The sequence below is a fragment of the Streptomyces sp. NPDC094448 genome, from assembly GCF_044763775.1.
Lineage (GTDB): Bacteria > Actinomycetota > Actinomycetes > Streptomycetales > Streptomycetaceae > Streptomyces.
This window is the reverse complement of sequence record NZ_JBIWGU010000011.1, coordinates 133905-191575: the sequence shown is the minus strand read 5'-3', so window position 1 is coordinate 191575 and position 57671 is coordinate 133905. Positions and strand designations below refer to the sequence as shown.

The 57671-nt window shown below is 71.4% G+C and carries 44 protein-coding genes, 1 tRNA gene and 3 pseudogenes (2 of these 48 cut by a window edge); 24 read left to right on the top strand and 24 right to left on the bottom strand.

From position 1 onward, the window contains the following. From ACIQ9E_RS22510 to ACIQ9E_RS22470, 9 genes are all read right to left on the bottom strand, one after another. Nucleotides 1–1467 carry the 5' portion of a long-chain fatty acid--CoA ligase gene (locus tag ACIQ9E_RS22510; protein ID WP_403709656.1) on the bottom strand. 186 nt of this gene lie to the left of the window's left edge, so 1467 of the gene's 1653 nt are visible here — the first part of the coding sequence; it begins with the start codon at nt 1465–1467; its stop codon lies beyond the left edge, outside the window. A gap of 447 nt (nt 1468–1914) precedes the next feature. Continuing rightward, on the bottom strand, nt 1915–2502 hold the full coding sequence (locus ACIQ9E_RS22505) for a SigE family RNA polymerase sigma factor (RefSeq protein ID WP_040915617.1): 588 nt from the start codon (nt 2500–2502) through the stop codon (nt 1915–1917). 376 nt (nt 2503–2878) lie between these two features. Continuing rightward, entirely contained in the window at nt 2879–4048 is a 1170-nt protein-coding gene (locus ACIQ9E_RS22500; RefSeq protein ID WP_403709654.1) for a lipid-transfer protein, read from the bottom strand. Further along, nucleotides 4045–4509, bottom strand: coding sequence for a MaoC family dehydratase (locus tag ACIQ9E_RS22495; RefSeq protein WP_403709858.1), 465 nt, complete (start codon nt 4507–4509; stop codon nt 4045–4047). Before ACIQ9E_RS22495 ends, ACIQ9E_RS22500 begins: the two co-directional genes overlap by 4 nt. Nucleotides 4510–4535: 26 nt before the next feature. Further along, on the bottom strand, nt 4536–5633 hold the full coding sequence (locus ACIQ9E_RS22490) for a bifunctional MaoC family dehydratase N-terminal/OB-fold nucleic acid binding domain-containing protein (protein WP_403709652.1): 1098 nt from the start codon (nt 5631–5633) through the stop codon (nt 4536–4538). Nucleotides 5634–6032: 399 nt separating this feature from the next. Beyond that, the gene (locus ACIQ9E_RS22485; RefSeq protein ID WP_403709650.1) at nt 6033–6341 is read right to left on the bottom strand and encodes a hypothetical protein; all 309 of its coding nucleotides are present in this window, start codon (nt 6339–6341) and stop codon (nt 6033–6035) included. Between the two features lie 668 nt (nt 6342–7009). Then, complete coding sequence (locus ACIQ9E_RS22480) at nt 7010–7291, bottom strand: hypothetical protein (protein ID WP_403709649.1); 282 nt, start codon at nt 7289–7291, stop codon at nt 7010–7012. Between the two features lie 547 nt (nt 7292–7838). Then, on the bottom strand, nt 7839–8204 hold the full coding sequence (locus ACIQ9E_RS22475) for a hypothetical protein (RefSeq protein WP_403709647.1): 366 nt from the start codon (nt 8202–8204) through the stop codon (nt 7839–7841). Between the two features lie 14 nt (nt 8205–8218). Next, complete coding sequence (locus ACIQ9E_RS22470) at nt 8219–9481, bottom strand: helix-turn-helix transcriptional regulator (RefSeq protein WP_403709645.1); 1263 nt, start codon at nt 9479–9481, stop codon at nt 8219–8221. A 293-nt stretch (nt 9482–9774) separates the two neighbouring features. On the opposite strand from ACIQ9E_RS22470, the gene ACIQ9E_RS22465 reads away from it, so the two are divergent. The 5 genes from ACIQ9E_RS22465 to ACIQ9E_RS22445 all read left to right on the top strand — a co-directional run bounded on the left by ACIQ9E_RS22465 (nt 9775) and on the right by ACIQ9E_RS22445 (nt 13159). Continuing rightward, on the top strand, nt 9775–9966 hold the full coding sequence (locus ACIQ9E_RS22465) for a hypothetical protein (protein ID WP_403709643.1): 192 nt from the start codon (nt 9775–9777) through the stop codon (nt 9964–9966). 112 nt (nt 9967–10078) lie between these two features. Beyond that, on the top strand, nt 10079–10207 hold the full coding sequence (locus ACIQ9E_RS22460) for an albusnodin family lasso peptide (protein ID WP_403709641.1): 129 nt from the start codon (nt 10079–10081) through the stop codon (nt 10205–10207). 71 nt (nt 10208–10278) lie between these two features. Next, on the top strand, nt 10279–11976 hold the full coding sequence (locus tag ACIQ9E_RS22455; RefSeq protein ID WP_403709639.1) for an albusnodin/ikarugamycin family macrolactam cyclase: 1698 nt from the start codon (nt 10279–10281) through the stop codon (nt 11974–11976). Next, a complete protein-coding gene (locus tag ACIQ9E_RS22450) occupies nt 11973–12611 on the top strand; it encodes a lasso peptide biosynthesis B2 protein (RefSeq protein WP_403709637.1) in 639 nt (212 codons plus the stop codon). The genes ACIQ9E_RS22455 and ACIQ9E_RS22450 overlap by 4 nt, the downstream gene beginning before the upstream one ends. Beyond that, nucleotides 12608–13159 (top strand): GNAT family N-acetyltransferase, encoded by a 552-nt coding sequence (locus ACIQ9E_RS22445; RefSeq protein ID WP_403709635.1) that lies wholly within the window; start codon nt 12608–12610, stop codon nt 13157–13159. Before ACIQ9E_RS22450 ends, ACIQ9E_RS22445 begins: the two co-directional genes overlap by 4 nt. Before the next feature lie 710 nt (nt 13160–13869). Here ACIQ9E_RS22445 and ACIQ9E_RS22440 read toward each other — a convergent pair. Both ACIQ9E_RS22440 and ACIQ9E_RS22435 read right to left on the bottom strand, forming a co-directional pair. Beyond that, nucleotides 13870–13954: transfer RNA gene (locus tag ACIQ9E_RS22440), tRNA-Ser, on the bottom strand. A gap of 80 nt (nt 13955–14034) precedes the next feature. Continuing rightward, nucleotides 14035–15636, bottom strand: a complete 1602-nt coding sequence (locus tag ACIQ9E_RS22435) for a S1C family serine protease (RefSeq protein WP_403709633.1) — start codon at nt 15634–15636, stop codon at nt 14035–14037. A 273-nt stretch (nt 15637–15909) separates the two neighbouring features. Here ACIQ9E_RS22435 and ACIQ9E_RS22430 point away from each other — a divergent pair, with 273 nt between their 5' ends. The 3 genes from ACIQ9E_RS22430 to ACIQ9E_RS22420 all read left to right on the top strand — a co-directional run bounded on the left by ACIQ9E_RS22430 (nt 15910) and on the right by ACIQ9E_RS22420 (nt 19074). Next, on the top strand, nt 15910–16761 hold the full coding sequence (locus tag ACIQ9E_RS22430) for a glycerophosphodiester phosphodiesterase family protein (protein WP_403709632.1): 852 nt from the start codon (nt 15910–15912) through the stop codon (nt 16759–16761). A 201-nt stretch (nt 16762–16962) separates the two neighbouring features. Beyond that, nucleotides 16963–17610: an ATP-binding protein gene (locus tag ACIQ9E_RS22425; protein WP_403709631.1), complete on the top strand. Its 648-nt coding sequence runs from the start codon at nt 16963–16965 to the stop codon at nt 17608–17610. A gap of 471 nt (nt 17611–18081) precedes the next feature. Beyond that, nucleotides 18082–19074 carry a DUF5926 family protein gene (locus tag ACIQ9E_RS22420; RefSeq protein WP_403709629.1) on the top strand — a complete coding sequence of 331 codons (993 nt, stop codon included), beginning with the start codon at nt 18082–18084 and terminating at the stop codon, nt 19072–19074. Between the two features lie 414 nt (nt 19075–19488). Here ACIQ9E_RS22420 and ACIQ9E_RS22415 read toward each other — a convergent pair whose 3' ends face one another. Together ACIQ9E_RS22415 and ACIQ9E_RS22410 are read right to left on the bottom strand one after the other, a co-directional pair. Then, nucleotides 19489–19776: a hypothetical protein gene (locus ACIQ9E_RS22415; RefSeq protein WP_403709627.1), complete on the bottom strand. Its 288-nt coding sequence runs from the start codon at nt 19774–19776 to the stop codon at nt 19489–19491. 887 nt (nt 19777–20663) lie between these two features. Then, nucleotides 20664–21347, bottom strand: coding sequence for a bifunctional DNA primase/polymerase (locus tag ACIQ9E_RS22410; protein ID WP_403709625.1), 684 nt, complete (start codon nt 21345–21347; stop codon nt 20664–20666). A 1096-nt stretch (nt 21348–22443) separates the two neighbouring features. Between ACIQ9E_RS22410 and ACIQ9E_RS22405 the strand changes: the two genes are divergently transcribed. Together ACIQ9E_RS22405 and ACIQ9E_RS22400 are read left to right on the top strand one after the other, a co-directional pair. Then, a complete protein-coding gene (locus tag ACIQ9E_RS22405; RefSeq protein ID WP_403709623.1) occupies nt 22444–24078 on the top strand; it encodes a PP2C family protein-serine/threonine phosphatase in 1635 nt (544 codons plus the stop codon). 127 nt (nt 24079–24205) lie between these two features. Next, nucleotides 24206–25663, top strand: a complete 1458-nt coding sequence (locus ACIQ9E_RS22400; RefSeq protein ID WP_403709621.1) for an aminopeptidase P family protein — start codon at nt 24206–24208, stop codon at nt 25661–25663. A gap of 245 nt (nt 25664–25908) precedes the next feature. Here the strand turns inward: ACIQ9E_RS22400 and ACIQ9E_RS22395 are convergent. Both ACIQ9E_RS22395 and ACIQ9E_RS22390 read right to left on the bottom strand, forming a co-directional pair. After that, nucleotides 25909–26067: pseudogene (locus tag ACIQ9E_RS22395) on the bottom strand (ATP-binding protein); the annotation flags it as partial. A 363-nt stretch (nt 26068–26430) separates the two neighbouring features. After that, a pseudogene (locus tag ACIQ9E_RS22390) lies at nt 26431–26754 on the bottom strand (ATP-binding protein); the annotation flags it as partial. A 438-nt stretch (nt 26755–27192) separates the two neighbouring features. Here ACIQ9E_RS22390 and ACIQ9E_RS22385 point away from each other — a divergent pair. The 9 genes and pseudogenes from ACIQ9E_RS22385 (at nt 27193) to ACIQ9E_RS22345 (ending at nt 37887) form a co-directional block, all read left to right on the top strand. Then, nucleotides 27193–28017 (top strand): hypothetical protein, encoded by an 825-nt coding sequence (locus tag ACIQ9E_RS22385; protein WP_403709619.1) that lies wholly within the window; start codon nt 27193–27195, stop codon nt 28015–28017. A gap of 95 nt (nt 28018–28112) precedes the next feature. Beyond that, nucleotides 28113–29033, top strand: coding sequence for a YcnI family protein (locus tag ACIQ9E_RS22380; RefSeq protein WP_403709617.1), 921 nt, complete (start codon nt 28113–28115; stop codon nt 29031–29033). A gap of 44 nt (nt 29034–29077) precedes the next feature. Beyond that, entirely contained in the window at nt 29078–29743 is a 666-nt protein-coding gene (locus ACIQ9E_RS22375) for an SCO family protein (protein WP_403709615.1), read from the top strand. Nucleotides 29744–29781: 38 nt separating this feature from the next. After that, nucleotides 29782–30249: pseudogene (locus tag ACIQ9E_RS22370) on the top strand (copper chaperone PCu(A)C); the annotation flags it as partial. A 196-nt stretch (nt 30250–30445) separates the two neighbouring features. Beyond that, nucleotides 30446–32524 (top strand): copper resistance protein CopC, encoded by a 2079-nt coding sequence (locus tag ACIQ9E_RS22365; protein WP_403709613.1) that lies wholly within the window; start codon nt 30446–30448, stop codon nt 32522–32524. A gap of 8 nt (nt 32525–32532) precedes the next feature. Beyond that, nucleotides 32533–33981, top strand: a complete 1449-nt coding sequence (efeB, locus tag ACIQ9E_RS22360; protein WP_403709611.1) for an iron uptake transporter deferrochelatase/peroxidase subunit — start codon at nt 32533–32535, stop codon at nt 33979–33981. A 44-nt stretch (nt 33982–34025) separates the two neighbouring features. After that, nucleotides 34026–34961 (top strand): prephenate dehydratase, encoded by a 936-nt coding sequence (pheA, locus tag ACIQ9E_RS22355; RefSeq protein ID WP_403709609.1) that lies wholly within the window; start codon nt 34026–34028, stop codon nt 34959–34961. Between the two features lie 767 nt (nt 34962–35728). Beyond that, entirely contained in the window at nt 35729–37006 is a 1278-nt protein-coding gene (serS, locus tag ACIQ9E_RS22350) for a serine--tRNA ligase (protein WP_403709607.1), read from the top strand. Between the two features lie 95 nt (nt 37007–37101). Further along, nucleotides 37102–37887: an HAD family hydrolase gene (locus tag ACIQ9E_RS22345; RefSeq protein ID WP_403709856.1), complete on the top strand. Its 786-nt coding sequence runs from the start codon at nt 37102–37104 to the stop codon at nt 37885–37887. Nucleotides 37888–38346: 459 nt separating this feature from the next. Here the strand turns inward: ACIQ9E_RS22345 and ACIQ9E_RS22340 are convergent, their stop codons facing one another. The 4 genes from ACIQ9E_RS22340 to ACIQ9E_RS22325 all read right to left on the bottom strand — a co-directional run bounded on the left by ACIQ9E_RS22340 (nt 38347) and on the right by ACIQ9E_RS22325 (nt 42115). Continuing rightward, nucleotides 38347–39066 (bottom strand): ABC transporter permease, encoded by a 720-nt coding sequence (locus tag ACIQ9E_RS22340; protein WP_403709605.1) that lies wholly within the window; start codon nt 39064–39066, stop codon nt 38347–38349. A gap of 16 nt (nt 39067–39082) precedes the next feature. Next, nucleotides 39083–39994 (bottom strand): ABC transporter ATP-binding protein, encoded by a 912-nt coding sequence (locus ACIQ9E_RS22335; RefSeq protein ID WP_403709603.1) that lies wholly within the window; start codon nt 39992–39994, stop codon nt 39083–39085. Between the two features lie 67 nt (nt 39995–40061). Next, nucleotides 40062–40982: an ABC transporter permease gene (locus tag ACIQ9E_RS22330; protein ID WP_403709601.1), complete on the bottom strand. Its 921-nt coding sequence runs from the start codon at nt 40980–40982 to the stop codon at nt 40062–40064. Next, entirely contained in the window at nt 40979–42115 is a 1137-nt protein-coding gene (locus ACIQ9E_RS22325) for an ABC transporter ATP-binding protein (protein WP_403709599.1), read from the bottom strand. Before ACIQ9E_RS22325 ends, ACIQ9E_RS22330 begins: the two co-directional genes overlap by 4 nt. A 481-nt stretch (nt 42116–42596) precedes the next feature. Here ACIQ9E_RS22325 and ACIQ9E_RS22320 point away from each other — a divergent pair, with 481 nt between their 5' ends. The 5 genes from ACIQ9E_RS22320 (at nt 42597) to ACIQ9E_RS22300 (ending at nt 48079) form a co-directional block, all read left to right on the top strand. Next, nucleotides 42597–44444, top strand: coding sequence for an SDR family oxidoreductase (locus ACIQ9E_RS22320; protein WP_403709597.1), 1848 nt, complete (start codon nt 42597–42599; stop codon nt 44442–44444). A gap of 68 nt (nt 44445–44512) precedes the next feature. Beyond that, the gene (locus ACIQ9E_RS22315; protein WP_403709595.1) at nt 44513–45127 is read left to right on the top strand and encodes a MerR family transcriptional regulator; all 615 of its coding nucleotides are present in this window, start codon (nt 44513–44515) and stop codon (nt 45125–45127) included. A 262-nt stretch (nt 45128–45389) separates the two neighbouring features. Next, on the top strand, nt 45390–45995 hold the full coding sequence (locus ACIQ9E_RS22310) for an RNA 2'-phosphotransferase (protein WP_403709854.1): 606 nt from the start codon (nt 45390–45392) through the stop codon (nt 45993–45995). Nucleotides 45996–46118: 123 nt separating this feature from the next. After that, nucleotides 46119–47012 carry an LLM class flavin-dependent oxidoreductase gene (locus tag ACIQ9E_RS22305; RefSeq protein ID WP_403709593.1) on the top strand — a complete coding sequence of 298 codons (894 nt, stop codon included), beginning with the start codon at nt 46119–46121 and terminating at the stop codon, nt 47010–47012. Between the two features lie 209 nt (nt 47013–47221). Continuing rightward, nucleotides 47222–48079, top strand: coding sequence for a Cof-type HAD-IIB family hydrolase (locus ACIQ9E_RS22300; protein ID WP_403709591.1), 858 nt, complete (start codon nt 47222–47224; stop codon nt 48077–48079). 339 nt (nt 48080–48418) lie between these two features. On the opposite strand, the gene ACIQ9E_RS22295 is transcribed toward ACIQ9E_RS22300, so the two are convergent. The 5 genes from ACIQ9E_RS22295 to ACIQ9E_RS22275 form a co-directional block, all read right to left on the bottom strand. Further along, a complete protein-coding gene (locus ACIQ9E_RS22295) occupies nt 48419–49696 on the bottom strand; it encodes a peptidoglycan DD-metalloendopeptidase family protein (protein ID WP_403709589.1) in 1278 nt (425 codons plus the stop codon). Nucleotides 49697–49917: 221 nt separating this feature from the next. Continuing rightward, a complete protein-coding gene (locus tag ACIQ9E_RS22290; RefSeq protein WP_403709587.1) occupies nt 49918–51690 on the bottom strand; it encodes a GAF domain-containing sensor histidine kinase in 1773 nt (590 codons plus the stop codon). 178 nt (nt 51691–51868) lie between these two features. Beyond that, nucleotides 51869–55567, bottom strand: a complete 3699-nt coding sequence (gene cydD, locus ACIQ9E_RS22285) for a thiol reductant ABC exporter subunit CydD (protein ID WP_403709585.1) — start codon at nt 55565–55567, stop codon at nt 51869–51871. Nucleotides 55568–55789: 222 nt separating this feature from the next. After that, nucleotides 55790–56791, bottom strand: coding sequence for a cytochrome d ubiquinol oxidase subunit II (gene cydB / locus ACIQ9E_RS22280; RefSeq protein WP_403709583.1), 1002 nt, complete (start codon nt 56789–56791; stop codon nt 55790–55792). Nucleotides 56792–56812: 21 nt separating this feature from the next. Beyond that, nucleotides 56813–57671, bottom strand: partial view of a cytochrome ubiquinol oxidase subunit I gene (locus ACIQ9E_RS22275; RefSeq protein WP_403709581.1) — the 3' portion only. It continues 650 nt past the right edge of the window; only the last 859 of its 1509 coding nucleotides appear in the window; the start codon falls outside the window, past its right edge — the gene reads right to left on this strand; the stop codon is at nt 56813–56815.

Sequence of the window (57671 nt, the reverse complement as noted above, 5' to 3'; positions counted from 1 at the left end):
CAGGACGACCGTCGCCAGCGGGCGCTCGTCCCACTTCGGGTCGGGCACCGCCACCACGGCCGCCTCGGCGACCTCGGGGTGCGCCATCAGGGCGTTCTCCAGCGCGATGCTGGAGATCCACTCACCGCCGGACTTGATGACGTCCTTGACCCGGTCGGTGAGGGTGAGGAAGCCGTCGGGGCTGATCACGCCCACATCGCCGGTCTTGAGCCAGCCGTCCTCGCTGAACTTGTCCTCCGGCCGCAGGGGTTCCTCCCCGGCACCGCCGAAGTACGCGGCGGCGATCCACGGGCCGCGTACCTGGAGTTCGCCGACCGACTCGTCGTCCCACGGCAGTACGTCTCCGCCGGGGCCGACGATCCGCGGTTCGACACCGGCCGGGAAGCGGCCCTGCGTCAGGCGGTACGGCCACTCCTCCTCCGCGCTCAGCCCGGCCGGGGCGTGCGCCATCGTGCCGAGCGGGGAGGTCTCCGTCATGCCCCAGGCGTGACAGAGGCGCACGCCCAGCTTGTCGTACGCCTCCATCAGCGCGGGCGGACACGCGGAACCGCCGATGGTGACCTGCTTGAGTGAGGTCAGATCGCGGGGGTTGGTGAGGACCTCGGCCAGCAGCCCCTGCCAGATGGTGGGGATGGCGGCGGCGTGGGTCGGCCTCTCGCGTTCGATCATCTCGGCGAGGGGCGCGGGCTGGAGGAAACGTTCCGGCATGAGCATGTTGAGGCCGGTCATAAACGCGGCGTGGGGGATGCCCCAGGCGTTGACGTGGAACTGCGGTACGACGACGAGGGTGGTGTCCTGATCGGTCAGCCCCATCGACTCGGACATGGAGACCTGCATCGAGTGCAGATAGACGGAGCGGTGGGAGAAGACCACGCCCTTGGGGTCGCCGGTGGTGCCGGAGGTGTAGCACATGGCGGCCGCGCTGCGTTCGTCGAGAGCGGGCCAGTCGAAGGTGGTGGGGCGGTCCGCAATCAGCTCCTCGTACTCGTGGATCCGGGCCGAGGTGTCCGCACCGGTCAGCAGGGAGCGGTCGCCGGGACCGGAGACCACGATGTGCTCGACGGTGGGGAGATGGGGCAGCAGCGGTACGAGGAGCGGGAGCAGCGAACCGTTGACGATGACCACGCGGTCGGCGGCATGGTTGGCGATCCACACCAGCTGCTCGGGAGGGAGGCGGAGGTTGAGGGTGTGCAGGACGGCGCCCATGGAGGGGATCGCCAGATACGCCTCGACATGTTCGGCGTTGTTCCACATCAGGGTGGCGACCCGCTGATCGCCTTCGACGCCCAGCTCGTCGCGGAGCGCGTTCGCCAGCCGGATCGCGCGTTCGCCGGTTTCGCGGAAGCTGCGGCGATCGGGCTCGGGGGCGCCGGTCCAGGTGGTGATCTGCGACTTTGCATGGACGCTCATACCGTGTTCCAGAATGCGGGTCACGGTCAGCGGTATGTCCTGCATGGTGCTCAGCACGGCGTCCTCCCGGTGGGCGCTGTGTTGCTACGCGTCAGTAAGGGTGTAGAGATTCTGCGCGCGTACCGAGCGGTATGTCACTACCTGAGGACGGCGGATTCGCGTTCGCGGGAAGGCGGCGGCGGAGCGGGAGAGCTGCGGGGCGGGCGCGGGAGCCCGTACGGGACGGGGAGAAGCCGCGGCCGGGGGACGGGGGCGTTCGGGTGGAAACGCCTGCGGCTCCGCGGATACGGCCCGGGTACGGCGCGCGTACGAGCCGGGCACGGCGCGCCTTCACGGCCCGGATGCGATCGGTTACGACTGGTTCCGACCAAGTAGGGTCCGGATACGGCACGGATACGGCCCGCGTACGACCGGATACCGGCGCGCATTCACGGCCCGGGTACGACTGGTTACTACTCCGGTACGACTGGTTACGGCCCGGATACCGCCGGAACACGGCAACCGTCAGCGGGCCGGGGACAGCTCCGGATCCTCGCGCAGCTTGCCGAGCGCCCGGGACACCGCGCTCTTCACCGTCCCCACGGACACCCCCAGCACCTCCGCGGTCTGCGCCTCGCTGAGGTCCTCGTAATAGCGCAGCACCACCATCGCGCGCTGCCGGTCCGGAAGCTTCATCACGGCACGCCACATCGCGTCGTGCAGGACCTGCTGCTCCGCCGGATCGGGCGTGGGCGAGGTCTCCCGCTCGGGCAGCTCGTCGCAGGCGAACTCGTCCACCTTGCGCTTACGCCACTGCGAGGTACGGGTGTTCAGCAGGGCCCGGCGGACATAGCCGTCGAGCGCGCGGTGGTCCTCGATGCGCTCCCATGCGACATAGGTCTTGGTGAGCGCGGTCTGGAGGAGGTCCTCCGCGTCGCTCGGGTTCGCGGTGAGCGAGCGTGCCGTCCGCAGCAGCACGGGCCCCCGCGCCCGTACGTACGACGAGAACGACGAGTAGCGCGGGCGGGTCGCGGACCGTGCGACGGTCGTGCCGTACGACGGAGGTCCGGACAGGGCGGCCTTCGAAGCGCTGGTGCAGACTGGCGTGGTCATAGCTCCACGCTAGGAGCGGGTACTACTCCGGCGGATCGGCCAGAGGTCCCGAAGGCATGTCCCCCTCAGGTTGTAGTGGTGGTGCCGGCCCCACCTCCTGAAGGTGGAGAAGACCCTCAGAGGCGGGGAAGGGGCGGGCGGGACCTGGATGTCCGTTGCGCCCGGAAAACCCGGACCGAGGACGTTGTCACAGGCCGGAGCGGGGCTTGGGGGATGGCGGGACCGGGTGTACAGCCGTACACCTTCAGGTGGAGAACGGGCCCGCCGACCCCTGAGGCGCGGTGTCCCGCTCTCCGCGGGACTCGCCCCGGATATTCCGCCGGGCAGTTCTCCCGACGGCTCTCCCCGGACGTCCCGGGGAAGGCGTCGGCGCCGCTCAGCCGTCCGCGCCCAGGATCAGCCCGGAGGTGGGGACGCCCGTGCCCGCGGTGACCAGGATCCGGGCGGCGCCGGGCACCTGGTTGACCGAGGTGCCGCGGAGCTGCCGTACCGCCTCCGCGATGCCGTTCATCCCGTGCAGGTACGCCTCGCCGAGCTGGCCCCCGTGGGTGTTGAGCGGCAGCGCGTCGGCCGCCACGAAACCGGAAGCCTCACCGGGCGCGCAGAAGCCGAACTCCTCCAACTGCATCAGCACGAAAGGAGTGAAGTGGTCGTAGACGATCCCCACGTCGATATCGGCGGGCGTGAGCCCCGAAGCGCCCCAGAGCTGCCGGGCGACCACCGCCGTCTCGGGCAGACCGGTCAGACCGTCCCGGTAGAAGCTGGTCATCTGCTCCTGGGCGCGCCCCGCCCCCTGCGCGGCCGCCACGACGACCGCAGGGGGGTTCCTCAGATCCCGGGCGCGCTCGGTGCCGGTGACCACGAACGCCTGCCCGCCGTCGGTCTCCTGGCAGCAGTCGAGCAACCGCAGCGGCTCCACGATCCGGCGTGACGCGGCATGATCGGCGAGGGTGATCGGGCGGCCGTGGAAGTACGCGGCGGGGTTACGGGCCGCGTGGCGGCGGGCGGTCACGGCGACCGGGCCGAAGGCATCCGCGTCGAGGCGGTGGACATGCAGATAGCGGCGGGCGGCCATGGCCACCCAGGAGGCGGGGGTCAGCAGACCGGCGGGGAGGTTCCAGCCGAGGGCGGTGCCCTCCGCCGACGGTTCGCGCCGCTGCACCCCGGAGCCGAAACGGCGACCGGAACGCTCGTTGAACGCCCGGTAGCAGACGACGACTTCGGCGACGCCCGCCGCGATCGCGAGAGCCGCCTGCTGGACGGTGGCGCACGCGGCGCCGCCGCCGTAGTGGATCCGGGAGAAGAAGGTCAGCTCCCCGATTCCGGCGGCCTGCGCCACGGTGATCTCGGGGCTGGTGTCCATGGTGAAGGTGACGAGCCCGTCGACGTCGGCGGGGGAGAGTCCGGCGTCGTCCAGCGCGGCGCGTACCGCCTCGACGGCGAGCTTCAGCTCACTGCGGCCCGAATCCTTGGAGAACTCCGTCGCACCGATGCCCGCGATCGCGGCACGGCCCCCCAGCGAACCCCTGCCTCCCGGACGCGTCACCGGACGCCCTCCCGTCTCCGCGGGGGAAGCGGGGGCGGGGCGAAGGCGACAGTGACCGTGCCCGTGACGTGGTGGCCGAGGGCGTTGGTCCCGACGATCCGCACCTCGGCCGTACGGCCCGCCGGAACCACCGGATCCGGACCTTGTGGTTCCGGCGGGCCGCCGGTGACCGAGACCACGGTGCCCCGCAGCACCATGGTGTCGCCGGGATAGTTGGGTACGCCGAGCCGTACGGCGACCCTGCGCAGCTCGGCCCGCTCCCCCAGACAGTCGGTGACATAGCGGCCGACCAGCCCGTTCGTCGTCAGGATATTCATGAAGACGTCGGGGGACCCCTTCCGGCGGGCCGCCTCCGGGTCGTGGTGCACATCCTGGAAGTCCCGGGAGGCGAGGGCCCCCGAGACGATCAGGGTGCGGGTGATCGGAATCTCCAGCGGAGGCAGTTCGTCCCCCGCCCGCAACTCCCCGTCGCTCCGGCTGCCGCCCGTCATCCTGCCGTCCTCTCCTCGGCGGTGGGGCCCGTGGCCGTCACCGCGCGGAAAACCGGGAGGGTCAGGTCCTCTTCGAAGGAGGTGAACTCCAGCGTGACGGGCATTCCGATCCGTACGTCGGCGGGCGGCACCCCGGTCACTCCGGCGATGATCCTGACGCCCTCGGCCAGTTCGATCAGCCCGACCGCGTAGGGCGGGTCGAAGGCGGGGAAGGGGGGGTGGTGCATCACGACGTACGAGTAGACCGAGCCCGCACCGCCGGCCTCGACGGTGTCCCAGGCGTCCGAGCCGCAGTCGTTGCACCCGGGGAGCCAGGGGAAACGGAGCCGTCCGCAGTCGGTGCACCGCTGGATGAGCAGCCGCCGCTCGGCGACCCCGGCCCAGAACCCGGCGTTGTCCCGGTTGACCACGGGCCGTGGCCGCCGCGCCCGTGGCCCGCCGGATGCCTCGGGCACCTCGGGCACCTCGGGCGCGGGCTTCTCGGGCGCGCGCACTTCGGGCACCTCGGGAGGGGACGCCTCCGGGCGCTCGCCATCCGGCCGTTCATCAGCGGGGCGCCGCGCTCCGGGCGCGTACTTCAGAATGCGGAACCGATGGGTTCCGACGGCCTCCCCGTCCACCACCCGGATATCCGTCCGGGTGGTGATGAAGTGCCCCGGGCCCAGCTTGGTGTGCTTCAGCTCCGAGACGGACTCGATGAGGGTGTCGAAGGTGATCCGGTCGCCGGGGCGCAGCGGGCACAGATACTCCTGCTCGCAGTCGGTGGCGACGACGGCGGTGTACCCCTCGCGGTCCAGCAGCCCGAGCAGTTGCTCCCACGCCGCCGAACGGCCGGCCGGCTCCCTGTGCCCGGACAGCCCGCCCAGCGTCCACGCCTGGAGCATCGTCGGGGGCGCGACGGCACCGGGTCCCCGGTAGGCGGGGTTCGTATCCCCCATGGCCTCGCACCAGTGTCTGATCATGGCCAGGTTGACCGGGTCCTTGCCGACACCGCCCGTAACGGCTGCCCGCCCCTCGTGCGCCTTCAGCCGCTCGTACAGACCCCGCGCCCCATCCCCCGGCGAATCCCGCAGCGGCTCCACCGGCCGGCTCACCGCGGCCCCCGGCAGCCACTGCCGCCCCGCGCGCGGCAGGCCTCGCCGAGGAGCGGGAGCGGTGGGCGCCGGGCGGCCGGGCCGTCGGACATGGGTACGGGGTGCACGGTGGAGGCCTCCCGGGGAACGCGGGACACGGATCGGGCCGGACGGAAACCTATTTCTGACTGTCCGTCAGAAACAGTCGGGATGTCAAGCCGCCGAACCGTCGGACGCCAGGCGCCGGGCGCCCGTGGGGTATCAGGTCCATGCCCGCGCCAGGAGGCCGCATACAGAGGGCCGCCTGCACGAAGGCGCCGCGTCGGCACCACCGCACAGGCGGCCATCACCCCTTGGTCATCCCCCGGTCGAGCCGGTCACCCCCCGGTCGAGCGGGTCATCCCCCCGCCGGGCCGACGGTCACCACCACAGGTGGGTGAAGTTCACGTTCACGTTGTCCTGGTCGATCGCGGTGAAGGCAGAGCCGTTGACGCTGGCGATATTGCTCTGGTTCGACGCACCGGCCCCGCTGGCAACCTGCTGACTGGTCGTCGAATTGCCCAGGTTGTGGCCACCGACACCGCTGGCGACGATCGAAGCCACCGTCGCGTTCGATCCGTTGTCCCCGAATGCGGCATTGTCGGCCGAGGCGACACCCGTGAAAAGGGCGGCCGTCAGGGGCAGGGCGGCGACAGCGGCGAGAACGCGGACCGTACGGATGCTTGCCATGTCTTCTCCTCCGAAAAACTGCTTACGGCTTGCTTCCGGGCGATTGGCCGACCGCCCCGGAGTAATGACGACGTCGCGCCCTCAGAGTTGCCCATCGAATCCCCGGCGAACCACCCAAGACGGAGCGATTCCCCCTCAAGCGTGAGGACAAGCAGATAAACCCCTTTCACGCCCGCAGAACGGGAGACCGGCCGAACCCGGTACCGGCTATTGAGACCGGATCCCGGACGCCCCAAGGGGGGAATCGTTACGGCGCCGCCCGCCGTCACTTCCCCCGCCAAGCTTCGAACGCAAGCGCGAAAACGGTTCCATGGCCGTACCCGATCGACAGACGTTCACCCCGGCCCTCGCCCCACCGACAGGACGGCGGGTCACCGCCCGGGGGACGTACCGCCCGGCCTCCGGTACGGCAGAAAACCCGCCCGCGCCCCGCCCGCACGCCCTTTCGCTACTGATCGCGCCGCCCGCACGCCTCCACCACCCCACCGCCACCCGCGCACGCCCCTCCCGGAACCGCCAGGAGCAGGGCCCGGCCCACTCCCCTCCGGCCACCCACGAAGGCCGGCGCGGCCACCGCGAACACCACAGCCACCGCGGTCACGCGAAAAGGGGTGCCCCGCACAGGACACCCCTTCCGCATACGCGCCCCGGCACCGCCGGGGAACCGGCTACTTCTTCTTGCCGAAGAGCCCGCCCTCGAACTTGGCCCAGTCGTACATCTGATGCACGGCCTGCCCGAAGATCGGGATGCTGATGTGCTCGAAAACGTCTTCCAGCAGGTCGATGTCACCGGTGTTGTAGATCAGCGGCCCATTGATGTTGATCAGCCCCCCGCCCGCGAGGGGGGCCGCCTTCTGCTCCTGGGCCTGGGCCGTACCGCTCGACAGGGTGAGGGCGACACCGGCCGCCACCGTCACAACAAAAGCCGCACAACGGACACGACGCTTCATGCGTACTCCGATCCAGAGGGTGTAGTTCCACTGAGATCAGCCCAGACTCAACTACTCGATGTACAAAGGGAGTTGAGGAGAATGCACCTGTGGGGGGCTGAGGTGAACGTCAGCCTGCCATCAGGTCAAGGGCAAGTAAAGTACCTGGAAGGGTTGATGTGATCATGACTGAATTCCAACTCCCTGTCCGAATCACACCGCCCTGAAGGGCATACGAGACAGAGGGCCCCGAACGGACAGCGGAATGCGGAATGCGGCCGACGGGACGGCAGGGACGGCAGGGACGGCAGGGACGGGAAGAGCACACGAAAAAGGGCGGGCTCCCCTCGGGGGGAACCCGCCCTCGGCACCGACCGGTGCCGTCAACGTGCGGTGGGTGTGGGATTTGAACCCACGGTGACTCGCGCCACGACGGTTTTCAAGAGGGGGTGTGGCTGGAGCAGCAAAGGCACCTCTGAACTGGCGTTTCCCCACTCCCGGCCCGCTCCGGACCGGACCGTGGTCCACACCAGGCCCACTGGCCGGGTACCGGGAAAGCGCCCCTCGATCAGCTCAGCGCCTTCTCGATGGCCTCAAAGATGTCCGCGTCAGTCTCCTGCTGCCACCCCGGAAGCTCCGGCCAGTCGGCCACGTACCCCGGCTTCGGGTCCTCGAAGTGCTTGAACATCTGGGCCGTCCAGCAGGTGGCGACGAAGCGGCCCTTCTGCTCGCGGGACAGCCGGGTCGCATGCCCGCCGCTGATTTCGATGAAGTGGCGGACCTGCTCGTACACGGAGCCGGCGGCCTGGCGCTCCCACTCCGGGGTGTCCTCCCAGGGGGTGACGTATCCGGCCTTCGGTTCGCCGGGGAAGTGCCGGCGCACCCCCGCGATCCACGCCTCCCGGAACAGTCGTGCGCCTTCGGTCTGCGACATGCCAACCCCTCTCGTCACGGCGTCCTCAGCGCGGCGACCTCCGCCCCCAGCTCCGCCACGCGGTGGTCGCGGCTCAGGGGCCCGAACTCGTCGCACAGATCGTGGAGTCTACGGGCGACGTACCCGGACGATGACGCTCGGGCGAGCTGGACGGCCTCCCGCCCGTACACGCTGACCTGCTCGGGGTCGTTCCGCTTCGCGCCGATGGAAGCAAGGTCGGTCAGCACCGTGCCCCGTCGCCGGTACGACTGCCCGGAGGCAAGCTCGCTCTGCCCCAGCGCCCGGCGCAGGGTCTCCTCGGCAAGATCCAGCCGGCCGAGCCGGACGTACCGCGCTCCGCGCTCCTCCGCGAGCCGGGTGCCGTCGAAGCGGAGCCATCCGCCGTTGGTGCTCTCCGCGGGCAGTTCCTTGACCTGCTCGGCCCGTTCCATGGCACGCTCGCACGCGGAGAGATCGCCAAGGCCCGCGTACCCCTCGGCCTGGACCGACGCGACCCAGTGCCGGGTGGCCAGAGCGCAGTCGCCCCTGAAGGCCAGCCGCTCAGCGGCCCCGAGCATCTGCACGGCCTGGTGGTATCGCCGGCCGGACATATCCACGTAGGCGTGCCGGACGAGGGCACACGCCCACAGGTCGTACGCGCCGGCGTCCTTGCTGACAGAGGCCGCGAGCGCGTAGGAGGCGGCGGCATCGGTGTACCGGTTCGCGTCGAAGGCCACCTCGCCCGCGAGCTGGAAGAGGTCGGCCGCCGCGTTCAGCAAGGGCTGGGAGGCACCTCGCCCCGCGCTCAGGGCTTCGCTGAGGGTCGTCAGCTGATCTCTGACGACGGGATAGACCGACCCTTTGGAACGGGCGAGTTGGTAGACCTGCCAGAGATGGCTGTTCATCCTGGCGAAGTCGGCCGGTGTCCCCCGGCGGACTCCGTCCGTGAGGGCGGCGGCTTCGTCGGCGGGCAGGGCGGCCAGTGCCCCGCTGACGCTCAGAAGGCGGAGGAATTCACGGCGGATCATCTCGTCAGGGTCTCCCGCTCTCGGGTGCGGATGGTCGCTGGAAGGCTGCCCTTCGGCCACTGCTCGGTCCGCTGATCGCGGCTGGTTCAGCAACGCGTCCAGCTCATCGAGACCGATGTCCAGGGCTGCCGCCAAACCCGGCCGCTGGAGCGGCTGCGGTACGCCCCTGCCGCTCTCCCAGCGTCCGACCGTTGTACGGTCCACGCCGAGTAACTGGGCTAACTTCTCCTGACTGTAGCCCAGGGTCCTGCGCCGTTCCGCCAGTCCCATACCGGCTCCCTCCCATGAACTCGCCCCGCGACGATCATGTGCCCGGATGTGCATCAAGGCTGCCGCATCGATGCCGTGGAGTCCTCGTACTCCCCACGCTTTCCTTGGAGTTGTCGCGATCGGGCGTCGTCCGCCCGGATCAACACCGGGGTACCAGGGGCTCGCCCGCCCCCCTCCCAGCCGGTGCCATGCCCGACAGCAGAACACACCCGTACAGGAGCCGTGCCGGGTTCCTTCGTTCCGCTCATCCATGCCGGTACCCACACATGGGCTGCCCGAAGACTGGAGGCCGTATGTCTCGCAAGGCCGGGGAGCACCGTGACCCCACGGGCTCGGTGCTCACCGGCTTCTGGGCGCTGGGGCACATCATCACCCTGCTTCTCCTCGGGGCCACCGCGCTGCATCAGCACGGTTCCCTCGACCCGGGGTCGTCACGGACCGATCTGCCCCGGGGATCGGCACCCGACCTCGGCTCCCTCAGCTGATCCGCGCCTCGCGCATCCGAGCCTCTCCGGACGTTCGGCGTCGGGAGGCCCAATCGGGGCGGGGCGGTCATTCCCCGCCCCATCCGATCGATGAAGAAGGGAGGTGAACACCATGACGGACACCACTCAGCCCGGCATCGAGCCGGACGAGGAGGTCGTGCCCCTGGAGAACGCGGCTCTGCTGACCCAGGGCGGTAGCAGCAGCAGCGTGGAGAACAAGCGCTCCCCGTACGACTGCTGATCCCTCAGCGGCGGCATCTCGATACGAGGTGCCGCCGCGCCCTCCGGCCCGAATCCATTGGAGATGATCACATGGGATGGTTCGGTGGGGTGCTTGCCTCGCCCGATCCGAGCCCTGCACCGATCGGTGCCCAGGTCGTGTGGAACGAGCCTCGTATCTGGTCGGTCGGTGCGACCGTACGGTTGGCCACGGGGAGAGAAGGACAGCGGCTCGCGGTCTTCGGCCCTTGCGGTGCGGCGGACACTGAGTTGGAACGCCTCGTGGACCATGCGAGTACCGGCGAACTGGACACGGCGGCGACCGCCTGGACCGGTGCCTACGCCGTCGTCCTGGACAACGGGAAGGGCGCCTTCGCCCTGTGGGCGGACCCGGCCGGCGCCTGTCCCCTCTACCTCGCGCGACCGCATGACGGCCTCCTGTGGTCGTCCAGTTCTCTGGCGCTCGCCTCGCTGCTCGGAAGCGGGCCGGACCGTGGGTGGCTGGCGGCGCATCTGGCCGACCCGACCGCATGGACCCCCGGGCGCTCGGCGTGGACCGATGTGGAACAGGTACCGCCGGGGCATCGGTGGACCGTCTCACCGAACGGGGCATCGGCCTGCGTCCCGTACTGGGAACCCTCATCGGGCACCCGAGCCACGTCCGTACGTCGGCTGCGCGACGACTTGGCGGACAGCGTCCTGATCCGCGCGGCCGGCCGGGCGATCTCCTCGGATCTGTCCGGTGGGCTGGACTCCAGCACGCTCACCGCCCACGCGGCCCGGTGCGGCCCCGTCGTCGGGATCACCCACCACCCAAAGGGAAGGGAGCGGGGCGGCGACACCGACCACGCCCGCGAGGTGGCACGGGCCTTCCCCTCCATCCGACACCGCCTGATGCCGCTGGGTCGGGAACACCTCCCCTTCACCGATCTCGACGCGCTGGTCCTCACCGATGAGCCGCCACCGTCGGCCATCACCATCGCCCAGCTCTTCTCCCAGTTCGCTCTGATGGCGTCCGAGGAAGCCGAGGTCCACCTCACAGGTGACGGCGGTGACTCCCTCTTCATGCCCCCGCCGACGCATCTGGCCGACCTCGTCCGCTCGGGGCGCCTGCTACGCCTCGCCAGGGACGCCCAGTCGTGGGCGCGTCTCCATCGGGCGAGCCCCTGGCCCGTCCTGTCCACGGCCTGGAAGCACCCTGATCGACTGGGTGGTGTCCCAGGCCCGAAACCCTGGCTGACCAGTGACGCCCTCGACCTGGCGGACGCCGTCGTCTCGCCCTGTCCGCACGGCAGACTCCTGGGGTACGCCGACCGTCATCTCCTCGCCGAGTGCCGCTATGTCGGCCGTACCGCCGCCACGGAGAACCAGATGGCCGCCGCGTTCGGGATCGAGATGCACAACCCGTTCACCGACGCCCGGATCCTGGATTCCGTCCTCGCTGTCCCCGCCGCCGAACGCTGGTCGGCCCACCGCTACAAGCCGCTCCTGGTCGACGCCGTCCGGGATCTGCTGCCCGACTCGGTAGTACGGCGCGCGGCGAAGGGGCGGTTCGCCATGGACCACCACCATGGTCTCCGCGCCAATCTGGGCCGGGTCCTGGACCTGGCGGACGGGCACCTCGCCGATCTAGGACTGGTCCGGCCGGCTGTCCTGCGGTCCCTGCTCCGCCGAGGGGCGCTCGGGGTCGATATCCCCTGGGGACTGATCGAACCGGTCCTCGGTACGGAGCTGTGGCTTCGCGTCTCCGGGACGGCGACACAACTCGTGCGCTGGGAGGAACGGCCATGACCGCACCTCTGCCGAACCGGCACACCCGTACGGCGATCATCGACCGCACCAGGGTGATCATCGACTACCGGACCGGTTCCACCACGGTCCTTACCGGGACCGCCCTGGCCCGCTGGCTCGACGCCCTGGAGCAGAGCGCGGCGCCGGCTCCCGTGGCCGTTCAGGCATCCGCGATCTCCTGGGGGACCAGCGAATCGGCCGCTTGTCTCCCGCTCCTTCCCCGTCCCCCATGGCGATGGGCACTGGCTGCTGGGGTGCTGCTCCTGTGCACGCTCGGCGTCCGGCAGTTCGGCAGCCGCGGAACACGCTTCGGCCGCCTGGTCCGCCTCGCCGAGGCTGGCCGGAATCTCCCGCCTCCGCCCCGGGAGCAAGCGGCCCTCGCGGTCCGCTCGGTGCGCTGGGTGGCCCGGTTCCTGCCCGCCCGGGTCGCCTGTCTGGAGGAATCCACGGCGGCCTCGCTGTTGCTGGCGTGCCGGGGCCGGGGCGGTGCCTGGCGGCACGGCATCGCGACCGACCCGATCAGATTGCACGCCTGGATCTGCGATATTCACGCCCGTCCGGTCGAGGAACCGGACCAGACTGACGACTACACACCCCTCAACACCCCAGCAGCCACAGCGAAGAGGCACCGATGACCACCCCGCAGATCCTGCTTCCCGGCGAACGCGTCGCCCTGGTCCTCCCCGACCGTGACCACCTGCCCGACTACCACCGCTGGGAGAACGACCCCGGCACCATCCTCGGGTTCGGCACCCAGGTACCCCAGTCCTGGGAAGCCCGCTCGGGGGGCTGGGAGCGTCAGCGGGCCAACCGCGACTACCCCCAGTTCGAGGTGGTCACCGCCGACGACCACACCCCCGTCGGCCTCACCACTCTCCAGATCGACGGGGCGGTACGGACAGCGGAGTTCGTGATCCTGCTGGCCCCGGAAGCCCGCGGCAGGGGTCTCGCCACCGAGGCCACCTCCCTCACCCTGCGCTGGGCCTTCGAGTACGCCGCCCTCCGCATGGTCTGGCTCAAGGTCCTGGAGCCGAACGCGGCGGGTGTCGCGGCCTACCAGAAGGCCGGGTTCCAGCCCGCCGGCCGCCTCCGTCAGTCCGGCTACTGGCAGGGACAGCCCTGCGACGAACTCCTGATGGACGCCGTCGCCGACGACCACCTGGTGGCCACCGGCCCCGCCTGATCACTCGGCGCCCCGGTGTCCTGCCCGGTCCGGGGTCGGGCATGGCCAGGGGGCCGTACCTCCCCAAGCTCCAAGGAGCAGGGGCTACCCCATGGCCGGCAACTCGGGCAGGCTTCTCCCCTGCCCGCAATGGGCACGAGTGGCCCCCGGCCTTGCCCGGCGTCGGGTCCCGGACCGGGGAGGTGGGTAAAGCCGCAGAAGCCCCGGCCCCAGCCACCGACCAGCCCTCGCCAGCGGCGGGATAGATACCGCCGCCCCTGCGCCAACAGATCACGCAACCCCGGACGCGAACCGCGCGCCTCGGGCTGATGGCTTTCGCGTGCGACCACCGCGGATTCGGACGGATGCCGCAGAGCGGGGATCGAGGCGTGGTGGGCGCTCGGCAGGAGCAGCAGCATCGGCCAAAGCGGCCAGATCCATGCACCCTCCCCGTAGGATCACCTTCGCCCTCTTCTCGCCATACCAGAGAACGCACTTGAGATGTGACCGGACAGCACGGCTCGTTCGGAGCAGCACTGGCAGGTGGCCGGAGTCCCCTTCTTGGTCCACCTGGTCAGGCCGTGCCTCGTCGCTGAAATCCGGTCCAAGCCTGGTCCGCACGTGCCGGCCATCGCCGGGACAGAGGAGATTCAGGGTGGGACAGGCCCCACAGCAAAGGGGTGCCCCTCTTCGGGACACCCCTTCTGATCAGCTCGTTGCCTGACCTGCTGCGGTGGGTGTGGGATTTGAACCCACGGTGACTCGCGCCACGACGGTTTTCAAGACCGTTCCCTTAGGCCGCTCGGGCAACCCACCCAGCGCCCCGCCGTGTCCGGCGTGGAGCGGCCTACAGCGTACCGGCACGGTGGCCGGTGTCGCAGCAGCCTTCCATCGGGTCAGGAGCTGTCGCCCGTGCGGGAGCCGAGGGTGAGGGTTGCCTTGGACTCCTTGCCGTCGCGCTCAAAGGTGAGAGTGACCTTGTCGCCGGGCTTGTGGTTCCAGATCTCGCTGATCAGGGTCGGGCCGCTGTCGACGGGCTTGCCGTTGAACTCGGTGATGACATCGCCCGCCCGCAGGCCGGCCTTGGCCGCCGGGCCCGTCGGGGGGATCGCCGGGCCGCCGTCGCCGGCCTTGTCCGGGATCCGGGCGCCGCCGGGCGCCCCGGAGACGTCGACGGTGGCGCCGATGACCGGGTAGACGGGCTTGCCGGTTTTGATCAGCTGCTCGGCGACGTTCTTCGCCTGGTTGATCGGGATGGCGAAGCCGAGGCCGATGGATCCGGCCTGGCCGAGGCCGTTGCCGGTCGACTGGATGGCGGAGTTGATACCGATCACGGCGCCGCGGGCGTCGAGGAGGGGGCCGCCGGAGTTGCCCGGGTTGATGGAGGCGTCGGTCTGGAGCGCGCTCATGTAGGAGTTGCTCTTGCTGCTGGGCTCCCCGCCGGAGGCGACCGGGCGGTTCTTGGCGCTGATGATGCCGGTCGTGACCGTGTTGGACAGGCCGAAGGGGGCGCCGATCGCGATCGTCGAGTCGCCGACGGCGACCTTCTCGGAGTCGCCGAGGGCCAGCGGGGTCAGACCGGAAGGCGGGTTCTTGAGCTTGAGCACCGCCACGTCGTAGCCCTGGGCCCGGCCGATGACCTCGGCGTCGTACTTGCGGCCGTCGGAGAACGTCACCGCGAGGGTGCCGCCTTCCGCCGCGGAAGCCACCACGTGGTTGTTGGTGAGGATGTGACCCTGCTGGTCGTAGACGAAGCCCGTACCCGTACCACCGCCGGAACCGCCGCTGCCGGGAAGCTCCGCGCCGCCGCCCTCGCGGCCCGACTTCACTTCGATGGTCACCACGCTCGGCAGTGCCTTCGCGGCGACCGCCGCCACCGTGCCCGGCGCGCGCTGGAGGTCCTTGGGGATCTCCGTGGACGTGATCGTCGTCGAGGAGCTGTCCTCGTCGCGGTCGGACGCGGCCCAGTAGCCCGCGGCACCGCCGACACCACCCGCGACAAGGGCGGCCACCAGAATCGCGGTGACCAGGGTGCCGGCGCGCTTACGGCGGCGGGGCTTGGCATCGGCGGGCGGCACCGGGGCGCCCCAGACCGGGCCTTCCGCGCCCCCGTAGGGAGGGACGGCCGGCGGAACCGTCCAGTCCGCACCCTGCTGGGAAGCCGGGGGAGCCGTCGGCGGCGCGACCGGCGCGGAGGCCGGCGGATACTCCTGGGGGACGGGCGGGGCCGGCGCCCGGGATCCGTGCGCGGGAGCCTGCGGGTATTCGGCGGAGCCGGACGGCTGCGCCGGAGGGTTTGCCTCCGGGCCGGGTGCCGCGGCGGGCGGTACAGGCGTGGACGGTACGGGCGCCGACGCGCCGGGCGCGGGTGCCGGAGCCGCGGCGGGCGCCGGGGGCGGCCCGTCGGGAGCAACCGGCGGCACAGGGGGTACGGGCGGGGTCGCCGGGGTCCCCGACTGCTGCGCCGGTCCCTCGGTGCCCTCGTACTCGGTGCTCACAGTCTCTCTCCTCCGGGGTCCACAGATGCTCGTATCGGTCGGGGAATCCGCGCTGCAACTGTCTCGGATCAGCATTTCCCACAGGCCGTCAGACCACAGTAAGCAGGACCTGTGCTTATAGCGTCCTCCCTTTATATGCGACAAAACGGTCGGACGCGGTGAGCCGCCGGAGACCCGTCCGGCGGAGGCTCCGTCCGGCCGTGCTCCGGGCGTACGGCAGCGTTTCCGCGCCCCCGCGCGCATCGCGGGCCCCCGCGGTGACACCATGACGCGGTGACCTCAGCACGACAGCAGAACATCCAGGTCGTGGCCCACCGCGGCGCCTCCGAGGACGCCCCCGAGCACACCCTGGCCGCGTATATGAAGGCAATCGAGGACGGCGCCGACGCCCTCGAATGCGATGTCCGGCTCACCGCCGACGGCCACCTCGTCTGTGTCCACGACCGACGCGTGAACCGCACGTCCAACGGGCGGGGTGCCGTCTCCGCCCTGGAACTGGCCGATCTCGCCGCGCTCGACTTCGGGACCTGGAAGGGGCGCGAGGACTCCGCCGAGAGCCCGGACTGGGGCGATCCGTCCCTCACCTCCGTCCTCACCCTGGAGCGGCTGCTCGAACTCCGCGCCGACTCCGGGCGCCGTATCGAGCTGGCCGTCGAGACCAAGCACCCGACGCGCTGGGCGGGCCAGGTGGAGGAGCGCCTGCTGCACCTTCTCGGCAGGTTCGGGCTCGCCGCCCCGGCATCGGCAGCGGAGTCGCCGGTACGGATCATGAGCTTCTCGGCCCGTTCGCTGCACCGGGTCACGGCGGCCGCACCGACCCTGCCCACCGTCCATCTGATGCAGTTCGCGGGTCCGCGGCTGCGGGACGGCCGGCTGCCCGCGGGGGTACGGATCGCGGGACCGTCCATCCGGATGATCCGCAACCACCCCGAACACGTCGGCCGGCTGCACCGGGCAGGCCACCAGGTCCACGTCTGGACGGTCGACGATCCGGCGGACGTCGAGCTGTGCGCACGGCTCGGCGTGGAGGCGATCATCACCAACCGGCCGCGGCAGGTGCTCGCCCAGCTCGGCCGTGACACCGGGAACAGCACCGGCGGTGGCGGCGGCGGTGGCACGGGCTGACGATCCCGTCCGCGAGCCCACCACTCCCGGGGTGTAATGCGCGCCACATCGGGGCCTCCGCAGCTCCGGCGACCCTGGCGGCAGACCGCCCGGTTTCCGCGCTTTCCATCCGGTACGAGAGGGAACACCCCGGCTTAGTTGCACATGACACCCACTACGGGGAGTGCCCCGGCGCATTCACAACGTACTCCCGGGTCAGGAGTGCCCCATCAGGCCGCTCGGGGCCGGTTTCCGGTCCGGCCCGTCGGGGCATTCACACGGTGGCGTGGGGCAAAGGAGGTCTCGGGGGTGGCGTTGGTGGTGGCACAGCACGTGCCCACGTCTTCGAGCATGGCCGTACCCCATGGCCCTGCGGGCGTGGGTGAGGCAAGGCACCGAATGCGTGAGCAGCTACGCATGAGCAAAGTGCCCGAATCGGTCGTCGACGACGCGATGCTGATTCTTTCCGAACTGCTCAGCAACGCCTGCCGACACGGCAGACCGCTGGGCCATGCGGATCGGGGGGACGGCAGCATCCGGGCCGCCTGGCGCGTGGACCGGGCCGGACGGCTCACGGTCGAGGTGACGGACGGCGGCGGACCCACCCGGCCCGTGCCGTCGACCCCCTCGGTCACCGCGCGCGGTGGCCGCGGGCTCCAGATCATCACGGCCCTGGCCCATGAGTGGGGCGTCCGCGATCATCCGGCGGGCGAGGTCACCGTATGGGCGCTCATCACGGACGGAGCCCAGCACGACGCGTACGCTACGCGCGTCAACGGCGGCGCTCCGGGGTTCGGATTCGGATTCGCCGAGCCGTACGACGGGCCGTACGACGGGGGCTACGACGGATCCTTCGACGGGGTCGCGTAACCAGCGGGAGCCGGACGGTTCGGCGCAGGACCTCCTGGCGCAGTCGTACGCGACGGTGCGGTACGGGATCGTCCGGCGCGGTGCTGCGCGGAACCGGATCGCGCAGCGCGAATACGTACCGGACGCCGTCGCGGCGAGCCGGTCGTACCGGAGCAGTGCGGTAGAGCGGGCGCGGCCCGTCCCCGCCGGCCGCCCGTCGCCGAGCAGCTCCGCAGGCCGCCCCGCAGCACCGTGCGGCCGCCGGGTGGGCGGCGGCGCGTGCCGCCGGGCCGGCTTCCGGGTGCCGTGGCTTCCCCGGAGCGCGGGGCGACTAGGGTCTGTCTGACGGATCGGCGAGCCCGGCAGGATCCGTCAGACAGGCCCTGGGCTCGCGCCAGGACCGACCGACAGACCCTTACGACCCAGTCATCCCGCGCCAGGTGCCGCATACATCGCACCACGCGCCGCTGTATCCACGGGAGAAGCCGCACCATGGCCAAGAAGCGCCCCCAGACCTCATCCGCCAAGCAGCAGCCGAAGGACCGGGGCCGGGCCGTCGGTGCCAACGAGCCCGTGCCCGTGGTCGGCGCCCGCGAACCCTGCCCCTGCGGTTCGGGCCGCCGCTACAAGGCCTGCCACGGCCGGGCGGCCGCCCATGCCGTCACCGAGCTGGTGCAGCGCCCGTTCGAGGGGCTGACCGGCGAAGGCGACTGGGTCGCCCTGCGCGAACTGGTTCCGGCCGCGACGGTGGAGCTGACGCTCAAGGGCGGGCTGCCCGACGGCGTACCGTCCGTGACGCTGGCGACCGTACTGCCGATGGCGTGGCCGGCGCTCCGCCGCGACGACGGCTCGGTCCTCCTCGGCGTACAGAACGACACCGCGACCGGCGACCTCAGCCGGGACCTCGCGGACACCCTGAACCGCGCGCTCCAGGCGGAGCCGGGCACTCCGGTCGCTGCCGAGCGTGCCGCTTCGGACCAGGGCCCCCGGCTCCAGGACCTGCTCGACCCGACTGCGCCCTTCGAGCCCGTGGTGCACTCCGGGTTCGAGTTCTGGGTGCCGGAGGCCGAGTCCGCGTCCGCGGACGTCGCCGCGTCCCTGGAGCGGGCGAACGCCGCCGCGCTCCCCACCGTGAAGCTCTCCGGCGTCGAGTCCGCCTACTGGTGCGAGACCCCGGAGAAGAACCATCTGCGGTGGGTGATGACGCACCCCGAGGAGGAGCTGCTCTCCGCGCTGGCCAGGCTGCACGCGGCCGGGGAGAGTTCGCTGGGCGAGGGCACCCGGCTCGTCGGCTCGTTCCGGGCCCATGGTCTGGTCGTCCCGGTCTGGGATCTGCCCACCGGTATGGGGGCCGAGGAGTGCGAGAAGCCCGCGGCCGCGTTCGCCGAGCGGCTCGCCGGGGCGCTGGCCTCGGACGCCCCGCTCACTCCCGAGGAGCGCCGGGCGCGCGGCGGGCTCACCAATCGGCAGATCACGCTGAGCTGAACACGCCAATTATTGCGGCCGAGTCACAACTGGCCTGAACACGACGCCCTGTTGGATCCCGGGCCGGTTCCGGCCCGGGATCCGTGGTCGGAGCGGGTCCGCGGTCCGGTAATAGCGGGTGACTCCAGTCACAACTCGCGCCGTACTCAGCCGTTTCTCTGTCCGAATAATCGAGATCGAATTTGCGAACCGCAGATCTCTTGTTACCGTTCTAAGAGCCCGGTCGCTGGTGCATCCCCCGTCGCCAGCGACCGGGCCTCTGTCGTTTCCGGGGACGGGTGGATCCGGAGCGAAAAGTCGGACCGGAAGTTCCGCTTCCTCCCGGCTTACTCCTGACTTCAGCCCGGCTTCAGCCCGGCTTCCGGTGGTTTCCTCGCCGCTTCCACTCGCGCCTTCCGATCCTTGCGGCACTTCTCAATGCTCCGCCGGATCACCGGAGTTGCTGCCGGAGCGCAGCAGCAGCGGACCGCCGCCCCGAACGCCCGCACCGGCCCCGGGAGCGGGTCGGCTCCCCGGTCGGGACCCGGCTCCCGCATCGGCCCCCGCCTCGGTCGGCACCCCTTCTTCCGCCACCGCGAACTCGGCTACCGCGAAATAGTCCCGCAGACCGCGGGATGGCACCTTCGGCGTCTCGCAGACGCCCGGCTCATCACCCGCTTCCACCAGACAGTTCATCTGAAGCGTCCGGCGTCCGGGACCCATGAGAGTCAGTACGGAAGTCAATTCCGCGCCCGTGGCATTCCGGTAGTACGTACGTCCCCAGGTGGCACGGCCATCGGTCAGTACACACGTCTGGGCCTCGACTCCGTCCGGAGAGGTGAGTTCCGGTCCGCAGTGCGCCCGGGTGGCGCCCGCGGATGCCGCCCCGGACGCCGCGCCGGGCAGCGCTACGGCCGCCGGACCGGCCGTTTCCGTGGCCCCGGGTGCCGCGTTCTGCCCACGGCTGGGGCGTTTTCCGGCCGATTTTCGGGTGATACCGTCCGGCTCCGCTCCCACGCTCCGGGCCGATGGCCCGTCCGCACCGGAGGCCGCGGGCGGCCGACCCGTACCGGGCTGCCGGCTGTCCAGGGCCCGTACGACCCCGGACCCGTCCGGCACCCGGCCTTCACCCGCCGCGGCTGCCAGCGGCGCCAAGGCGGCTGCGACCACGACCGAGGAGATGCCGACCATGCGGAGATTCATGGACACCTGCCGACTGCGAGAAACGGCGGAGGACGGGAAAAGCACGAGAAGCGGGGGAAACGGGGAGAAGGCAGGAGAAGCGGAGAAGCGGGGAGGCGCGAGAAGAAGGGGCGGAGAAGAAGGAAGCAAGGCAGACGGCAGCAGGAGAAGAACGGGGCGGAGAACGTGAAGCCATGGGTACGGCTGCGGGCCGCCGAACCCCGGGGGAGCGCCGGAAGACCCGGGCAGCGGCACGGGCAACCGGTGCGGGGCGACGATATCCGTGTCGTACGGGGGCGAGAGGTGCCGCGCACCCAATTCCCGTACAACTCGGGCCTACTCCTACCCGTTCGGGTGACTTCCAGGAAACAGAAAGGCCGGGCCCGTAGCCGGGCCCGGCCTCTGGATCAGCTGCAATCGGCCGGGATTCAGTACGCCAGCCGACTGCCGCCGTCCGGGGCGTTCGTGCTCGCTTCCACCAGGGCGTCGACCATCGTCTCCACGTCCGGCAGCCAGGGCGCGGCCGCCCCGGGCGCGGGCTCCCGCTCCCAGCGGACCTGCCCCGTCCCGGTCTCCGACGGCGGCAGAACCAGATAGCCGCCCTCCCCGTGGAACCGTAGCGAACCGGGCACCCGGTCCTTCACGTACAGCAGCTCACCGAGCCGCTCCAGGCTGTACGGCGCGACCAGCAGCGACCACCGGGTCGGCGTCGCCACCACGGGGCCCAGCCGTACCCCCATCCGGTCCAGCTCGGTCAGCGCGACCGCCCCCGCGAGGGCCGGCAGGCTGACCGCGCAGGGCGCCTTCCCACCGGTGGCCAGAACCACCGGTGCGGTCGGGCGATTCGTCCACCACCAGCGCAGCATGCGCTCGTCGGTGGTTGCCGCCAGAACTCCGGAGTCGAAGGGGTGTGCACCGGGTACGGCGCACTCAGGGTCGGGGCAGGCACAGCGCCGGCCGCGACCACCACCGGCGGCGGCCCGTCCCACCCCGGGGATTACGGGCCATCGCCATGCGGCGCAGGTGAGCGCCGCTTCGAGCTGTGCAGGCTGTACCGGGCCCCTCTTGCGCCACAACCGAAGCCTGCGTCGCCTTCCGAGGATCTCGCGCATGTGCGCTCGTTCCTTTCCGTTGAACGCCGAGGTCCACATCACACCATGTGTGCAGGTTTTCACTGTGCATACGAATACGCGCTGTGTGTACGTACTGCGTGCGTATACGTACCTGTCCGCTGCTGGTTCCACGAAGCCGGTACGTACCTACGGATCGGCTGGTCGGCGCCGGTCCCGCCCTGCTGTGCCGACGGCCTCGACCGCCACCGGCAGGGGCGTCCCCCGACTGACCTGCGGCAGTTTCGCCGCCCGGGGGCCGAACGTGGACGTGCTTCATCAAACGCGTGATGAGGGACGTGTGCCTGACGCTTGCGTGTCCCGTTATAGCCGGACGGCGCCGCGCGCGCGGCCCGATCGGCCTTTTCCCCTCCGCCCGGCGGTCGGTCCGGGTGGCCTGTCCGGGGATCGTTCTCAGGTGCCGTCACGGCCCACGGACTGTAGGACGCCCCGGCTCGTCACCGGGTTCCGGGACTTTCCAACTGACCCCGGACGTCACCTTTTACGTACTTTACGTACCCGTCACGTTCGGTGCGACGCATCCGTCCGGCCACCGACGACAGGCCACTCCAGGATCGTTCGCCCCGGAGGGATCCGCCGAAGGATCACCGTCGAACATGTTCAGTCGATCGCAATTGATGGCGAGTAGCGGCATTTTTCAGCCAAGTTCACCAACTCGTGACGAATATCCTTCACTCCGGAACCCTCAGTCAAGAGCACCCCAAAGCATGCTCAAGCTCCCGTAGACACCATCAATCCCACTGGTGCAATGCTGGACATCCGCTGACATGTGCGTGTAGATGTGGATCCATTGCTAGCGGCGCAAAATGACCTGGGGGTTTGCAATGCTTCGGCGTGAAATGCACCCATCGGAAAGATCGCTCCGATGAGCGCCCCTCACCTTCCGAAAGTGGCCGGAATCGACTCTTCGATTCCCCAGTCCGCGCAGACTGCGGCGGCTCCGTCCACGACCGCCGCGGCTTCCCCGCCTTCCGCGCCTTCCGCGTCCGAGCCGTCGGGACCCTCCGAATCGTCCGCTCCGAGTGGTACGACTCACTCTGGTTTCCCAGGGAGTTCACCTTCGCCGGGGGGCGCTTCGGTGCTCGGCGGGGCGCATACGGTTCCCGCTGCGCCGGTCTCGTTCGACGAATGCGCGGAGGACCGGGTGGCCGATCTCACCACCCTGCACGAACTGACCGGCCGGCTGACCGCCGTCGCAACACTCGACGCGGCTCTCGACGAGGTGCTGCGGGCGGGCGCCGGGATTGTCGGTGCCCGCCGCGGACTGATCGTCCTCGAACCCCCGCCGGGCACCGGCGCGCTCACCTCGCCCGTGTCCATCACCCGTGGCCACGGGCTCAGCCACGCGGAGCTGGGCCATATCGAGACCGTGCCCCGGCCGATGACCGCCTACGGCCGCATCCTCGAAGGCACCGCAGGCGCAGCAGACGTCACCTGTACTGCGGACCTGACGGGCGCAGACGCCATAGAAGGCGCAGAAGGCGCAGAGGGCACAACTGCCCCTCCGGACCCGGCGGGCCCGATGGACCCGGCGGGCCCCGTGGGCGCAGTGGACCTGATGGACCCGGTGGATGTCAGGGGTGGTGCAGGGGATGCCAGGGGCGCGGCAGTCGCCCATCCGGACATCCTCAACGACCTCTCCCTCGACCCGCTGCGCCGCGAGGTCGCCGTCCATCTGGGCTGCGCCGCCGCGTACACCCAGCCGCTGGTGTCGGGGACCAGCGGCATCCTCGGCGCCGCCGTCTGGCTCTACGACACGCCCACCGCGCCCGCCGACCGTCACCGCCGGCTCGTCAACGACTACATGCGGTACGCCGCCGAGCATCTGGCCCGTCTCGCGGAACTGGCGGAGGCCCGGCGGACCGTCGCGAGCATCGCCGATGAGCTGCTCCCGAGCCGGCTGCCCCTCGTCCCCGGCGTCCGCCTCGCGGTCCGCCACCGCACCGGACCGCACGGCCCGCGCGGCCACTGGTACGACGCCCTTCCGCTGCCGGAGGGCGCGCTGGGCCTGGCCGTGGGTTCGGTCGGCGGTACGGGCCCGGGGGCGCTCGCCGCGGTGGGACGGCTGCGCGCCTCCCTGCGGGCGTACGCGGTGATGGAGGGCGAGGATCCGGTCGCGGTGCTGTCGGATCTGGAGCTGCTGCTGCGGCTGACGGAACCGGCCGGGACGGCGACGGCGCTGTTCGCCTACGCCGAACCCGCCGCCGGAAAGATGGTGCTGGCCGGGGCCGGGCACACGCCGCCCCTGCTGATCGGCGAGCGGCGCACCGAGTTCGTGGAGACGTCCCTGTCGGCACCGCTCGGCATGCTCGCCTGCTGGGAGGCGCCGAGTGTGGAGCTGTGTCCCGAGCCGGGAGAAACGGTGCTCCTCTATACGGACGGGCTGCTGCGGCGTACCGGCGAACCGATGGACCGGGCGTTCGCCCGGCTGCACACGGCGGCGGCGAGCGTGCCGCGGACGGCCCGGGAGGACCCCGGGGCGGTCGCCGACCATGTACTGAACACACTGTTTCCGCAGGTCACAGCGGCTGCTGAACGGGCGGAAGAGGGCGCTCCGGCGTTCTCCTGCGGGCGTCCGGACGAGAGGGTCCGACGGCCCGTGCGCGGGGTCGGGCGAGGGCCGCGGGACGGCTTCCGGCCGGGGGCGCAGCACTCCACGGCGTACGGCGGCGGCGGGGACGATGTCGTCCTGCTCGCCGTCCGCTTCGACTGACCTCGGCCGACCGGCGGGCGGCACCCAGTGGTACACCCGTTATGTCGGAATCCTCACACCTTTCGAGGCCCCCTTCACGACAGACATACGATGGAGTCCGGTCCGATGACGTGTCGAGGAGGCAGACGTGGCCGAGGAGCTCACCCCGAGTACCCCGGATGAAGAAGAGCAGTCGGCGAAGCCGCGTAAGAACGGCCTCTACCCGGAGGTTTCCGAGGAGCTTGCCGCGAACATGGCAAGCGGCTGGGCGGACACCGAGCAGCGCGACCTGAGCCCCGTCGAGCAGGCCCCCTATGCCGCGGAACGCCGTGCGGCACTCTCGGAGCGCTTCCCCGGCGAGCGTCTGGTGGTTCCTTCCGGGAAGCTCAAGACGCGGTCCAACGACACGGAGTACCCCTTCCGTGCCGCGACCGAGTACGTATATCTGACCGCCGACCAGAGCGAGGACGGCGTCCTCGTTCTGGAGCCGACCGCCGACGGTCACGAGGCCACCCTCTACCTGCTGCCGCGCTCCAACCGGGAGAACGGCGAGTTCTGGCTCTCCGGCCAGGGCGAACTGTGGATCGGCCGCCGCCACTCGCTGACCGAGAAGGCGGCGCTGCTGGGCCTCCGGACCGGGGACGTCCGCGAGCTGGCGGGCACGCTGCGCGAGGCCACCGGGCCCGTGCGGGTGGTCCGCGGCCATGACGCGGACATCGAGTCGGCGCTGACCGACAAGGTCACCGGCGAGCGGGACGAGGAGCTGCGGATCTACCTCTCCGAGGCGCGCGCGGTCAAGGACGCGTTCGAGATCGGGGAGCTGCAGAAGGCCTGCGACTCGACCGCACGCGGCTTCGAGGATGTCGTCAAGGTTCTCGACCGGGCTCAGGCGACCAGCGAGCGTTACATTGAAGGAACGTTCTTCCTGAGGGCTCGGGTCGAGGGCAACGACGTCGGCTACGGCTCCATCTGCGCCTCCGGCCCCCACGCCACCACCCTCCACTGGGTACGCAACGACGGCCCGGTCCGCTCCGGCGATCTGCTGCTGCTGGACGCGGGCGTGGAGACCACCACCCTCTACACGGCCGATGTCACCCGCACCCTGCCGGTCAACGGCCGCTTCGACGAGCTTCAGCGGAAGATCTACGACGCGGTGTACGACGCCCAGGAGGCCGGGATCGCGGCCGTGAAGCCGGGCGCGAAGTACCGCGACTTCCATGACGCTGCCCAGCGGGTACTGGCCGAGCGGCTGGTCGAGTGGGGTCTCCTGGAGGGCCCGGTCGAGCGGGTTCTGGAGCTGGGGCTCCAGCGCCGCTGGACCCTGCACGGTACGGGTCACATGCTCGGTCTCGACGTCCACGACTGCGCCGCCGCGCGTACCGAGGCGTACGTCGACGGGACGCTGGAGCCGGGCATGTGCCTGACGGTGGAGCCGGGTCTCTACTTCCAGGCGGACGATCTGACCGTGCCCGAGGGGTACCGGGGCATCGGCGTCCGGATCGAGGACGACATCCTCGTCACCGAGGACGGCAACCGGAACCTGTCGGACACGCTGCCCCGACAGGCCGACGAAGTCGAGTCCTGGATGGCGTCGCTGCAGAGCTGATCCGGAAGCCGGGACGACGGCCGTACCCCGGGCCAGGGCCCCGGGCCGGACGGCCCCGAGCCCGAGCCCGAACCCGAACCCGGGAACGAGCCGGCGACCGGCGATTCGGTGACCGGCGACCGGCGACCGGCGACCGGCGACCGGCGACCGGCGACCGGCGACCGGCCGTGAACGAGTCGGTGGCCCGGCCCGGTGCGGAACCTCCGGAGGACGCGCGTGCGCGTGATCTCGGTGGGGGAAGCCCCTCACGAGACCTTGAGCAGCGCGTCCTCCCGCCATTTCAGGATCTTGTCGAAGCTGACCACGGCACCCCGCCCGGGGCGGTTGCTGAAGTGCACATGGTCGGCCAACTCCTCGATGAGACAGAGCCCGCGGCCGCTCTCGGCGGTGGCGGCGGCCGTCCGGTCCGTCCCCTGCCACTCGGCGGGCCACTCCGGCACCCGGTCCGGCGTGGCCTCCACAGGACTGCCCCCCCGTGGTCTCTCCGCCACCCGGCCCGGCAGGGACCCGGCGGCTCCGACGGGCTCGCCCTGCCGCTGCGGCCGGAGCGGGGAACCGTCCGACGACCGGTCCGGCACCCGGCCGGACGGTCTGCGCGGCGGGCCGCCCGGAGCCCGGTCCGCAGTACCCTCCCGGCGGCTGCCCGGCCCGGCCGATCCACCCGGGCCGCCCGCCCCACCACGTACCTTCGGTACGTTCGGCAGGTCCGGCCCGTCCGGGGCCGCGGCGGCACCGGCGGGACCCCATGCCCCCGGCCCCCCCTGCACTCCGGAAGGGGCGTCGGAGTGGGTGCAGCCACGCCCGTGCCGGGGCGATCCGCCGGGGAAGCCCGGCCCCGAGTCGGACACTTCGATACGGCACTTCTCGCCGTCCAGATACGCGGTGACGCGATAGGCGCCGGCGGGACCCCCGGGGCCCGCGCCGCCGCCGTGTTCCACGGCGTTCGCACAGGCCTCGCTCAGCGCGACCGAGAGGTCGAAAGAGATGTCGGGATCGACACCCGCGGTCTCCATCGTGCCGATGAGGAGCCGCCGGGCGAGCGGAATGCTCGCAGCTTCGCGCCGCAAGTGCAGAGACCACCAGATGCTCATGCTCCAGCCTCCTGGCTGCGGCTCGACATACCGATACGTATTGCCCCAAGACACGGTCCGTAAGCACAGAGTTGGTGTGATTGCGCTCATTCGGCGGAAGCGCGCCCATGGCGCAAAGGTGTATGCCGGACGGGTGAAGCTGTGACAAGGGTGATCGGGAGTGTCGAAAGGCCTGTACGGGGCGGGCGCGGCGGAGGCGGCGCCCGTGACGGCAGCGCCGTTTCCGGCCCGCCCGCACCCCCGCGATCCCTGCTTCCCGCCCCGCTCCACGCCCACTCCACGCCCGGTCGGCACCGGTCGGCACCGGGTCGGCGACCGGCTGCCGAAGCTCACCGTCCGCCGGTAAACCTTGACCGCTCTTGATCCGTAATGCCCGCTACGCGCCGGGGCGGACCTGCCGTACGGCGGCGGAAACCGCAGTGGGATGATGACCGGGCCATGTCCTCCCTGTCGCCCCGGTCCGGTGCACCCACCGGAGCCGGTCTCCGGCTGCTGCGGGCCGCGGTGTTCACCGCGGTCTGTGTTGTGCTGTCCGCGACGGGGCATGCGCTCGCCGCCTGCGCGGGCGTCCCCTGGTGGACGCTGGCCGCCGGCCTTGCCGGGACCTTCCTCCTGGTCCTGCCCTTCACCGGCCGGGTGCGCTCGCTGCCCGCCGTCGTCATGGCACTCGGCGCGGGTCAGCTCGCGCTCCACCTCCTTTTCGGGCTGGGCCAGCGCCACCCCGACCGGCTCGGGCCGGCCGGGGACGACGCGCTGATCCGGATGGCCGCGAAGCTGCTCTGCGGTCCGGGTTCGGCGACGCTCGGCCCGGACGAAGCCCGCCGGGTCGTGACCATGGCCGGCCTCACCCCGCCGGACCAGGGCGGCCACTCGGGCCACGAGGCCGCCGGACAGGCGCTCGGCCACCCCGATCTGCTGCCTTCCCTCCCCATGCTGCTCGCGCATCTGCTGGCCGCCGTGGCGACCGGCTGGCTGCTGCGGCGCGGAGACCTGGCGCTGCTGCGGCTCGCCCGGCTCGCCCAGCTCTCCACGGATTCCGCGCACGAGGCGTGCGAGCTGATGACGGAGGCCGCCCGGCTGCGGTCGCTGCGCGCCGCCCTTGCGTTCGTCCGTACGCTCCTCGCCGGTCTCGTACGCCTTCCGGCCCCCGGGGTCCGTCCCGCACGGCCCGGGGACGATGCGGCGCCTCCCGCGGCCGAAGAGGCGCTCCAGCACACGGTGATCAGGCGCGGGCCGCCCGCCCGGCCGGCCCTCGCCGCCTGACACGGCCGACTCGACGGGAGTGCGGCCGTGGTGTCCGCGTGTCCCGCACACCGGCACGATCACCGTTCCTCCCTTCTCCGTGGAGTGTTCTCACCATGAGCGTTTTCTCCGGTTCGCAGTCATCTGCCCCCTCTTCTTCCGGCTCGGTGCCGTCCTCTTCCGGCCCGGCTCCCGCCGTCTCCGGCCCGTCCGCGGGGTTCGCGCGGACCGCCGTCTCGGGGAAGCGCCGTACAACGGCCCGTACCACCTCCGGTACGACGTCCCGTAGGTCCGTCCGGACGGTCGCCCTGCTGGCCGGGGCCGGCGCCGCTTCGCTGCTGTTCGCAGGACCCGCCGCCGCGCATGTCGGTGTGCAGCCGCAGGGCGAGGCGGCCCGCGGCGGCTATGCCACCGTCGGTGTCAAGGTCCCCAACGAGCGGGACAACGCCTCCACCGTGAAGCTGGAGCTGGCCCTCCCCACCGAGCACCCCCTGGCATCCGTCCTGCCGCAGCCGGTGCCCGGCTGGAACGTCGAGGTCACCAAGGCCAAGCTCGCAAAGCCGCTGACCGTGCACGGCAAGCAGATCACCGAAGCCGTCTCCAAGGTCACCTGGACCTCCGCCGGATCGAAGATCGGACCGGGCCAGTTCCAGCAGTTCCCCCTCTCCATCGGACAGCTGCCCGAGAACGCGGACCGGCTCGTCTTCAAGGCGATTCAGACGTACGACAACAAGGAGGTCGTGCGCTGGATCGAAACCCCCGAGGAGGGGAAGCCGGAGCCCGATTCTCCCGCGCCGGTGCTGACGCTGTCGGAGGGCACCGGCGGCCACGGAGCGCCTGCGGCCGACAGAGCCGAGGGGCACCACGGTGGCACCGGTGACACGTCCGCGAGCGGTTCCCGAGACGCGGACTCCTCCGACACCCTCGCCCGCACCCTCGGGGTGATCGGCATCCTGGTCGGCGCCGCGGGCGTCGCGTTCGGTGTCTTCGCCGGCCGCCGCCACTCCGGCCGTACCGACAGCGGTACCTCTTCATGAGCCGTATCCCCCCTTTCCGTTCCCTCTCTTCCAGGAAGTCCCCCATGCGAAAGAAGACCGCGCTGGTCGCCGCGTTCGCCGCGGCCACGGCACTGACCCTCTCCGCCTGCTCCGGCGAGGGCTCCGGCAAGGACGCGAACACCAGCTCCGTCGCCGAGATCTCGGCGCCCAAGAACACCAAGCCGGGAACCGTGCTGGACCACCCCTTCGAGAAGCCCGCGCTGGTGCTCACGGACACCCAGGGGAAGCCGTACGACCTGCGCGAGCGGACCAAGGGCAAGCCCACCCTGCTCTTCTTCGGCTACACCAACTGCCCCGACGTCTGCCCGCTGACGATGAGCAACCTCGCCCTGGCGAAGAAGCAGCTCCCCCAGGCCGACCAGGAGAAACTCCAGGTCGTCTTCGTCACCACCGACCCCGAACGGGACACCCCCGCCCAGCTCGGCAAGTGGCTGCCCAGCGCCGGAGACGCCTCCTTCACCGGACTCAGCGGCGACTTCGCCAGGATCCAGGCAGCGGCCCGGTCCGTCGGCATCGGCATCGACCCGCCGAAGAAGGAGAAGGACGGCTCCGTCAGCTCCATGCACGGCGCCCAGGTCATGGCCTTCTCCCCGAAGACCGACCAGGGCTATGTCGTCTACGGAGAGGACACCACTCCCGAGGCATACGCCAAGGACCTGCCGAAGCTCCTGCGCGGGGAGCAGCCTTGAGCACCGGAGCGGGACGGCACAGGGGTGGGGCGCGCCCCCTGATAACCGTCGCCACCGCCGCTGCGGTCGCGGCGGCCCTGACGCTGACCGGATGCTCCACGGACTCCGCGGAACCCTCCGGCTCCTCCAACGGTAGGCCGAATGTCCCCGAATTGACAGTAAGTGGCGAATTCATGCCACAACCCGTCAGCGACATGGCCGCGGGGTTTCTGACCGTACGGAACGGGGGAGGGAAGGCCGACCGGCTGACCTCCGTCACCAGCCCCATCTCCGACACCGTCACGATCCACGAGTCGAAGGGGCAGCGGATGCGGAAGGTCGACTCCTTCCCCATCCCGGCCGAGGGGGCGCTCGCCCTCGAACGCGGCGGCAGCCACATCATGTTCGAGCAGCTGAAGCAGCGGCCGAAGAAGGGCGAAAAAGTCTCCGTCGAGCTGCGCTTCGAGACCTCCGGCCCGATCCGCGTCGAACTCCCCGTCATGGAGACCGGCTACAACCCCTCCAAGGACACAAAGATGGACACGAAGGACGGGAAGCACGGGGAGGACGGGAAGGGCGCGCCGGAAACGGGGGCCGGGACCGCCGGAGGAGCCGGTACGCCGTCGGGTGCCACGGACCCGGCGCAGTCCCCGGAACCGGCCGACGGCCGCCCGGCGGAGCACACGTCCGAGCACCACTGAGCGAAGGACGAACGGATACGCCATGACAACCACCACCGCCCCGGCCCGCCCACCGGTCCGCCGCCTCCCGGCCGGCGGACCGGTCCGGGCCCTGCTCGCCGCCCTGGTGCTGGCCGGCACGGTCTTCGGCGCCCTGCTGACGGCCGCGGGCCCGGCGGCCGCCCATGCCGCCCTGACGGCGAGCAACCCGAAGGACGGGGCAGTGGTGGCCACGGCACCCGCCGAGGTCTCACTCACCTTCTCCGAGCACCTCGCCATGGGCGACGACTCCATCCGGGTCCTCGGACCCAGTGGGCAACGGGCCGACACCGGCTCCGTCCGCGATCTCTCCGCGGACGGCCGGGTCGTCCACGCCGTCGGACTGCGGCCGGGGCTGCCGGACGGCACATACACCGTCGCCTGGCAGGCCGTGTCCGCGGACAGCCACCCCATCTCCGGCGCGTTCACCTTCTCCATCGGCGCGCCCTCCGCGACCACCGTCCCGCTGCCCGGCGGCGAGACGGGCGGCGGGCTCGTCGGCTTCCTCTACGACGCCGCGCGCTACACGTCGTACGGCGGCTTCGCCCTCATGGTCGGCGGCGCCGCGTTCATCCTGCTCTGCTGGCCCCGGGGCGCGTCCGTCCGCTCCCTTCAGCGGCTCGTCGCCCGGTCCTGGACCGTGCTGACCGGCGCGACCCTGGCAATGCTGCTGCTCCGCGTCCCCTATACCGGTTCGGGGAAACTGGCGGACGCCTTCGACCTCGCCGGGCTCCAGGAGGTCCTGGAGACGAAGACGGGCGCGGCCCTCGTCTCCCGGCTGCTGCTGCTCGGGGCCGCCGCGCTGTTCATCGCCGTCCTCTTCAGCACGTACGCCCAGCGGGTCCGGGCGGGCGTCGGTGCCGGCGGCGGGACCGGTGACGGCACGGAGGCGGAGGGGACGGACGGCGGGCGGGCCGACCTGGCCTTCGGGCTCGGCGTCGGAGGGGCCGTCGTCAGCGCCGGGATCGCCGCCACCTGGGCGCTCTCCGAACATGCCTCGACCGGTATCCAGACCGGGGTCGCCATGCCCGTGGACGTACTGCACCTGCTGGCCGTGGCGGGCTGGCTGGGCGGGCTGGCGGCGCTGCTGACCGCGCTCCGCCGGGAGCCGTCGATCGAACCGGCGGCGGTACGGCGGTTCTCGGCGGTCGCCTTCGTCTGTGTGGTCGTCCTGGCGGTCACCGGGCTCTACCAGTCCTGGCGGCAGATCGGCTCCTGGTCGGCGCTGACCGGGACGGAGTACGGGCAGCTGCTGCTCGCCAAGGCGGCGCTGGTGGCCGTGCTCGTCGTCATCGCCCGGTTCTCCCGGCGGTGGACGGCCCGGCTGGTCACGGCACCGGCCGTACCCGGCCCGCAGAAGTCCCCCGAACTCAAAGAGTCCACAGCGGCCGCAGCGGGCACAGCGAGCCCCTCGGCAGCCCCGGCCGCAGCACCGTCCAGCCGGCCCGAGGAGCCGGGGGCAGCGGAGGAGAACGTGACCGGGGCGGCGGTCGACCCCGCGCGGGCCGCACAGCTGGCCCGGCAGCGCACCGCCTTGGCCGACACCGCGCGCCGGAAGGCCCGGGACGCCGATCCCGTTCGGTCCGGGCTGCGCCGCGCGGTCCTCGCCGAGGCGGCCGTCGCGGCGGTCGTGCTAGCGGTGACGACGGTCCTGACGGCCACCGAGCCCGGCCGTACCGAGGAGGCGGCGGACCGGGCGGCCGTGAGCGGCAGCTCCCCATCCGCGGACTCCCGGCCCCGGGGACCCGCCGAGGCCACGATCCCCTTCGACACCGGCGGGCCGAACGGCAAGGGCACGGTCCGGCTCACCCTCGGCCCGGCGGCACCGGGCGCCAACGAACTGACGCTACGGATCACCGGCACCGCCGGAAAGCCGCTGGAAGCACCCGAGGTGAGGGCCTCCTTCACCCTCCTGGACCAGGAGATCGGCCCGCTGCCCGTCACCCCCGTGAAGGTGGCGCCGGGGCAGTGGCGCGCCGGGCGGGTCCAGATCCCGATGCCCGGTGACTGGCTGGTCAAAGTGACCGTGCGGACCTCGGACATCGACCAGACCACCGTCGACGAGAACGTGAAGATCGGCTGACGTACCCCATGGCAAAGAAGAACCCCGTGGCAAAGAAGAAGAGGACGGCGACGGCGTCGAGCGCAGGCGCGGACCAGGGCACGACCGTACGGGCCGGGGTGCCGGCGGGACGGACCTCCCGGCCGTCCGGCACCTCCCCCGGACGGGAACCCGGCGCCGGTCATGACGGCGACCGTGCCGAGCACGACGGACGGCGCGATCGGACCGGAGACCGGGACCCCGTCCGTCCCTCACGGCGGCGGATCATCACGGCCGCGGGCTCCGCCGGTGCGGCCGGGCTGGCGCTGGGCGCCGCCGGGGGCGCCTTGGCCCGTGCCGCGGTCTCACCGGAAACCCCGACCGCGCTCACCACGGTCGGCTCGACGGAGGCAATGTTTCACGGGAAACATCAGGCGGGCATCACCACACCCCTCCAGTCCCGTGGCCATCTCGTCGCCTTCGACCTCGCACCCGGCGCGGGCCGCAAGGAGGCAGCCGCCCTGCTCCGCCGCTGGTCGGCGCTGGCTGCGGCGTTGATGGCCGGGAAGCCCGCCCCGGGCGCCGGCACAGGCGCCGATACGGGTGTCGCCCTCGACGCCGGACCGTCGTCCCTGACCCTCACCTTCGGCTTCGGCCGGACGTTCTTCGACCGTACAGGCCTGACCGCCCGGCGTCCGGCCGGTCTGGACCCGCTGCCCGCCTTCTCCTCCGACCAGTTGGACGCCCGGCGTTCCAACGGCGATCTCTGGGTGCAGATCGGCGCGAACGACGCCCTGGTCGCCTTCCACGCACTGCGCGCGGTGCAGCGCACGGCCGGGGACGCCGCCCGTCTGCGGTGGCAGATGGACGGCTTCAACCGCTCACCGGGTGCCACGGACCGGCCGATGACCACCCGCAATCTGATGGGCCAGGTAGACGGCACCAACAATCCCCGGCCGTCCGATCCGGACTTCGACCGCCGGGTCTTCGTCCCGCGCGGCGGCGAACACGACTGGCTGGCCGACGGCTCGTACGCGGTCGTCCGGCGGATCCGGATGCTTCTGGACCCCTGGGAGCGGCTGCCGCTCACCAAGCAGGAGCGGATCATCGGCCGCCGCAAGTCGGACGGCGCCCCGCTGACCGGCGGTTCGGAGACGACACCGCTCGGGCTGGAGAAGCTGGACGCGGACGGCCGGCCGGTGATCCCCGCGAACGCCCACTCCCGGATCTCCGCGCCGGAGCAGAACCAGGGCGCGGCGATGCTGCGGCGCCCGTTCTCGTACCACGACGGCAGTCTGCCGGACGGTTCCCCGGATGCCGGTCTGCTCTTCGTCTGCTGGCAGGCGGACCCGCTGCGGGGCTTTGTGCCCGTCCAGCGGAAGCTGGACCGGGGGGACGCCCTGTCGGAGTTCGTACGCCATGAGGCGAGCGCGCTGTTCGCGGTACCCGGCGGTCCGGCGGAGGGGGAGTACGTGGGGCAGCGGCTCCTGGACGCGTAGGAAACCGGGCGGGGCGGACCGGCGGCCGGACTAGGGTGACTCGTATGTCAGCCACGCGGTACACGTATCTGGGCCCCGAGGGCACGTTCACCGAGGCCGCCCTGCGGACCCTGCCGGAAGCCGCCACCCGGGAACTCGTCCCGATGGTGTCGGTCCCGGCGGCACTCGACGCCGTACGGAACGGGGACGCCGCGGCGGCCCTGGTCCCGATCGAGAACTCGGTCGAGGGCGGGGTGACGGCGACCCTCGACGAGCTGGCGTCGGGCGAACCGCTGATGATCTACCGCGAAGTGGTGCTGCCGATCGCGTTCGCCCTGCTGGTACGGCCGGGGACGAAGCTGTCCGCCATCAAGACCGTCACCGGGCATCCGGTTGCCCAGCCCCAGGTCCGGAAGTGGCTGCGGACCCATCTCCCGGACGCGTTGTGGGAGTCCGCGGCGTCGAACGCGGACGGGGCGCGGCTGGTGCAGGAGGGGCGGTACGACGCGGCCTTCGCCGGCGAGTTCGCCGCGGCCACGTACGGCCTCGAAGCGCTGGTGACGGATATCCACGACGCGCAGAACGCCGAGACCCGGTTCGTCCTGGTCGGCCGTCCGGCCCGGCCCGCGGCACCGACCGGCGCGGACAAGACGTCGGTCGTGATCTGGCAGCGGGAGGACCATCCCGGCGGTCTGCTGGAGCTGCTTCAGGAGTTCGCGGTACGGGGCGTCAACCTGATGCTGCTCCAATCCCGCCCCACCGGGGAGGGCATCGGGAACTACTGCTTCGCGATCGACGCCGAAGGGCATATCTCCGACCGGCGGGTGGGCGAGGCTCTGATGGGGCTGAAGCGGATCTGTCCCGAGGTGCGGTTCCTGGGGTCGTATCCGCGGGCGGGGGTGGAGGCCGGAGACATCGGCGGGGTACGGCCGGGCACGACGGACGCGGACTTCACGGCGGCCTCCGACTGGCTGGCCCGCTGCCAGGACGGCCGGACCTGACCGTTCCCGGCCGGTTCCCCGGGCGCCTCGGCCGTGCGAGCGCCCTGGCCATGCCGGGTGCCAGGCCGTTCGCTGCCTCGATCACCCCGGCCCGGTCGAGCCGACCGGGCCGACCCGTCGGCCGCCGATTCCGGTAGCAGGGCACCGTCGGGCTGACCGGAACTGTTCCTACCTGCTGATTTTCATCATCCACAGAGTTATCCACAGGTCCGGACCCTCGACCTGGGGACAAGTCGACAGCGCGGAGTGACATCGTCGACAAATCGGCTCTCGGGGCCCGGAAGGCCCGGAACCGGACTCCATCCGTCCACAGCCGGCAGGACGCACCCCTGGCACGAGCCTGTCACCCTCATTCCATCGAGCCCCTCTTCGGGGCGAGTAATTCCCACCCGAATGAGTGGGTGGGGAGGGTTTGAGAAGGGAATCCCGAAGATGCGGCAGAGTTCCCAGGAATGATCAGTTCCACAATCCACAGTTTTCTCACACAGCCTGTGGATAACTTTTCGACAAGCGGCCCACCTGTGGACAACCGTCGGCCAAGTCCCGCAGCCCACAAGGAAAATGGGTCAATTCCAGCCGCCCCGGCATGCCCCGTTCCGGCGATGGGCGATGATTTCCCTTGACGGACACCGCCGTGAAGCCGTCCCACTCACGCCCTCCCGTCTTCACCGCCCCACAGGCCACCAAATCCCATAAATAGGGACAAAAGGCTACGCAACGCAATATGAAGTGGCCGAGTGAGAGGCAGGCACCGGTAGCCTGGTGGGGTGATTGACCTTCGCCTGCTCCGTGAGGACCCCGACCGTGTTCGCGCCTCCCAGCGCGCCCGTGGAGAGGACGTCGAGCTTGTCGACGCCCTCCTCTCCGCCGACGAGCGGCGCAGGTCGTCCGGCGTCCGCTTCGACGAACTGCGCTCCGAGCAGAAGTCGCTCGGCAAGCTCGTCTCCAAGGCGTCCCCCGAGGAGCGCGCCGAGCTGCTGACCCGCGCGGAGCAGCTCAAGGCCGACGTCAAAGCGGCCGAGGCCGCCCAGAACGAGGCCGACGAGGAGACCCGCGGGCTGCTGCTCCGCCTGGGCAATCTCGTCCACCCCGACGTTCCGGTCGGCGGCGAGGAGGATTTCGTCGTCCTGGAGACGCACGGCACGATCCGCGACTTCGCGGCCGAGGGCTTCGAACCCCGTGACCATCTGGAGCTGGGCGAGGCGCTGGGCGCCATCGACGTCGAGCGCGGCGCCAAGGTCTCCGGATCGCGGTTCTACTACCTGACCGGTGTCGGCGCCCTGCTGGAGCTGGCGCTGGTCAACGCGGCGATCGCCCAGGCGACCGAGGCGGGCTTCATCCCGATGCTCACCCCGGCCCTGGTCCGGCCGCGCGCCATGGAGGGCACCGGCTTCCTCGGCCAGGCCGCGGAGAACGTCTACCACCTGGAGAAGGACGACTACTACCTGGTCGGCACCTCCGAGGTCCCCCTCGCCGCGTACCACATGGACGAGATCATCGACGCCGAGAAGCTGCCCCTGCGGTACGCGGGCTTCTCGCCGTGCTTCCGGCGCGAGGCGGGCACGTACGGCAAGGACACCCGCGGCATCTTCCGCGTGCACCAGTTCGACAAGGTCGAGATGTTCTCGTACGTGGCGCCCGAGGAGGCCGAGGCCGAGCACCGGCGGCTGCTGGAGTGGGAGAAGCAGTGGCTGACCTCGCTGGAGCTGCCGTTCCAGGTCATCGACGTGGCCTCGGCCGATCTGGGCTCCTCCGCCTCGCGGAAGTTCGACTGCGAGGCGTGGATCCCGACCCAGGGCAAGTACCGCGAGCTGACGTCCGCGTCGAACTGTGACGGCTTCCAGGCCCGCCGGCTGTCGGTCCGCTACCGGGACGGCAAGAAGACGCAGCCGCTGGCGACGCTCAACGGCACGCTCTGCGCCGTACCGCGCACCATCGTGGCCATCCTGGAGAACCACCAGCTCGCGGACGGTTCGGTCCGGGTGCCCGAGGCCCTGCGGCCGTATCTCGGCGGACGGGAAGTCCTGGAGCCGGTCGCCCGGTGAGCACACCAGCACAGGGCCCGCGAGATCCGCGAGAGGCACAACAGGCACAGCAGCCGGGGCCGGAGCGGGAGCCGCGCGGAGCGTTCCCGTACCCCCTGATCGCCACCGATCTCGACGGAACGCTTCTGCGCGGCGACGGCACGGTCTCCGCCCGTAACCGGGACGCGCTCGCCGCGGCCACCGCGGCGGGGGCCGCGCATATCGTCGTCACGGGCCGCGGTGTGCCGTGGACCCGCTACATACTCGACGACCTCGGCTACCGCGGCCTCGCGGTCTGCGGGCAGGGCGCGCAGGTCTACCACGCGGGCGAGCACCGGCTGCTGACCTCCCTCACCCTCGACCGGAAGATCGCCGCGATCGCGCTGGCCAAGCTGGAGGCGGAGATCGGGCGGGTGGCGCTGGCCGCCGGCCGCGACGGTCTCGACGGGGACGTGCTGGTCAGCTCGGACTACGCGGCCCACGACGGGCCGCTGCCGTATATCGCGCTGACCGATGTGGAGCAGTTGTGGGCCGAGCCCCTCAACAAGATCTACATCCAGCACCACCGTCTTGACGACGATGCCCTGACGAAGGTCGCCCGGGAGACCGTGGGCGGTCTCGTCGATGTCGTCATGGCCGGGCCCGGTGTCGTGGAGCTGATACCGCTGGGGCTTACCAAGGCCACCGGGCTCTCCCTGGCGGCCCGTCGGCTCGGGGTGAAGGCGTCCGGCACGATCGCCTTCGGTGATATGCCCAATGACATCCCGATGTTCGCCTGGGCGGCGCACGGGGTCGCCATGGCCAATGCCCACGACGAGCTGAAGGCCGTCGCGGACGCGGTCACCGTCTCGAACGACGAGGACGGTATCGCGGTGACGCTGGAAGGTCTGCTCGCGGCCTGAGCCGAATGGTTCCTGCGGCCCCTGGCGGGCCCCTCCCGCGGCGGCTGCCGGGGGAAGGGGGCGGCCCGCGCAGTTGCGCGCTCGAAGCGGCCGCCCCCTCGGGCCGTGCCGTGGCGCGGACACCCGCCGATACGGCGGCTCCGCAGCCTTCCGGCACCGCCCGGACGGAAGCGCGTCGGACGCTCGCATCGCGTCGCGCTCCTCTCCCGGTCCCGGGCTCGCCGGCTGAACCGGCTTCCCCACTCTCCTCCCAACCACCTGGGCCCGCCACCCAATTTCCGCCCGGCGAGCGGCATCGGGGAGCGCCGCCGCACACCTGTGAGGCGGTACGGCGAAGGCCCCCGTCCGGATGGCCGGAGGGAGCCTTCGCCGCAGGACGCCGGGGGGCGGATCACCTCGGCCGCAGGTGCCGGACCACTGCCGGACCTTCGGCCGCCGCGGCCCGTCGGGGCGGGGCTCTCACTCCTCCCCGGCGAGCTTCAGCACCTTCAGCCGCTGACCCGCGTACCACGTCGCCGCCACCGTGACGACGGTCAGCAGGACGACCGCCACCGGCAGACCGACGGCGGAACCGATGAGTCCGTCAGCGGCGATCCGCTCGGCGAGCGCCAGCGACCACTGCTGCACACTGAGCGCGCGGGCGCCCTCGACCAGCCGGCCGAAGAGGCCTTCCCAGACCAGGGCGTAGATCAGGCCGATGACGACGGCGTTCCGGCTGACCGTGCCGATGAGCAGGAACAGCGCGCTGTAGGCGATCGACGCGAAGAGCGCGGCGACGGTGTAGGCGATGGCGATCTGCTGGCCGTTGTTGTTGAGGATGAAGCCCGCGATCAGGGTCGGGACGGCGGAGAAGGCAATCGTGACCGCTATCGCGACGATCAGCTTGGTGAAGATGATCGTCGGCCGCTTCACCGGTTTGGCCAGCAGATAGACGATGGAACCGTCGTCGATCTCGGGGCCGATGGTGCCGGTGCCCGCGATGACGCCGATCAGCGGCACCATCGTGGCGAGGGCGAAACCGGAGAGCAGTTCATTGGCGGTGCCGTCGTCCGCGCCGTTGAAGAAGCGGATCGCGATGGCGATGATCAGCAGCAGTCCGGGCAGGGCGAAGAGGATCGCGGCCCGGCGGCGGCCGAGTACGGCCCGGTAGGTGAGCCGGGCGACCGTGGGGTTGTACATGGCGTCACAGCTCCTTTCAGGCCGTTACGAGATAGGAGAAGACCGATTCGAGGGATTCGTCGGACGGCGAGACCGTGAGCAACCGGATGGAGTTGTCCCGGGCGACACGCGGCAGCAGTGCGGTGAACCGGCCGAAGTCGACGGCCTGGATGCGCAGGGCACCCTCGGTGAGATCGACTTCGATACCGGAGGTCGACGGGTCGGCGATCAGCGCGGCGGCGAGGGCGCGGTCGTCGCTGGAGCGGACGAGATAGCGGTGCGGGCGGTCCGTCATCAGCCGTCGGATGCGGCGGAAATCTCCCGATGCGGCGTGCCGGCCCGCGACGACCACCTCGATATACGCGGCGAGCTGCTCGACCTCTTCGAGGATATGGGAGGAGAACAGCACCGTACGGCCCTCGGCACCCATGCGCCGCAGCAGCTCCATGAGCTGCATGCGCTGCCGGGGGTCCATACCGTTGAACGGTTCGTCGAGCAGCAGCACGGACGGATTGTGGACCAGCGCCGACGCCATCTTCACGCGCTGGCGCATGCCCTTGCTGTACGTCGAGATCTGCCGGTCCTGGGCGTACTCCATCTCGACCGTCGCGAGGGCGTGGGCGGCCTCCTCGGCGCCGAGGCCGTGCAGTTCGGAGTTGGCTACGACGAACTCGCGGCCGGTGAGGAAGTCGTACATCGCCTCACGCTCGGGTACGACACCGATCTCGCGGTAGGCGGATTCGTTGCGCCAGATCGGAGTGCCGTCCAGAGTGACACTGCCCGTCGACGGCGCCAGGAAACCACCCATCATGTTGATGAGAGTGGACTTTCCGGCTCCGTTGGGTCCGAGCAGTCCGGTGACGCCCGGTCCGATGGACATGGTGACGTCGTTGACGGCGACGACATTTCCGAACCACCTGGAGACGTGGTCGATGGAGATGGTGGTCATGGGCGCGGCCCGTTCTCTTGGAGCTGCCTGAACTCGGGTAGTTCGCGGGGGGCTCGGTGGGTGTCGTTCACAGTCCCGCCTTCGCGTAGCGGCGCATCAGCGCGGCGTACGATCCGGCGATCAGCGCGAGGACGACCAGCAGATAGACCACGCCGACCGCGGCTCCCGGGCCCTCACCGCCGGGATATCCGCTGGTGGCGCCGAGGAAGGCGGTCTGGAAGCCGTCGATCAGGCTGAACGGCGAGAAGAGGCCGATCCACTGGACCAGATCGCCGGATCCACTGTCATCGGCGATGGCCTGTACGGAGGTCACCGCACCGAAGCTGATCACCAGCATGCCGATGATCGCGGCGACGCCGAAGCCCCGGCGGGGCGTGGTGGCGGCCAGCACCAGGCCGATTCCCGCGTACAGGACGGAGAGGACGGCGACGGAGACCAGGCCCTGGCCGAACTCCTTCGTCTGGTCGAGGAAGTCCATCCTGGCCAGCAGCGCCCCGATGTAGAGGACGACCAGGGGCAGTCCTGTGAGGAGGAACATGGCCGACGCCATCGCCCCGTACTTCGCGACCACGTAGTCGACGCGCTCGATGGGGCGGGAGAAGTAGAGGGGCACCGTACGGAACCGCAGGTCACGGGAGACGGTCTGCGGTGCCTGGGCCGCCAGGAAGAGCGCGATCACCATGGAGAGGGCACCGGCGTACTGGGTGTACTCCAGGGGCAGTTCGTCGGCTTCGATACTGACCGCGACCGCCACCATGATCAGTGCGGGTACGCACATCAGGGCGAACAGCAGCATCGGCATGACCTTGGACTTGGCCGAGCGGCCGAGGCCGAAGGCGCCGCGCAGGGACTGCACATAGAGGGAGCGGCGCACATAGGCGCGGCCGAGGCGGCGGCCCGAGTAGTTGCGGTAGCCGATGTTGTGGATACGGGCGGATTCGGGCGCCGTGTCCGCGCCGCCGGCCGGGGAGGGGGTCGTGGTGCTCATCGGGGCTGCCCCTTCATGGCCTGGGCCGGGTCGGCGGCCGGGGAGCGGCCGGTGCCGGGCGCGGTGGAATCGGTGGGCGCGGGTGCGGTGGGCGCGGGTGCGGGTGCGGGCGCGGTGGGCGCGGGTGCGGGCGCGGGTGCGTGGGAACGCGCGGCGGACGGCATCCCGGCCGGGGGTTCGGCGGCCGATTCATCCGGACTCGTCCGGAAGACTTCCGCTATGTGGTGGCGGCGCTGTTCCATCCGTACGAGGCCGAGGCCGAGCGCCGCGACGGTGTCGCGGACGATGTCGTACGTCTCCTCGCCCCGCGCCTCCATGAGGAGGACGTGGCCGGCTCCGGGCAGGCCCTCCTCCGTCCGGTCGTGGAGGGTGACCCCGGCGGCGACCAAGTGCTCCCGCAGGGCTGCGGTGCCGTCCGGGTGGGTGTCGGAGTCGGTGACCTCGACGGCGAGCGTGGTGGTGGCCTGGGTGAAGTCGCTGGTGGAGCTGGAGCGCAGCAGGGAGCCGCCGTCGATGACGACGACGTGGTCACAGGTGCGTTCGAGTTCACCGAGGAGGTGGGAGGTGACCAGGACGGAGATACCGAAGTCCGTGTACACGCGGCGGATCAGGCCGAGCATCTCGTCCCGGCCGACCGGGTCGAGGCCGTTGGTCGGCTCGTCGAGCAGCACCAGCTTGGGGTCGTGGACCAGCGCCTGGGCGAGTTTGACGCGCTGCTTCATACCGGTCGAGTAGCCGCCGATGGGGCGGTACCGCTCCTCGTAGAGGCCGACGTGGCGCAGGGTGTCGGCGGTGCGCTCGCGGGCGGCGGCGGCCGGAAGACCGGACATACGTGCCATGTGGACGACGAATTCGGTGGCGGAGACATCGGGCGGCAGGCAATCGTGCTCGGGCATATAGCCGACCTGCTCGCGGATGGAGCTGCCCTCGGTCGCGACGTCGAAGCCGAGCACGGAGGCCCGGCCTTCGGTCGCGGGGGAGAGCCCCAGCAGAATTTTGATCACCGTGGACTTACCGGCCCCGTTGGCACCCACCAGCCCGGTCACACCCGGTCCGATGTCCAAGGAGAGCCGGTCCAGTGCGGTCACCCGGGGGTACCGCTTGCTGAGGCCTTCAAGGGCAATGACATTCACGGGACCGACCGTAGTGGTGCCGGGCGCCGCGGGCGTCAGACCTGGCGGTCGGATCTTTCTCCGACTCCAGGTGGACGGGCCGCGGGATCGCCCTACGAAAGTGAGCGGCGCGACGGTGGCCGTTGTCGTCCGATGGGCGACGGAGCGAGTACGTCCGGAGGAGCAGGAGCCGCGCCGCCCCGGGTTTTCCACAGGCCGGTGTACGGACCTTGACGCAGCCGTCGGCCATTGTCACATTCATCCATGGCAGCCGTTGAGTGCGGAGCGCGACCGCATGTTCACGGAAAGGCAGGGGCGGAGTGTCATGAGGCGGAGTGTCATGAGAGGGGGACGCGCAGGGCCAGGGCGGATGGCAGGGAACGGATGACGGAGACCGGGTGGCAGGGACACGGGCCGGACACCGGCGAACGGGTCACGGCGGGCGCGGAGTAGGCGCAGGGGCACGGAGTACGGGCTTACGGAGTGCAGGGGAGGCACGGAGATGGCTGGGGGTGACCGGATGGGTGCTGCGGCGGACGGTTCGGGGGTGCCCGGGGTGCCCGGGGCGCGGGAGCGCCGGGTGCGGACGGGTGGTGTCGAGCTGTGCGTGGCCGAACTGGGCGTGGCCGGACCGGGCGAAGCGGATCGGCCGACGGTCGTTCTCGTCCACGGCTATCCGGACAGCAAGGAGGTCTGGTCCGAGGTCGCCGGGCGGCTGGCCGCGGACCACGGGCTGCATGTGGTGCTGTACGACGTCCGGGGGCACGGGCGTTCGTCGGCGCCCCGGCCGCTGCGGGGCGGTTTCACCCTGGAGAAGCTGACGGACGACTTCCTCGCAGTGGTGGACGCGGTGAGCCCGGACCGGCCGGTGCATGTCGTCGGCCACGACTGGGGGTCCGTGCAGGCCTGGGAGTTCGTCACCGTGGCGCGTACGGAGGGCAGGATCGCCTCCTTCACGTCGATGTCCGGGCCGTCGCTCGACCATCTGGGCCACTGGGTCAGACGGCGGGCCGCCCGGCCCACCCCGCGGGCGCTCGCCCAACTGCTGGGCCAGGGGACGCGCTTCTGGTACGTCGGCGCACTGCACATCCCGGCCCTGCCCGAGCTGGTCTGGCGCGGGCCGCTGGGGCGGGCCTGGCCGGGGCTGCTGGCCCGCAGCGAGAAGGTGTCGTCGGCGGACTATCCGACGGCCTCGCTCCCCACGGACGCAGCGCACGGGGCCTGGCTGTACCGGGACAATGTGCGGTCCAGGCTGTCCCGGCCCCGGGCGGATGCCCGTGCGCACTGCCCGGTCCAGCTGATCACGGCCACCGGGGACGTCTTCATCTCCGAGCGGCTCAACGACGATCTGGCGGAGTGGGTGCCTCGGCTGACCCGTCGCTCCGTGGTGGCCAAGCACTGGATGCCGCGGAACCGGCCCGATCAGTTGTCGGCGTGGATCGCCGGGTTTGTGCTGGCCCAGGAGGGCGGACCCGGAGGTGCCGGGGCCGCGCCGTCCGGCCGGGTAGCGGCGGTCGGCCCTCGCGCGGAGCGGTTCGGTGGCCGGTTGGTGCTGGTGACGGGGGCGGCGAGCGGTATCGGCCGGGCGACGGTCCTGGCCTTCGCGGAGGCGGGGGCGCGGGTGGTGGCCGTCGACCGGAACGCCGGGGACGTGGCGCGGACCGTCGAACTGGCGCGGCGGGGCGGGGCACTTGAGGCCTGGGCCGAGGTGGTCGACGTCTCCGACGAGGGGGCGATGGAGGAACTGGCGGCCCGGGTAGCCGGGCAGTACGGCGTGGTCGACGTCCTGGTCAACAATGCCGGTATCGGGATGTCGGGCCCCTTCCTGGAGACGTCGTCCGACGACTGGCGGAAGGTCCTCGACGTCAATCTGTGGGGGGTGATCCACGGCTGCCGGCTCTTCGGGCGGCAGATGGCGGACCGGGGGCAGGGCGGCCATATCGTCAACATCGCTTCGGCGGCCGCCTATCAGCCCTCCAGGTCCCTGCCCGCCTATGGAACGTCCAAGGCAGCGGTGCTGATGCTGAGCCAGAGTCTGCGGGCCGAGCTGGCGGGCCGGGATATCGGGGTCTCGGTGGTCTGCCCGGGGTTCATCAACACCGGCATCACGTCCACCAGCCGCTTCACCGGGGTCGACGCCGCCGAGGAGCGGCGCAGGCAGCGCAGGGCCGCCCGGCTCTACGAGCTGCGGAACTACCCGCCGGAGAAGGTGGCCGATGCGATTCTCCGCGCGGTGCTGCGCAACAGCGCGGTGGTGCCGGTAACGCCCGAGGCGCGCGTGACCCTGCTGCTGTCCCGGTTCGCCCCGAGGGCACTGCGCGCTCTGGCGCGGGTGGAACCGCGGCTGTGATGGAACGGCCGCCCCCGAACGCCAGGGTTCGGCCCGGAGAGCTACGGAGACGCGAGGGAGGGGACACCATGTCCGAACAGCCGGTCGCGGAGTACCGCATCGAGGATCTCGCGCATCGGAGCGGCGTCACGGTCAGGACGATCCGGGCCTACCAGGACCGGGGTCTGCTGCCGAAGCCGGAGCGGCGGGGCAGATCCAATGTGTACGGCACCGCCCATCTCACCCGTCTCCGGCAGATCGCCGGCCTTCTCGACCGCGGCTACACCCTTGCCTCGATAAGGGAGTTGCTGGAGGCCTGGGACACCGGGCGGGGACTGGGCGGGGTCCTGGGACTGGCCACCGGGGCGGAGGGGGCGGAGTCCGGCGGGGACACGGACACCGCCGGAGCCGCCGTGCCGGTCCGGCGTCCGCTGCCGCTTGGAGAGCACACCACCGGTACCGAACTGGGCGGCTCCGTGCAGATCTTCGCGCCGCGGCGCCTTCATCACCGTCCGGCAGGAGGCGGAGCGGTGGCCGGCGCCGCGGAGCCGGGTCCGGTCGTTCTGCCGGTGGAGACGATCAGGGCCGTACAGAACCTGGTTGGCCCGGAGAACACCGCGGCCTTCATCACCGCTGCCACAGAACGGGAGCTGCAGGCACGGACCTTGGACACCCTGACGGCAAGCTCCCTCCGGAAGAGCTGACTTCGTCAAACGCTGTGAAGTACAGCCCAGTTGTCCACAGAATCGCCAATTCCCTTGTGGATAACTCATGTTCACTGTGGATCAAACCTGGGAGTGCTCACTATTTCGGTGGCATCGGCCACAGGAACGGATCACCCTGAGGGCCATGGACAATAAGAGCGACAAAAAGATCAATAAGGCTGTCGTATCGGCTGACGGACCGACAGCGGGCGGGCAACCGGACGGTGCCCGGCGGGACCGCACCGGACGGCGGGACGGCGGGATACCGGATGACCGGCCGCCCGTCGGAACGCTCGACGGCAGACGGACCGTGCGGGTGTCGAAGTACCTGTCCAAGCATCTGCGCCATCAGCCGCAGCGTCTCGGTATCACCCTGGACGCCCAGGGCTGGGTCGGCGTCGAGACGCTGCTGACGGCGCTCGCCGAGCACCGGATGCCCCTCACCCGCGCCGAGCTGGAGCATGTCGTCGCCGTGAACGACAAGCGCCGCTTCACCCTCGACGGTGACCGCATCCGGGCCAACCAGGGCCATACGGTGGCGGTGGACCTCGGGCTGCCGTCCGCCGTCCCGCCCGCGTACCTCTACCACGGCACCGTCGCGGCCCGGCTCGCCCCCATCCGCGCGGAAGGCCTGCGGCCCATGGCTCGTCACCATGTCCATCTCTCCCCCGACCGGGAGACGGCGACCCGTGTCGGCGCCCGCCGCGGGCGGCCGGTGGTGCTGTCGGTCGACGCCGCGGCGATGCACCGGGCCGGCCATGTCTTCCGGGTCAGTGCGAACGGAGTCTGGCTGGCGGACGCGGTCCCCCCGGCTTTCCTCCGCTTTCCCGGGCCGACGGGCCGGGAGAACGGACCCGGGAAGCCCTGAACCGGTCCCCTGCCCGGGCCGTACTGCCCCGGCCCCGTCAGGTCCGGACCGGCTACCCCTCGCCCTCGTACCGCGTACCGCATCGGCCCCGGAGGCCACCCGCGGGGACGTATGGTCGGGGGTATGCGTCTGAGCACCGTGATCCTTCCCATCCACCGGTGGGCCGAAGGGCAGAAGAACTGGCGGCAGGCCGAAGACCTCGGCTTTCACACCGCGTACACCTACGACCATCTGACCTGGCGCACGTTCCGCGACGGCCCCTGGTTCGGTGCCCTGCCCACCCTGACCGCCGCAGCGTCGGTGACCGGACGCATTCGGCTCGGCACCCTTGTGACCTCCCCGAACTTCCGGCACCCCGTCCCCCTCGCCAAGGAGCTGATGAGCCTCGACGACATCAGCGGCGGCCGTTTCACCCTCGGGATCGGGGCTGGCGGCGACGGATTCGACGCCACCGCCCTCGGCCAGGAGCCGTGGACGCCCCGGGAGCGCGCCGACCGGTTCGCCGAGTTCGTACCGCTGCTGGACCGGCTGCTCACCGAGGAAGCCGTCAGCCATGAAGGCACCCACTACTCGGCCCGGGAAGCCCGGGCCCTCCCCGGCTGCGTCCAGCGTCCCCGGCTGCCCTTCGCCGTCGCCGCGACCGGGCCGCGCGGTATGCGGCTCGCCGCCCGCCACGGGCAGGCGTGGGTGACCACGGGCGACCCGAAGATCGCCAAAACGGGCACGCCCGAGCAGTCCCTCACGGCGATCGGCGCGCAGCTGCGCCGCCTGGAGGAGATCTGCGCGGAGACCGGCCGGGACGCCGCCGGACTCGACCGGATCCTGCTGACCGGCTTCACCCCGGACCGCGGTGCCCCGATGGAGTCCCTGGACGCGTTCGTCGACTTCGCGGGTGCCCACTTCGCCCTGGGGATCGACGAGATCGTGATCCACTCCCCGATCCCGGACTCGGAGTTCGCCGCGGATCAGGCGGTCTACGAGAAGATCGCCTTGGACGCCCTGGCCCAGCTGCGCTGACGGCCCGCCGCGGACCCGGCGGGCCCGCGCCTTCCAGGAGCGGTGCCCGCCCCCGTACCACCGCGGCACGGGAGCACAACCGCATCCCTCCCACCCCTCACGCCGCTATGGCCCCGTCCGCCGCTCCGGCACCCCCGCCGGGGCCGTCCGGTGTCTCATCCGTGCCTCCACTCGCACGCACGTGCGGCTTTGTGCGGAAGAATGAATGGGTGACCCCTGCAACCGATCCCCGCGGCCCGTCCCCGGCCCCTCCGCCCAGGCTGATCGCCACGGATCTGGACGGCACCCTGCTGAACGACGACAAGACGGTCTCGGCGCGGACCGTCGCCGCGCTCGCCGCGGCCGAGGACGCGGGGATCGAGGTCTTCTTCGTCACCGGCCGCCCGGCCCGCTGGATGGGGGTCGTCAGCGACCATGTCCACGGCCACGGCCTGGCGATCTGCGCCAACGGCGCCGCCGTCGTCGATCTGCACTCCGGCGGCACCCTCCTCACCGTCCACCCGCTGGAGCGCGCCACCGCCCTCGGCGTCGTACGGACCCTGGGCACGATCGCGCCCGGCACCACCTTCGGAGTCGAAACCACCGGCGGTTTCCACCACGAACCGGCATATCCGACGCTGTACGCCGACGAACCGGGAACCATCGTCGCCGCGGCCGAGAAGCTCCTCCAGGACGGTGCCGTCGGCGGGGCACCGGTCATGAAGCTGCTCGCCCAGCACCCGGAACTCGCCCCGGACACCTTCCACGCACTGGCCCGGGAGCACATCGGAAGCCTCGCTTCCGTCACCCGGTCCAGTGCGGGCGCGCTGCTGGAGATCAGCGGTCCGGGCGTGAGCAAAGCCAGCACGCTCGCCCGCTGCTGTGCCGAGCGCGGTATCTCCGCCGCTGAGGTCGTGGCCTTCGGGGACATGCCGAACGATGTGGAGATGCTCCGCTGGGCGGGGACGTCGTACGCGATGGGCAACGCGCACCCGGACGTGATCGCCGCGGCGTCGGGGCGGACCGTCGCCAACAACGAGGACGGTGTCGCCGTCGTCATCGAGCAGATCCTGCGCGAGCGGACCTGACCGCGGCCGGGCGGGGGATCCGACGAAGGACCCCGTGAGATCCGACCGGCCGGGACACGGCCGGTGGGACGCACGGCAGTGGGACACGCCGCCGGACCGGGTGCGGCAGCGCAGCAGGACACCGCGAGCCCGGCCCGGGACAGAGGCAGAGGCAGAGGCAGGGATAGAGGCAGGGGCAGGGGCACAGCCCGGCCCCGGTGGTCTCCGGTGTACGGCACTCCGGCGTCAGCCCGAGCGGCGCCCCGGCACGGCCCCGGGTCGGAGCCCACCGCGGCCATGGCCGGGGTACCGGGCATCCCGGGCGGCGGCCGGGCCCCACGCGCCGGCGGTGCCCCGGCGTCAGCCCGCGTCCGGGCCCGCCGACGACGCCAGCCTGACCCCCCGCTCCCGCAGCCAGCCCGCCGGATCCACCCCCGACCCCAGGTACGGGGTGAGCCGCACCTCGAAGTGCAGATGCGGCCCGGTCGAATTGCCCGTCGACCCGGCGAGTCCGATCACCTGTCCCGTACGCACCGACTCGCGCCGCCCCACCGCCACCGACGACAGATGCGCGTACTGCGTGTAATAGCCGTCGGGGTGCCGGACGACGATCTGGATACCGAAAGCACCACCGCAGGACACCGACAGCACCCGGCCCGCTCCCACCGATCGGACGGGCGTGCCGATGTCGACGGCGAAGTCCTGGCCGGTATGGCGGTGGGCCCAGCGTTCACCGCCGCTGCCGAAGCCCGCGGACAGCCGGTAATGGTCGACCGGCGGTACCCAGGCCGGGCCCCCGCCGGACGCGCCCGGCTCCGCCCCCGCGGCACCCCGGGCCGGACCCGCGCACGTCCCAGCCGCAGACCGGGCCGCCGCCTCGTTCCGGAGCGTCCAGCGCGCCGCCTCCAGCCTGCGTTCCAGCCCCCGCCGCACCCGGGCGAGCCGCGCCGTGCGCGCCTCCAGGTCGTGCCGCGCCCGCCGGGCCCGCTCCTCGGCCGCCGCCAGCTCCTCCGCCGCCGCCCCGGCACGTACCAGCAGCCGCTGAACAGCGGTCTCGGCCTGCCGGGCGGCCCGCCGTCCGCGCATCAGCTCATCCGGATCCTTGGCGAGCAGCAGTCCGGCGGTGGCGGTGAGCTGTCCGCCGGTGCGGTACTGGTCGCGGGCGATCGCCCCCACATCGTCGTGCAGGGCGGCGACTTCGGTACGGCGCAGGGCGAGCTGCTCCTGGAGCCGGGCCACCGCTACCCGCTGTCCGTCCGCCGCGCGCCGGCTCCTCTCGTACCCGGCGGTGATCTCCGCCGTCTCCTCGAAGAGCCGCGCCACCTCGGCGGATGTACCGCTGACCGCGGCGCCGTGGGCCGGCGCAGGGGCGGACGGGTCCGCCTGCGGACGGCCCGCCGGGTCCCCGGAGCCCTCGGGCCCTTCGGCTCCGGACGGTTCCACGGATCCGGCGCGATCCGGATCCGCCGAGTCCGCTGCGTCCGCCGAGACCGGGACGCCCGGGCCCTCTTTCGGCGGGTCCGCGGGTTTCTCCGCCGTGGCCGGGACGGCGGTGCCCGACCCGGCCGGTCCCGCGGTCGCCGTCACCGCGGTTCCGCCCGCCCCGACGGCGACCGCGGGACCGGGTACCAGCAGCACACATACCACCATCACCAGGACGGACAGGGGCGACCGGCGGCTTCGGCACAGGCACATGCTCCGGATCGTCACCCGCGGAATCCCCGATCCCGGGGAGCGCCGGGGCTCCGTACGGCCACCCGGACCAGCAAATCCCCCCGGCCCGCCGAAGCGCGGCCATTCGCCGGCCTCTCCGCGGGCCCGGGAGCGACCCGCCCGGCTCCTCCGGTCCCGCCCTCCCCCTACAGCGGTGCCTCCCAGCGGACCGTCGTCCCCTGACCGCCCTCGCCGATGCCCGCCCCGCAGGTGCTCGACCCGCCCAGCGACTCGGCCCGCCGCGCCAGATTGCGCAGCCCGCTGCGCCGCCCCCCGACCGGGATGCCGACGCCGTCGTCGGCGACCGTCAGCCGTACCCCGTCCGTCCCGTCCGGCAGCTTCACCGTCGCGTCCACCACCACGTCGATGCGCGACGCGTCCGCGTGCCGGAACGCGTTCGACAGGGCCTCCCGGAGCGCCGCGATCAGATTCTTCCCGGTCAGCTCTCCGACCAGCGTGTCCACCGGCCCCAGAAAACGGTGGCCGGGGGTGAATCCGAGCGGTACGGCCGCCATATTGATCTCGCGCAGGACCCGGGTCCGCAACCCCGAAGGCGCCTCCGCCGGCCCCTGCTGGAGCGCGAAGATCGCGGTACGGATCTCCTGGATGGTCACGTCCAGTTCGTCGACGGCCTTGCCGACCCCGTCCTGGACGGCGGGCACCCGGGACCGCCGCTGGGCCCCCTCCAGCATCATCCCGGTCGCGAACAGCCGCTGGATCACCAGATCGTGCAGATCGCGGGCGATCCGGTCGCGGTCCTCGTAGACCGCGAGCCGCTCCCGGTCGCGCTGCGCCTCGGCCATGATCAGGGCCAGTGCGGCCTGGGAGGCGAACTGGGTGGCGAGGGTCCGCTCCGCCTCGGTGAACTGGCGGGCGCCCCGGGCGCGCGGGGTGGCCAGCGCCCCCAGTACCCGGCCGCCGCTCTGGAGCGGCAGCATCATGCAGGGCCCGTACCGTCCGGCACTTCGGGTGATCACCCGCGGATCGGTGGCCGCGTCCGCGACGAACACCGGCTCCCCGGCCAGCAGCCTCTCGATCACCGGGCTCTCCGACGGCATCACCTCGCCCAGCGCCGTCTTGGGCCGGTCGGCGGCGACGGCCACGATCTCCAGGCCGCCCTCTTCGGCCGGGAGCAGCACGATCCCGGCGGCGGCGTCGGCGAGCCGGCGGGCCTGTTCGGCGACGACGGTCAGCGCGTCCTCGGCGTCCCCGCCGGACAGCAGGGCGGTGGTGACGGCGACCGAGCCGTCGATCCACCGCTCGCGCTGCCGGGCGGCCTCGTAGAGGCGGGCGTTGCCGATGGCGATGCCCGCCTCGGTCGCCAGTACCCGCACCATGTGCAGGTCGTAGTCGTTGAACTCGGCCCCGCCGCGCTTCTCCGCGAGGTAGAGGTTGCCGAAGATCTCGCCTTGGACGCGGATGGGGACACCGAGGAAGGTCCGCATCGGCGGATGCCCGGGAGGGAAACCCGCCGAACGGGGGTCGGTGGTCAGATCGGCGAGCATCACCGTCGCCGGATCGTGGATCAGCGCACCGAGCAGCCCCCGCTGGCCGTCGGGCCGGTGACCGATCAGGGCGGCTGTCTCCTCGTCGATCCCGTGGGTGACGAAATCGGAGAGCCCCCGGCCCTCCTCGTCGACGACACCGATCGCGGCATAGCGGGCGTCGGCGAGTTCGGCCGCGGTCTCGCAGATCCGGTCGAGGGTGGTGTGCAGTTCCAGACCGGTACCGACGGACCTCATCGCCTCCAGCAACTGCGGCACCCGGGCGGTCAGCTCGGTGGACAGCCCCTGGAGGCTGCGGGTCACCCGGGTCGCGGCCTCCAGTGGATCGCCCGTCGCCCCGGGGTCCTGCGCAGGGTCCGGCACCTCGTCGGCGTCGACGTCGGCGTCGGTGGGGTCCGGGGCGGGCTCTGTCATGCCCTTGAGCCTAGTAATTCCGATTTGGCGAGAAAAGTCGGCTCCCTCGGGCGCGGTGGGGCCGCGGCGGCGCCCGGCCGGGCCGGGGCGTCCCCGAACGCGCCCCCGACCGGGCCCGGGGCCGTCCTCGTGGGCCCGGCAGCCGGCGCAGGCCGCCGACCCGGACACCGTCCGTCTCTCAGACCGCTCCGGCCGTCGCCGGCGCGTCCTCCGCCGTCACGTCCGTGGCCCGTTCCCGGTCCAGCATCCGCCGCAGCGGTCCGTCGATCGCGGCCAGTTCGGTGTACGGACCGCGCTGTACGGCCCGTCCGTCCTCCAGCACCACCACCTCGTCGACCATGTCGAGCCCCCGGAGCCGATGGGTGATCAGTACGGTCGCCCCGCCCCGCCCGGTCCGTCCCTCCGTCGCCGCCAGCAGGTCCGCGGTAAGGGCGTCGGCCGTGGCCAGGTCGAGGTGCTCGGCCGGCTCGTCGAGGATAAGGACGGGGAAGTCGGCGAGGAGGGCACGGGCCAGCGCGAGCCGCTGCCGCTGGCCGCCGGAGAGCCGTGCGCCGTGCTCCCCGACCAGGGTGTCCAGGCCCTGCGGCAGCCCGTCGACCCAGTCCAGGAGCCGGGCCTCGTCGAGAGCCTGCCGCAGTTCGCCCTCCGTGGCACCGGGGCGTCCGATGCGCAGGTTCTCGCGGACCGAGCTGTCGAAGACATGGGCGTCCTGGGCGCAGAGCCCGACGAACCCGCGGACGGTGTCCCCGTCGAGGGTCCGGGCATCGGTCCCGCCCAGGGTGTACGAGCCCCCCGGTCCGGCCGCCGGATCGGGAAGTCCCGCCTCCGGGCCGGGAAGGTCGCGGGAATCGCGGGAATCGCGGGAATCGCGGGAATCCCGGAAATCGAGGAAGCGCAGCAGCACCTGCGCCAGCGTGGTCTTGCCGGAGCCGGACGGGCCGACGATCGCGATCCGGCTGCCCGCCGCGACGGTGAGGTCGATACCGTCGAGCGCGTTCCGCCCCTGATCCGGGTACCGGGCCCGCACACCCCGCAGCTCCAGCGGGAACGCCGTCGCGGGCGCCGCCGCGGGCACCTCCGGTTCCCGCACCGGGACGGGCGCGTCCAGCACCTCGTACACCCGCTCCGCGCTCCTGCCCACCCGCTGCCGGTACTGGACGGCCAGCGGCAGTGCGTTGACCGCTTCGAAGGCGGCGAGCGGGGTGAGGACGACGACCGCGAGGCTGACGCCGTCGAGCCGCCCGTCCCGTACGGCCGCGACTCCGGCCAGTGCCACGAGAACGACCGTCAGGCCGCAGGCGAGCGCGGTGAGTCCGGAGCCGAGCGCGGTGGCGGCGGCACCCCGTGAGGCGATCCCGGTCAGCCGCCGGTCGGCTTCCCGTACGGCTTCGGTACGGGTCCCGAGCGCCCCGGCGACGGTCAGTTCGGCGGTGCCGCGCAGCAGGTCGACCGTGCGGGTGGCGAGCACGCCCCGGGCGGGTGCGAGCTGTCGTTCCGCCCGCCGCGCGATCGCGCCGCTGAGCAGCGGTACGGCCAGTCCCGCGGCCAGCAGTCCGGCGGCAAGCAGGGCGCCCGCCTCGGGCAGCAGCCAGGCCGTGAAACCGACGGCCCCGGCGCTGACCAGCACCGCCGATCCCGCCGGGAGCAGCCATCGCAGCCAGTAGTCCTGGAGCGCGTCCACATCGGTGACCAGCCGGGACAGCAGATCACCGCGACGGCTGCGGTTCAGCCCGCCCGGGGCGATCCGCTCCAGTCCGCGGTGGACGGCGACCCGCAGATCGGCGAGCATCCGCAGCACGGCGTCGTGGGAGACGACGCGTTCGGCGTAGCGGAAGACGGCCCGGCCGATGCCGAAGGCGCGGGTCGCGGTGACGGCCATCATCAGGTACATCACCGGCGGCTGCTCGGACGCCCGGGAGATCAGCCAGCCGGAGACCGCCATGAGTCCGACGGCCGAGCCCAGCGCCAGGCTGCCCAGCAGCAGTGCCAGTCCGAACCGGCCGCGCCGGCGGTCGGCGGCCCGGCGGACCCGGGTGAGGGCCGGGACCCGTACCCCCGGCACCGCCGCCCGTTCGTCGTCGAACTCGCAGAAATCACGGAAATCGCCGGACAGTCCGCCGTGCTGCCCGCTTCCCGGGTCCCCGGCCGTCCTCGGACCCTCGGCACCGGCGTACGGACTCGCGTACACGCCGGTCTCCGCGGCCCCGGCGCCCACCGGCTCCAGGGCCCCGGCGTCCGCCGTACGCGTCCGGGTCAGGCGCACGACCCGGTCCGCGAGCGTCAGCAGCGCCGGCCGGTGGACCACCAGCAGGACGGTCCGCCCGGCCGCGAGCCGCCGTACCGCCGCCACGACCTCCTCCTCCGTACCCCCGTCCAGCGCGGCGGTGGGCTCGTCGAGCAGCACCACCGGCCGGTCCGCGAGGAACGCCCTGGCGAGCGCCAGCCGCTGCCGCTGCCCCGCGGAGAGTCCGGAACCGTCCTCACCGAGCACGGTTCCGGTGCCCTCGGGCAGCGCGGCGACGAATTCGTACGCCCCGGCCTGCCGCAGGGCCTCCCGTACCGCCGCGTCATCGGCGTCCGGCCGGGCCAGCCTGACGTTCTCGGCGACGGTTCCCGCGAAGAGGTGCGGCCGCTGGGGCACCCAGGCGATCCGCTCCCGCCAGCGTTCGGCGTCCAGTTCCGCGAGCGGGACGCCACCGACCGTGATCCGGCCCTCGGCGGGTTCGGTGAAGCCGAGGACGATATCGAGCAGGGTGGATTTGCCGATCCCGCTCGGGCCGACCAGGGCGACCGTCTCACCCTCCTCGACGACCAGGGTCGCGGAGTCCAGGGACGGTTCGGCCCGGCCCTCGTGGCGTACCGTGACGCCGGTCAGCTCCAGCCGTACGGAAGCGGGTACGGGCCGCGTTCCGGCGCGGCGCGGTTCGCTCTCCAGGACGGCGAAGATCTCCTCGGCGGCCGCCAGCCCCTCCGCCGCCGCGTGGTACTGCGTGCCCACCATCCGGATCGGCAGATACGCCTCGGGCGCCAGGATGAGAATGACCAGCCCGGTGTACAGGTCCATTCCGCCGTGCACCAGCCGCATACCGATGGTGACGGCGACCAGGGCGACGGAGAGGGTGGCGAGCAGCTCCAGCGCGAAGGAGGAGATGAAGGCGACCCGCAGGGTGCGCATGGTGGCCCGCCGGTACTCGGCGGTGATCGTACGGATCGACTCCGCCTGCGCCTTGGCCCGGCCGAAGATCTTGAGCGTCGGCAGACCGGCGACGACATCCAGAAAGTGCCCCGACAGCCGCGAAAGCTGCCGCCACTGACGGTCCATCCTGGCCCGGGTGTACCAGCCGATCAGCACCATGAAGAGGGGGATCAGCGGCAGGGTCACCACGATGATGGCCGCGGAGACCCAGTCCTCGGTGACGATCCGGGCCAGCACCGCCACCGGGACGACGACCGCCAGACCCAACTGGGGCAGATAGCGGGCGAAGTAGTCGTCGAGGGCGTCGATACCGCGGGTGGCCAGTGCGACCAGGGACCCGGTGCGCTGTCCGCTCAGCCAGCCCGGCCCCAGGGCCGCGGCCCGCTCCAGCAGCCGCACCCGCAGCTCCGACTTGACCGCCGCGCCGGCCCGGTGTGCCGCCAGCTCGGTCAGCCAGGAGACCAGCGCCCTGCCGACCGCGACCGCCGCCAGCAGGGCCAGCGGGGTCAGCGCCTCCTCGACACCGAGCCCCTTCTGGAAGGCTCCGACCACCACTTCGGCGATCAGCATCGCCTGGGCGATGACCAGCGCCGCCCCGATCAGGCCGAGCAGCACGACCGCGGCGAGAAAGCGGCGGGTGGTTCGGGCGTAACGGAGCAGACGCGGGTCGATCGGTTTCACGTGAAACATCCCCTACGGACGAGCAGTCCTATGGACGGGAGGTGGAGCGGAAGGAGGGACCGGAACGGGGCGGCGGCACGGAAGCCGTACACCGGCAGCCCGGCCCGGCCGATGGCCCGGGGCCACAGCCCGGCCCGGCCCGTGACCTGGGGCCGGAGCCCGGCCTGGTCGGCGGCCCGGGACCCGTACGGCGCAGGCCCCGGGCCGGACCATGACCGGCGGTCAGTGTGCGTCGGCAATGTGCTGTGTCCCGATCCGCTTCCGGAAGACCCAGTACGTCCACCCCTGGTAGAGCATCACCAGCGGGGCGGCGATCCCGGCGCACCAGGTCATGATCTTCAGGGTGTACGGGGTCGACGAGGCGTTGGTGACCGTCAGGCTCCAGGCCTCGTTGAGCGACGACGGCATGACGTTCGGGAAGAGCGTGAGGAAGAGCATCGCGACGGCGGCCACGATGGTCACTCCGGAGAAGGCGAACGACCAGCCCTCGCGCCCGGCCAGATTGGCCCCGATTGCCGCCACCAGGGCCACCACCGCCACGATCATCGCGACCAGGCTCGCCGTATCGCCCCGGTCGGCCTGGGTCCAGCCCAGGAAGCCGAGCGCGAGGACCGCGGTGAGCAGCCCCAGCTTGGTGGCGAGCGCCCTGGCCCGGCCCCGGATGTCACCGACGGTCTTGAGCGCGGCGAACACCGCGCCGTGGAAGGTGAACAGGGTCAGCGTGACGAGCCCGCCGAGCAGCGCGTACGGGTTGAGGAGATCGGCGACATTGCCGACGTACTCCATATCACCGTTGATCTTCACGCCCCGGACGATATTGCCGAAGGCCACCCCCCAGAGGAAGGCCGGGATCAGCGAGCACCAGAAGATCGCGTGCTCCCAGTTGGTCTGCCAGCGGTCCTCGTCCCGCTTGTGCCGGTACTCGAAGGCCACCCCGCGGACGATCAGACAGAACAGGATGATCAGCAGCGGAAGGTAGAAGCCGGAGAAGAGGGTGGCGTACCACTCGGGGAAGGCGGCGAAGGTGGCACCGCCCGCCGACAGCAGCCAGACCTCGTTGCCGTCCCAGACGGGACCGATGGTGTTGATCAGCACGCGCCGCTCCTTGCGGTCGCGGGCGAGGAGTTTGGTGAGAACGCCGATGCCGAAGTCGAACCCTTCGAGGAAGAAGTAGCCCGTCCAGAGGAAGGCGATCAGCACGAACCAGACGTCGTGGAGTTCCATGACTGCGCAGCTCCTTCGGCCTCAGTAGGAGAAGGCCATCGGCCGGTCGGCGTCACGGTCGTCGCCGCCGATCTTCGTGGGCGGGTTGAGATCGGCCTCGGTCAGTTCGGGCGGTCCGAGCTTGACGTACTTGACCAGGAGCTTGACTTCGATCACGGCCAGCACCGCGTAGAGCAGGGTGAAGACGATCATCGAGGTGAGGACCTCGCCCTGGGAGACACCCGGGGAAACCGCGTCCTTGGTACGCAGTACTCCGTAGACCACCCACGGCTGGCGGCCCATCTCGGTGAAGATCCACCCCCAGGAGGTGGCGATCAGCGGGAAGGTCATCGTCCACAGGGCGGTGATCCAGTACCAGCGGGCGAAGCGCGGGCTGAGGGCCTTGCGACGGAAGAGCACCAGATTCGGCACCTCGTCCTCTCCCGTCCGCAGTGCGGCAGGGAGCAGGAACTTCTTCCGGGTCAGCCAGAGGCCGAGCACACCGAGGGCGAAGGAGGCCATACCGAAGCCGATCATCCAGCGGAAGCCCCAGTAGGCGACCGGGATATTCGGCCGGTAGTCGCCGGGCCCGTACTTCTCCTGCTCCATCTTGTTGATGTCGTTGATTCCGGGGACGTACGAGTCGAAGTCGCCGTTGGCGAGGAAGGACAGTATCCCGGGGATCTCCAGGGCGACCTCGTTGTGGCCCTTGTCGACGTCGCCGTAGGCGAAGAGCGAGAAGGGCGCCGGTGCCTCGCCGTCCCAGAGGGCTTCGGCGGCGGCCATCTTCATCGGCTGCTGCTTGAACATCACCTTGCCGAGGAAGTCACCGCTGACGGCGGTGAGCAGTCCGGCGGCGATCACGGTCACCAGTCCGAGGCGGAGGGAGGTCCGCATGACG

Excerpts from the sequence above, each read along its gene's own strand:
- ACIQ9E_RS22505 (WP_040915617.1), bottom strand. The coding sequence starts at position 2,502 with ATGACCACGCCAGTCTGCACCAGCGCTTCGAAGGCCGCCCTGTCCGGA.
- ACIQ9E_RS22485 (WP_403709650.1), bottom strand. The coding sequence starts at position 6,341 with ATGGCAAGCATCCGTACGGTCCGCGTTCTCGCCGCTGTCGCCGCCCTG.
- ACIQ9E_RS22480 (WP_403709649.1), bottom strand. The coding sequence starts at position 7,291 with ATGAAGCGTCGTGTCCGTTGTGCGGCTTTTGTTGTGACGGTGGCGGCC.
- ACIQ9E_RS22475 (WP_403709647.1), bottom strand. The coding sequence starts at position 8,204 with ATGTCGCAGACCGAAGGCGCACGACTGTTCCGGGAGGCGTGGATCGCG.
- ACIQ9E_RS22470 (WP_403709645.1), bottom strand. The coding sequence starts at position 9,481 with ATGGGACTGGCGGAACGGCGCAGGACCCTGGGCTACAGTCAGGAGAAG.
- ACIQ9E_RS22465 (WP_403709643.1), top strand. The coding sequence starts at position 9,775 with ATGTCTCGCAAGGCCGGGGAGCACCGTGACCCCACGGGCTCGGTGCTC.
- ACIQ9E_RS22460 (WP_403709641.1), top strand. The coding sequence starts at position 10,079 with ATGACGGACACCACTCAGCCCGGCATCGAGCCGGACGAGGAGGTCGTG.
- ACIQ9E_RS22455 (WP_403709639.1), top strand. The coding sequence starts at position 10,279 with ATGGGATGGTTCGGTGGGGTGCTTGCCTCGCCCGATCCGAGCCCTGCA.
- ACIQ9E_RS22450 (WP_403709637.1), top strand. The coding sequence starts at position 11,973 with ATGACCGCACCTCTGCCGAACCGGCACACCCGTACGGCGATCATCGAC.
- ACIQ9E_RS22445 (WP_403709635.1), top strand. The coding sequence starts at position 12,608 with ATGACCACCCCGCAGATCCTGCTTCCCGGCGAACGCGTCGCCCTGGTC.
- ACIQ9E_RS22420 (WP_403709629.1), top strand. The coding sequence starts at position 18,082 with ATGGCCAAGAAGCGCCCCCAGACCTCATCCGCCAAGCAGCAGCCGAAG.
- ACIQ9E_RS22415 (WP_403709627.1), bottom strand. The coding sequence starts at position 19,776 with ATGGGTCCCGGACGCCGGACGCTTCAGATGAACTGTCTGGTGGAAGCG.
- ACIQ9E_RS22410 (WP_403709625.1), bottom strand. The coding sequence starts at position 21,347 with ATGCGCGAGATCCTCGGAAGGCGACGCAGGCTTCGGTTGTGGCGCAAG.
- ACIQ9E_RS22385 (WP_403709619.1), top strand. The coding sequence starts at position 27,193 with ATGTCCTCCCTGTCGCCCCGGTCCGGTGCACCCACCGGAGCCGGTCTC.
- ACIQ9E_RS22380 (WP_403709617.1), top strand. The coding sequence starts at position 28,113 with ATGAGCGTTTTCTCCGGTTCGCAGTCATCTGCCCCCTCTTCTTCCGGC.
- ACIQ9E_RS22375 (WP_403709615.1), top strand. The coding sequence starts at position 29,078 with ATGCGAAAGAAGACCGCGCTGGTCGCCGCGTTCGCCGCGGCCACGGCA.
- ACIQ9E_RS22365 (WP_403709613.1), top strand. The coding sequence starts at position 30,446 with ATGACAACCACCACCGCCCCGGCCCGCCCACCGGTCCGCCGCCTCCCG.
- efeB (WP_403709611.1), top strand. The coding sequence starts at position 32,533 with ATGGCAAAGAAGAACCCCGTGGCAAAGAAGAAGAGGACGGCGACGGCG.
- pheA (WP_403709609.1), top strand. The coding sequence starts at position 34,026 with ATGTCAGCCACGCGGTACACGTATCTGGGCCCCGAGGGCACGTTCACC.
- ACIQ9E_RS22340 (WP_403709605.1), bottom strand. The coding sequence starts at position 39,066 with ATGTACAACCCCACGGTCGCCCGGCTCACCTACCGGGCCGTACTCGGC.
- ACIQ9E_RS22335 (WP_403709603.1), bottom strand. The coding sequence starts at position 39,994 with ATGACCACCATCTCCATCGACCACGTCTCCAGGTGGTTCGGAAATGTC.
- ACIQ9E_RS22330 (WP_403709601.1), bottom strand. The coding sequence starts at position 40,982 with ATGAGCACCACGACCCCCTCCCCGGCCGGCGGCGCGGACACGGCGCCC.
- ACIQ9E_RS22320 (WP_403709597.1), top strand. The coding sequence starts at position 42,597 with ATGGCTGGGGGTGACCGGATGGGTGCTGCGGCGGACGGTTCGGGGGTG.
- ACIQ9E_RS22315 (WP_403709595.1), top strand. The coding sequence starts at position 44,513 with ATGTCCGAACAGCCGGTCGCGGAGTACCGCATCGAGGATCTCGCGCAT.
- ACIQ9E_RS22305 (WP_403709593.1), top strand. The coding sequence starts at position 46,119 with ATGCGTCTGAGCACCGTGATCCTTCCCATCCACCGGTGGGCCGAAGGG.
- ACIQ9E_RS22290 (WP_403709587.1), bottom strand. The coding sequence starts at position 51,690 with ATGACAGAGCCCGCCCCGGACCCCACCGACGCCGACGTCGACGCCGAC.
- cydB (WP_403709583.1), bottom strand. The coding sequence starts at position 56,791 with ATGGAACTCCACGACGTCTGGTTCGTGCTGATCGCCTTCCTCTGGACG.